The 56,464-nt window shown below is 64.3% G+C and carries 53 protein-coding genes and 1 pseudogene (2 of these 54 running past the window's edge); 22 read left to right on the forward strand and 32 right to left on the reverse strand.

Annotated elements, in window-relative coordinates:
* On the forward strand, positions 1-889 hold the 3' portion of the coding sequence (locus IVB54_RS23500; protein ID WP_018459333.1) for a beta-ketoacyl-ACP synthase. Its footprint begins 389 nt before the window's first position; 889 of the gene's 1,278 nt are visible here — the last part of the coding sequence; its start codon lies off the left edge, out of view; the stop codon is at positions 887-889.
* A gap of 8 nt (positions 890-897) precedes the next feature.
* The gene (locus IVB54_RS23505; RefSeq protein WP_018459334.1) at positions 898-1,830 is read left to right on the forward strand and encodes a lipid A biosynthesis lauroyl acyltransferase; all 933 of its coding nucleotides are present in this window, start codon (positions 898-900) and stop codon (positions 1,828-1,830) included.
* Between the two features lie 13 nt (positions 1,831-1,843).
* Here the strand turns inward: IVB54_RS23505 and IVB54_RS23510 are convergent, their stop codons facing one another.
* From IVB54_RS23510 to IVB54_RS23540, 7 genes are all read right to left on the reverse strand, one after another.
* Positions 1,844-2,950 carry a polyamine ABC transporter substrate-binding protein gene (locus IVB54_RS23510; RefSeq protein WP_018459335.1) on the reverse strand — a complete coding sequence of 369 codons (1,107 nt, stop codon included), beginning with the start codon at positions 2,948-2,950 and terminating at the stop codon, positions 1,844-1,846.
* Between the two features lie 4 nt (positions 2,951-2,954).
* Entirely contained in the window at positions 2,955-4,133 is a 1,179-nt protein-coding gene (locus tag IVB54_RS23515; protein ID WP_018459336.1) for an aminotransferase, read from the reverse strand.
* A gap of 8 nt (positions 4,134-4,141) precedes the next feature.
* Positions 4,142-4,468, reverse strand: a complete 327-nt coding sequence (locus tag IVB54_RS23520; RefSeq protein WP_247776466.1) for a rhodanese-like domain-containing protein — start codon at positions 4,466-4,468, stop codon at positions 4,142-4,144.
* 302 nt (positions 4,469-4,770) lie between these two features.
* Positions 4,771-6,699 carry a potassium transporter Kup gene (locus tag IVB54_RS23525; protein ID WP_018459338.1) on the reverse strand — a complete coding sequence of 643 codons (1,929 nt, stop codon included), beginning with the start codon at positions 6,697-6,699 and terminating at the stop codon, positions 4,771-4,773.
* A gap of 141 nt (positions 6,700-6,840) precedes the next feature.
* Entirely contained in the window at positions 6,841-8,739 is a 1,899-nt protein-coding gene (locus IVB54_RS23530; RefSeq protein WP_018459339.1) for a potassium transporter Kup, read from the reverse strand.
* 272 nt (positions 8,740-9,011) lie between these two features.
* A complete protein-coding gene (locus tag IVB54_RS23535) occupies positions 9,012-9,842 on the reverse strand; it encodes a flagellar motor protein MotB (protein WP_007592497.1) in 831 nt (276 codons plus the stop codon).
* Positions 9,843-9,865: 23 nt separating this feature from the next.
* Complete coding sequence (locus tag IVB54_RS23540) at positions 9,866-10,639, reverse strand: MotA/TolQ/ExbB proton channel family protein (RefSeq protein ID WP_018459340.1); 774 nt, start codon at positions 10,637-10,639, stop codon at positions 9,866-9,868.
* A gap of 328 nt (positions 10,640-10,967) precedes the next feature.
* Here IVB54_RS23540 and IVB54_RS23545 point away from each other — a divergent pair, with 328 nt between their 5' ends.
* A complete protein-coding gene (locus IVB54_RS23545; protein WP_204513921.1) occupies positions 10,968-11,261 on the forward strand; it encodes a hypothetical protein in 294 nt (97 codons plus the stop codon).
* 18 nt (positions 11,262-11,279) lie between these two features.
* Here IVB54_RS23545 and IVB54_RS23550 read toward each other — a convergent pair whose 3' ends face one another.
* The 4 genes from IVB54_RS23550 to IVB54_RS23565 form a co-directional block, all read right to left on the reverse strand.
* On the reverse strand, positions 11,280-11,999 hold the full coding sequence (locus tag IVB54_RS23550) for an RraA family protein (protein ID WP_018459343.1): 720 nt from the start codon (positions 11,997-11,999) through the stop codon (positions 11,280-11,282).
* Positions 12,000-12,151: 152 nt separating this feature from the next.
* Complete coding sequence (locus IVB54_RS23555) at positions 12,152-13,033, reverse strand: phosphatidylcholine/phosphatidylserine synthase (RefSeq protein ID WP_018459344.1); 882 nt, start codon at positions 13,031-13,033, stop codon at positions 12,152-12,154.
* Between the two features lie 87 nt (positions 13,034-13,120).
* Entirely contained in the window at positions 13,121-13,825 is a 705-nt protein-coding gene (locus tag IVB54_RS23560; RefSeq protein ID WP_256374445.1) for a phosphatidylserine decarboxylase, read from the reverse strand.
* Positions 13,826-13,902: 77 nt separating this feature from the next.
* Entirely contained in the window at positions 13,903-15,858 is a 1,956-nt protein-coding gene (locus IVB54_RS23565) for an ABC transporter ATP-binding protein/permease (protein ID WP_018459346.1), read from the reverse strand.
* Between the two features lie 202 nt (positions 15,859-16,060).
* Between IVB54_RS23565 and IVB54_RS23570 the strand changes: the two genes are divergently transcribed.
* Entirely contained in the window at positions 16,061-16,666 is a 606-nt protein-coding gene (locus IVB54_RS23570; RefSeq protein WP_018459347.1) for a TIGR00730 family Rossman fold protein, read from the forward strand.
* Here IVB54_RS23570 and IVB54_RS23575 read toward each other — a convergent pair.
* The 4 genes from IVB54_RS23575 to cysS form a co-directional block, all read right to left on the reverse strand.
* Complete coding sequence (locus IVB54_RS23575) at positions 16,663-17,040, reverse strand: VOC family protein (protein WP_018459348.1); 378 nt, start codon at positions 17,038-17,040, stop codon at positions 16,663-16,665. The two genes, IVB54_RS23570 and IVB54_RS23575, sit on opposite strands and share 4 nt — an antisense overlap.
* Before the next feature lie 49 nt (positions 17,041-17,089).
* Positions 17,090-18,688 (reverse strand): citramalate synthase, encoded by a 1,599-nt coding sequence (gene cimA, locus IVB54_RS23580; RefSeq protein ID WP_018459349.1) that lies wholly within the window; start codon positions 18,686-18,688, stop codon positions 17,090-17,092.
* Positions 18,685-19,194, reverse strand: a complete 510-nt coding sequence (locus tag IVB54_RS23585) for a GNAT family N-acetyltransferase (protein WP_085385796.1) — start codon at positions 19,192-19,194, stop codon at positions 18,685-18,687. Before IVB54_RS23585 ends, cimA begins: the two co-directional genes overlap by 4 nt.
* A 115-nt stretch (positions 19,195-19,309) precedes the next feature.
* Positions 19,310-20,692, reverse strand: coding sequence for a cysteine--tRNA ligase (gene cysS / locus IVB54_RS23590; protein ID WP_018459351.1), 1,383 nt, complete (start codon positions 20,690-20,692; stop codon positions 19,310-19,312).
* 291 nt (positions 20,693-20,983) lie between these two features.
* Here cysS and IVB54_RS23595 point away from each other — a divergent pair, with 291 nt between their 5' ends.
* Positions 20,984-21,289: a hypothetical protein gene (locus IVB54_RS23595; protein WP_026233782.1), complete on the forward strand. Its 306-nt coding sequence runs from the start codon at positions 20,984-20,986 to the stop codon at positions 21,287-21,289.
* A 131-nt stretch (positions 21,290-21,420) separates the two neighbouring features.
* Complete coding sequence (locus tag IVB54_RS23600; protein WP_085395861.1) at positions 21,421-22,614, forward strand: DUF2865 domain-containing protein; 1,194 nt, start codon at positions 21,421-21,423, stop codon at positions 22,612-22,614.
* Positions 22,615-22,821: 207 nt separating this feature from the next.
* On the opposite strand, the gene IVB54_RS23605 is transcribed toward IVB54_RS23600, so the two are convergent.
* From IVB54_RS23605 to IVB54_RS23615, 3 genes are all read right to left on the reverse strand, one after another.
* A complete protein-coding gene (locus IVB54_RS23605) occupies positions 22,822-24,579 on the reverse strand; it encodes an NAD+ synthase (protein ID WP_018459354.1) in 1,758 nt (585 codons plus the stop codon).
* A 91-nt stretch (positions 24,580-24,670) separates the two neighbouring features.
* Positions 24,671-25,024 carry a diacylglycerol kinase gene (locus tag IVB54_RS23610; protein ID WP_018459355.1) on the reverse strand — a complete coding sequence of 118 codons (354 nt, stop codon included), beginning with the start codon at positions 25,022-25,024 and terminating at the stop codon, positions 24,671-24,673.
* 4 nt (positions 25,025-25,028) lie between these two features.
* Positions 25,029-26,417, reverse strand: a complete 1,389-nt coding sequence (locus tag IVB54_RS23615) for a 3-deoxy-7-phosphoheptulonate synthase class II (RefSeq protein ID WP_018459356.1) — start codon at positions 26,415-26,417, stop codon at positions 25,029-25,031.
* A 180-nt stretch (positions 26,418-26,597) separates the two neighbouring features.
* On the opposite strand from IVB54_RS23615, the pseudogene IVB54_RS23620 reads away from it, so the two are divergent.
* Positions 26,598-27,493: pseudogene (locus tag IVB54_RS23620) on the forward strand (alpha/beta fold hydrolase).
* Positions 27,494-27,500: 7 nt separating this feature from the next.
* Here the strand turns inward: IVB54_RS23620 and IVB54_RS23625 are convergent.
* Positions 27,501-27,764: a hypothetical protein gene (locus tag IVB54_RS23625; protein WP_018459357.1), complete on the reverse strand. Its 264-nt coding sequence runs from the start codon at positions 27,762-27,764 to the stop codon at positions 27,501-27,503.
* A 187-nt stretch (positions 27,765-27,951) separates the two neighbouring features.
* Positions 27,952-29,436, reverse strand: a complete 1,485-nt coding sequence (locus IVB54_RS23630) for an aldehyde dehydrogenase family protein (RefSeq protein ID WP_026233785.1) — start codon at positions 29,434-29,436, stop codon at positions 27,952-27,954.
* Between the two features lie 112 nt (positions 29,437-29,548).
* Here IVB54_RS23630 and IVB54_RS23635 point away from each other — a divergent pair, with 112 nt between their 5' ends.
* Positions 29,549-30,631: a substrate-binding domain-containing protein gene (locus IVB54_RS23635; RefSeq protein ID WP_018459359.1), complete on the forward strand. Its 1,083-nt coding sequence runs from the start codon at positions 29,549-29,551 to the stop codon at positions 30,629-30,631.
* Between the two features lie 33 nt (positions 30,632-30,664).
* Here the strand turns inward: IVB54_RS23635 and IVB54_RS23640 are convergent, their stop codons facing one another.
* Entirely contained in the window at positions 30,665-31,240 is a 576-nt protein-coding gene (locus IVB54_RS23640) for a hypothetical protein (protein WP_018459360.1), read from the reverse strand.
* Positions 31,241-31,398: 158 nt separating this feature from the next.
* Here IVB54_RS23640 and IVB54_RS23645 point away from each other — a divergent pair, with 158 nt between their 5' ends.
* Complete coding sequence (locus tag IVB54_RS23645) at positions 31,399-32,349, forward strand: LysR family transcriptional regulator (protein ID WP_245288533.1); 951 nt, start codon at positions 31,399-31,401, stop codon at positions 32,347-32,349.
* A 3-nt stretch (positions 32,350-32,352) separates the two neighbouring features.
* On the opposite strand, the gene IVB54_RS23650 is transcribed toward IVB54_RS23645, so the two are convergent.
* From IVB54_RS23650 to IVB54_RS23670, 5 genes are all read right to left on the reverse strand, one after another.
* Positions 32,353-32,937 (reverse strand): TIGR00645 family protein, encoded by a 585-nt coding sequence (locus IVB54_RS23650; RefSeq protein ID WP_018459361.1) that lies wholly within the window; start codon positions 32,935-32,937, stop codon positions 32,353-32,355.
* Between the two features lie 33 nt (positions 32,938-32,970).
* Positions 32,971-33,606 (reverse strand): TerC family protein, encoded by a 636-nt coding sequence (locus tag IVB54_RS23655; protein WP_018459362.1) that lies wholly within the window; start codon positions 33,604-33,606, stop codon positions 32,971-32,973.
* Positions 33,603-33,965 (reverse strand): hypothetical protein, encoded by a 363-nt coding sequence (locus tag IVB54_RS23660; protein WP_026233786.1) that lies wholly within the window; start codon positions 33,963-33,965, stop codon positions 33,603-33,605. The genes IVB54_RS23655 and IVB54_RS23660 overlap by 4 nt, the downstream gene beginning before the upstream one ends.
* 2 nt (positions 33,966-33,967) lie before the next feature.
* The gene (locus IVB54_RS23665) at positions 33,968-34,441 is read right to left on the reverse strand and encodes a tellurite resistance TerB family protein (protein WP_018459364.1); all 474 of its coding nucleotides are present in this window, start codon (positions 34,439-34,441) and stop codon (positions 33,968-33,970) included.
* Positions 34,442-34,877: 436 nt separating this feature from the next.
* Positions 34,878-35,258 (reverse strand): nuclear transport factor 2 family protein, encoded by a 381-nt coding sequence (locus IVB54_RS23670; RefSeq protein ID WP_018459365.1) that lies wholly within the window; start codon positions 35,256-35,258, stop codon positions 34,878-34,880.
* A 167-nt stretch (positions 35,259-35,425) separates the two neighbouring features.
* Between IVB54_RS23670 and IVB54_RS23675 the strand changes: the two genes are divergently transcribed.
* The 7 genes from IVB54_RS23675 to IVB54_RS23705 all read left to right on the forward strand — a co-directional run bounded on the left by IVB54_RS23675 (position 35,426) and on the right by IVB54_RS23705 (position 43,880).
* On the forward strand, positions 35,426-37,183 hold the full coding sequence (locus tag IVB54_RS23675; protein ID WP_018459366.1) for an MOSC and FAD-binding oxidoreductase domain-containing protein: 1,758 nt from the start codon (positions 35,426-35,428) through the stop codon (positions 37,181-37,183).
* A 15-nt stretch (positions 37,184-37,198) separates the two neighbouring features.
* Entirely contained in the window at positions 37,199-37,795 is a 597-nt protein-coding gene (locus IVB54_RS23680; protein WP_026233787.1) for a redoxin domain-containing protein, read from the forward strand.
* A 50-nt stretch (positions 37,796-37,845) separates the two neighbouring features.
* A complete protein-coding gene (locus IVB54_RS23685; protein ID WP_026233788.1) occupies positions 37,846-39,300 on the forward strand; it encodes a PLP-dependent aminotransferase family protein in 1,455 nt (484 codons plus the stop codon).
* Positions 39,301-39,373: 73 nt separating this feature from the next.
* Positions 39,374-40,000, forward strand: coding sequence for an FMN-binding negative transcriptional regulator (locus IVB54_RS23690; protein WP_018459369.1), 627 nt, complete (start codon positions 39,374-39,376; stop codon positions 39,998-40,000).
* A gap of 92 nt (positions 40,001-40,092) precedes the next feature.
* On the forward strand, positions 40,093-40,920 hold the full coding sequence (locus IVB54_RS23695; protein WP_018459370.1) for a class II glutamine amidotransferase: 828 nt from the start codon (positions 40,093-40,095) through the stop codon (positions 40,918-40,920).
* A 21-nt stretch (positions 40,921-40,941) separates the two neighbouring features.
* A complete protein-coding gene (locus tag IVB54_RS23700) occupies positions 40,942-42,168 on the forward strand; it encodes a carboxylate-amine ligase (RefSeq protein ID WP_026233789.1) in 1,227 nt (408 codons plus the stop codon).
* A gap of 572 nt (positions 42,169-42,740) precedes the next feature.
* The gene (locus tag IVB54_RS23705; RefSeq protein ID WP_247776467.1) at positions 42,741-43,880 is read left to right on the forward strand and encodes a glucuronate isomerase; all 1,140 of its coding nucleotides are present in this window, start codon (positions 42,741-42,743) and stop codon (positions 43,878-43,880) included.
* Positions 43,881-43,886: 6 nt separating this feature from the next.
* Here the strand turns inward: IVB54_RS23705 and gor are convergent, their stop codons facing one another.
* The 3 genes from gor to rpiA are packed head-to-tail and all read right to left on the reverse strand — an operon-like array spanning position 43,887 to position 46,565.
* Positions 43,887-45,275: a glutathione-disulfide reductase gene (gor, locus tag IVB54_RS23710; RefSeq protein ID WP_018459374.1), complete on the reverse strand. Its 1,389-nt coding sequence runs from the start codon at positions 45,273-45,275 to the stop codon at positions 43,887-43,889.
* Between the two features lie 55 nt (positions 45,276-45,330).
* Positions 45,331-45,849: a DUF2059 domain-containing protein gene (locus IVB54_RS23715; RefSeq protein ID WP_018459375.1), complete on the reverse strand. Its 519-nt coding sequence runs from the start codon at positions 45,847-45,849 to the stop codon at positions 45,331-45,333.
* A gap of 2 nt (positions 45,850-45,851) precedes the next feature.
* The gene (rpiA, locus tag IVB54_RS23720; RefSeq protein WP_026233791.1) at positions 45,852-46,565 is read right to left on the reverse strand and encodes a ribose-5-phosphate isomerase RpiA; all 714 of its coding nucleotides are present in this window, start codon (positions 46,563-46,565) and stop codon (positions 45,852-45,854) included.
* 175 nt (positions 46,566-46,740) lie between these two features.
* Between rpiA and IVB54_RS23725 the strand changes: the two genes are divergently transcribed.
* From IVB54_RS23725 to IVB54_RS23745, 5 genes are all read left to right on the forward strand, one after another.
* Positions 46,741-47,430, forward strand: a complete 690-nt coding sequence (locus IVB54_RS23725; protein ID WP_018459377.1) for an HAD-IA family hydrolase — start codon at positions 46,741-46,743, stop codon at positions 47,428-47,430.
* A 139-nt stretch (positions 47,431-47,569) separates the two neighbouring features.
* Positions 47,570-48,067, forward strand: coding sequence for a hypothetical protein (locus tag IVB54_RS23730; protein WP_026233794.1), 498 nt, complete (start codon positions 47,570-47,572; stop codon positions 48,065-48,067).
* Positions 48,068-48,174: 107 nt separating this feature from the next.
* Positions 48,175-49,200 carry a GTP 3',8-cyclase MoaA gene (moaA, locus tag IVB54_RS23735; protein WP_018459379.1) on the forward strand — a complete coding sequence of 342 codons (1,026 nt, stop codon included), beginning with the start codon at positions 48,175-48,177 and terminating at the stop codon, positions 49,198-49,200.
* A 170-nt stretch (positions 49,201-49,370) separates the two neighbouring features.
* Positions 49,371-49,952, forward strand: coding sequence for a TRAP transporter small permease subunit (locus IVB54_RS23740; RefSeq protein ID WP_018459380.1), 582 nt, complete (start codon positions 49,371-49,373; stop codon positions 49,950-49,952).
* 27 nt (positions 49,953-49,979) lie between these two features.
* Positions 49,980-51,635 carry a TRAP transporter large permease subunit gene (locus IVB54_RS23745; protein WP_018459381.1) on the forward strand — a complete coding sequence of 552 codons (1,656 nt, stop codon included), beginning with the start codon at positions 49,980-49,982 and terminating at the stop codon, positions 51,633-51,635.
* 78 nt (positions 51,636-51,713) lie between these two features.
* Here the strand turns inward: IVB54_RS23745 and IVB54_RS23750 are convergent, their stop codons facing one another.
* A complete protein-coding gene (locus IVB54_RS23750; protein ID WP_018459382.1) occupies positions 51,714-52,802 on the reverse strand; it encodes a TRAP transporter substrate-binding protein in 1,089 nt (362 codons plus the stop codon).
* A gap of 279 nt (positions 52,803-53,081) precedes the next feature.
* On the opposite strand from IVB54_RS23750, the gene IVB54_RS23755 reads away from it, so the two are divergent.
* A complete protein-coding gene (locus IVB54_RS23755; protein WP_039800683.1) occupies positions 53,082-54,383 on the forward strand; it encodes a M20/M25/M40 family metallo-hydrolase in 1,302 nt (433 codons plus the stop codon).
* A gap of 72 nt (positions 54,384-54,455) precedes the next feature.
* On the opposite strand, the gene IVB54_RS23760 is transcribed toward IVB54_RS23755, so the two are convergent.
* Positions 54,456-55,865, reverse strand: coding sequence for an ATP-binding protein (locus IVB54_RS23760; RefSeq protein ID WP_018459384.1), 1,410 nt, complete (start codon positions 55,863-55,865; stop codon positions 54,456-54,458).
* 1 nt (position 55,866) lies between these two features.
* Positions 55,867-56,464: the 3' portion of a response regulator transcription factor gene (locus IVB54_RS23765; protein ID WP_007592584.1), read on the reverse strand. The gene runs 77 nt beyond the window's last position; 598 of the gene's 675 nt are visible here — the last part of the coding sequence; its start codon lies off the right edge, out of view — the gene reads right to left on this strand; it ends in the stop codon at positions 55,867-55,869.

The following is a 56,464-nucleotide window of genomic DNA, read 5'->3' on the forward strand; positions in this document are numbered from 1 at the left end:
CGACGATCTGCTGCGCATCTCCGGTGGCGGCAAGTACAGCGCCTATCACCACCGCTTCATGTTCGGTTCGGTCGCGGCCTACCTCGCCGAGACCTTCGGCACCAAGGGCTCGCCGATCTCGTTGTCGACGGCCTGCGCTTCGGGCGCGACCTCGATTCAGCTCGGCGTCGAGGCGATCCGCCGCGGCGAGACCGATGCCGCGCTGTGCGTGGCGACCGACGGCACCGTGAATCCGGAGGCGCTGGTGCGCTTCTCGCTGCTCTCGGCGCTTTCGACCCAGAACGACCCGCCGCAGGCGGCCTCCCGTCCCTTCTCCAAGAACCGCGACGGTTTTGTCATGGCCGAAGGCGCCGGTGCGCTGGTGCTCGAAAGCTATGAAGCCGCCACCGCGCGCGGCGCAAAAATACTCGGCGTAATCGCCGGCTGCGGCGAGCTCACCGATTCCTTCCATCGCACCCGCTCCTCGCCCGACGGCAAGCCGATCATCGGCTGCATGAACAAGACGCTGGCCGATGCCGGCATGACGCCGGATCAGATCGACCACATCAACGCGCACGGCACCGCGACGCCCGAGAACGACAAGATGGAGTACAATACGACATCGGCCGTGTTCGGCGAGCTCGTCTCGAAGATTCCGGTCACCTCCAACAAGTCGATGGTCGGCCACACCATCTCGGCCGCGGGCGCGGTCGAGGCGATCTTCTCGCTGCTGACGCTGGAGCATCAGCGTATCCCGCCGACGATCAACTACGACAATCCGGATCCCACGATCCTGTTCGACGTCGTCGGCAACAAGGCACGCGATGCCCGCGTCACCGCGGTGATGTCGAACTCGTTCGGCTTCGGCGGCCAGAACGCCTCGCTGATCCTGACCCGCGAACCGGCCTGACCGGACGCATGGCGCTGCTTCCGGCGAGGACGAAGGCCCGCGCGCGGCAGACGGCAAAGTCGATCGGTGGAGGGCTGATCGGCGCTGCCACCGTCGGCATGTTGCGCACCACGCGTTATTTCGATCCAGCCAAGACCTCGGACTTTTTCGCACGCGTCACCAAACTGATCGGCCCGCGCCTGCGCGAGCACCGCATCGGCCGCGCCAATCTCACCGCGGCGTTTCCGGACAAGTCGCCCGAGGAAATCGAAGCCATCCTGATGGGCGTCTGGGACAATCTCGGTCGCGTCGGCGCCGAATTCGCCCATATGGACCAGGTCTGGGATTACGACCGCGATCATCCAGAAAACAGTCGGATCGAACTGCCCAGCCGCAGCATCGAGCTGTTCGATCAAATCCGCGACGACGGCAAGCCGGCGTTGATCTTCGCCGCGCATTTGGCCAATTGGGAATTACCGGCGCTCGCCGCGGTCGCACACGGGCTCGATGCAGCAATCCTCTACCGCCGCCCGAATATCGCCTCCGCCGACCGCATCATCCAGGAGATGCGACAGGTCAACATGGGCACGCTGATCCCGGCGGGGCGCGACGCGCCGCTGCGGCTTGCCCAGGCGCTCAAGGACGGCAAGCACGTCGCGATGCTGATCGACCAGTATCTGACCGGCGGAGTCGAGGTCACCTTCTTCGGCCGCAAGACCCGCGCCAATCCGATGCTGGCGCGCCTGTTACGACAGGTCGAATGCCCGATCCACGGCGTCCGCGTCATCCGCCTGCCCGGCGGCCGCTTCACCGCCGAGATCACCGAAGAGGTCCACCCGGTGCGCGACGCCGACGGCAAGATCGACATCCAGGGCACCACGCAGGCGATCACGAGCGTGGTGGAAGGCTGGGTCCGCGAGCATCCGGAGCAGTGGCTGTGGCTGCACCGAAGGTGGCGGTAGCGGACAGTAGTGCTTACCGCCCCGTCTTCACCCTGGTCCAAAGCCTATTGATGACCCGCTGGGTCGCGGGCTCACGCGCCGTGATGACGAACAGCTTTGCGAGCGTCGCCTCGTCCGGATAGATGTTCTTGTCGTTCAATATTTTCGGATCGACCAGTTTCTGGCTGGCGAGGTTGCCATTGGCGTAGGACAGGAAGTCCGTATTCCTGGCGGCCACGTCCGGACGGTAGAGATAGTTGATCAGCTCGTAGGCTTCGCTGACGTTCCTGGCATCCGCGGGGATCGCGAGATTGTCGAAGAACATCTGCGCGCCCTCCTTCGGGATGGCGTAGCCGATCTCGATGCCGCTTTTGGCTTCGGCAGCGCGGGCGCGGGCCTGCATGATGTCGCCGGACCAGCCGACCACGAAGCAGATCTCGCCGGTGGCGAGCGCGCTCAGATATTCGGACGAATGAAACTTGCGCACGGAGGGCCGCACCTTGGTGACGACATCGGCGGCCTTTTCGAGGTCGGCCTGCTTGGTCGAGATCGGATCGAGCCCGAGATAGTTCATCGCCGCCGGAAAGATGTCGTCGGCGGAATCCAGCATGTGGACGCCGCAGTCTTTGAATTTCGCGAGGTTCTCCGGCTTGAACACGATGTCCCAGCTGTCAATCTTGGCATCCGCTCCGAGAATCTGCTTCAGCTTGGCGACATTGTAGCCGATGCCGGTCGTGCCCCACATGTAATTGGCGGCGTAGACGTTGCCGGGGTCGTAGATCGCGAGACGTTCGGTCACCACCGGCCAGGCATTGGCCAGGTTCGGCAGCTTCGACTTGTCGAGCTTCTGGAAGATGTTGGCCTTGATCTGGCGCTGGAGGAAATAGGCGGTGGGCACCACGACGTCATAGCCGGATTTGCCGGCCATCAGGCGCGTCTCCAGCGTCTCGTTGGCGTCAAACGTGTCGTAGACCACCCTGATGCCCGTCTCCCTGGTGAAGGCCTCGAGGACGTCGGGCGCCACGTAGTTCGACCAATTGTAGAAGTTGACGACCCGCTCCTCGGCCCCGGCAGGAGCGGAGAGCAACGTCAGCGCGGCGGCGATCGCAAGGCCAAAACCACAGCGGCTGACGTTGGTCATCTCCCTACCTCTTGCGCCCGCGCACCGCGTCCGACAGTCGCTCCAGTGCGGTGTCGAGCGTCTCGTCCTTCTTGGCAAAGCAGAAGCGCACCACCGAGGTCACAGGGTCCTGCTCGTAGAAGGCCGAGACCGGGATAGCCGCGACCTTGTAGTCCTTCACGATCCGCCAGCAGAACTCGGTGTCGCTCTCGTTCAGCCCGAGCGGGGACAGGTCGACGGTGAGGAAGTAGGTGCCCTGCGACTTCAGCACGGGGAAGCCGAGGCTCTCCAGTCCCTTGGCGAGGCGGTCCCTGCTCCGCGCCAGGTCCTTGCGCATCGACAGGAAGTACTCGTCGGGCTTGCCGAGCCCGTAGGCGACGGCGGCCTGGAGGTTCGGCGCGGTGGTGAAGGTCAGGAATTGGTGCGCCTTGGCGGCAACGCGCAGCAGCGGCGGCGCGGCGCAGACGAAGCCGATCTTCCAGCCCGTCAACGAGAAGATCTTGCCGGCCGAGCCGACCTTGATGGTGCGATCCCGCATGCCGGGGATGGTGATCAGCGGAATGTGCTTGTGCTCGTCGAAGGTGACGTGCTCCCAGACCTCGTCGCAGATCGCGATGACGTCGAACTCCTGGCAGTAGCGCGCCAAAAGCTCGAGATCCTCGCGCGGAAACACCACCGCGGACGGATTCAGGGGATTGTTGAAGAGCACCGCCTTGGTCTTTGAATTGAAGACGCTTTTCAGCATGTCCTCATTCAGCCGCCAATGCGGCGGCTCGAGCCGGACCAGGCGCGGAATGCCACCGGCCTGGCGGATGATCGGCAGATAGGAATCGTACACTGGCTGGAAGCACACCACCTCGTCACCGGGCTGGACGACGGCGAGGATGGCCGAGGTCAGGGCCTCGGTGCCGCCGGAGGTCACCATCACCTCGCTCATCGGATCGAGCTCGAGCCCGTGCCAGTGGCCGTAATGGGTCGCGATCGCCTGGCGCAGCTCCGGCAGGCCCATCATCGACGGGTACTGGTTGTAGCCGTTCAGCGAGGCCTCGGCCGCGGCGCGGCGGATGTCTTCGGGGCCCGGGTCGTCGGGAAAGCCCTGGCCGAGATTGATGGCGGCATTGTCGCGCGCGGCCTGCGACATCGCCTCGAAGATGGTGACGGGAAGGTCCGCGAAGACCTTGTTGAGGGACGAGCTCTTGGACATCGGCGGGGTCAGCCGCCGATCTTGCTGGGAAGACCCGCCGCCTTCCAGCCCAGCATGCCGCCGGCCAGATGCTTGTCGTAGGGCAGGCCCGCGGCCTGCGCCGCCAGCGAGGCCGTCACCGAACGCTTGCCCGAGCGGCAGGCGAACACGACCTCCTTGCCGGCGGGATCGGGGATCGCCTTGGGATCGAAGGTCGAGAGCGGCACGACCACGCCGTAGGGATAAGCCTCGGCCTCGACCTCGTTCGGCTCGCGCACGTCGACGAGGAGATAGCGCCCTTCCGCGACACCCTTGGAGACCTCGTCCGGGGTCAGATCCTGTATTTGATTTGCCACATCATCCTCCAACGTCGCGGGCCGCTGCCGGGGCGATCCCGGCGGCCGGCAACCTCGCCTCTCGGCCCGCGAAAATCAAGCGCTACAAAGGCTTGAGCTGCCTTGCGCAAGTTAAAGCTAAATCGCAGCGACTTGAAGCGCGACCTTCACGATGCCTGAAGCTCCTGCTTCACACCTCACCGCTAGCTCAGTGTCATTCCCCGCGAAAGCGGGGAATCCGGTACGCCGCGGCCTGCCCGTATCCACGCACTGTTTCTGGGTACTGGATCGCCCGGTCCAGCCGGGCGATGACAGCTGCGGAGCTAGATCGTCACCTGGGTGCCGACCTCGACGACGCGGCCGGAGGGGATCTGGAAATAATCGGTGGCGTCGTTGGCGGAACGGCTGAGCGAGATGAACAGCCGGTCCTGCCAGCGCGGCATGCCGGAATGGGCGGCCGGCTTGAGCGCCCTCCGCGACAGGAAGAACGAGGTTGACATGATGTCGAACTGCCAGCCGAGCTTGCGGGCGATCGCCAGCGCCTTCGGCACGTTGGGCGATTCCATGAAGCCGAACTTCAGCGTCACCTTGGAGAAGGTCGGCGAGATCTGTTCCAGCTTCACCCGCTCGGCCGGATCGATGCGCGGGGTCTGTGCGGTCTCGATGGTGAGAATGACGTTCTTCTCGTGCAGCACCTTGTAGTGCTTCAGACTATGCATCAGCGCGGTCGGCGCGCTGAGGGGATCGCTGGTCAGGAACACCGCGGTGCCGGGCACGCGCTGCGGCGGCCGCTTCTCCAGCATGGCCACCAGGTCGGCGAGCGGGAATTCGAGCTTGCGCGACTTCTCGAACAGCAGCCGGCTGCCGCGCCGCCACGTGTACATCAGGATGATCATGAGCGCGCCGAGCGCCAGCGGCACCCAGCCGCCCTCGAACACCTTGAGCAGATTGGCGGCCAGGAAGGTGAGGTCGAGAAACAGGAACGGCGCGATCAGGGCGGCAGCCGTGAACGGCGACCACCGCCATACCTTCCAGATCACCACGAAGCCCATCATCGCCGTAACCACCATGGTCCCGGTGACGGAGATGCCGTAGGCCGAGGCCAGCGCGCTGGAGGAGCGGAATAAGAGCACCAGCAGGACCACTGCGACGAGCAGGAGCTGGTTGATGCGCGGGATGAAGATCTGGCCGGAATGGGCTTCGGACGTATGGCGAATTTCAAACCGCGGCAACAGACCGAGCTGGATCGCCTGACGCGTCAGCGAATAGGCACCGGTGATGACCGCCTGGCTCGCGATAACCGTTGCGGCGGTGGCCAGCACCACCATGCAGCCGCGGAAAAAACCTTGCGGAAAGAGCTGGAAGAACGGGCTCACGATCGCGCCGGGGTCGCCGAGCACGAGGGCGCCCTGCCCCAGATAGTTCAATGCTAGCGACGGCACCACGATGAACAGCCAGGCGGTCTGGATCGGCCGCTTGCCGAAATGGCCGAGGTCGGCATAGAGCGCCTCGGCACCGGTGACCGCCAGGAACACCGCGCCGAGCGTCACGAAGCCGATGATGCCGTGGTGGATCATGAAGGACACGGCGTAGAGCGGGTTCAGCGCGAACAGCACCTGCGGCTGCTGGATGATCGGGTGGATCGCCGCGATCGCGATCACCGCGAACCAGACGCACATAATCGGGCCGAAGAAGGCGGCGACGCGAGCGGTGCCACGGGACTGCACGGCAAACAGACCGACCAGGATGATCACGGTCAGCGGCACGATGTAGGACTCGAAGTGCAGGGTGACGTCCTTCATGCCTTCGAGCGCCGACAGCACCGAGAGCGCCGGCGTGATCACGGCGTCGCCGTAGAACAGGGCTCCGGAAATGATGCCGAGCAGGACGATGGTTGTTCCGCGGGTGCCGACTGCGCGCTGGGCCAGCGCCATCAGCGCCAACGTGCCGCCCTCGCCGTTGTTGTCGGCACGGAGCAGGATCACGACGTATTTGAGCGTCACAACGACGATGAGCGCCCACAGGATCAGGGAGAGCACGCCGAGCACGGCCGCCGGCGTCGGCACCCCCTCCGCGCCGGAAGCCGCCATGACCGCCTCGCGGAACGCGTAGAGCGGGCTGGTGCCGATGTCACCGTAGACGACGCCGATGCTGCCGAGTGTCAGCGCACCGAAGCCGGCAGTGGTGTGGGCATCGCCATGCCCATTGGCCGCCGCCGTTTCCGGGGCGGAAATCGCGATATCACTTGTCATGGGAGAGCCTGGTGGCCTCTAAAAATGCTTCACTGCACAACGGCAGAAGGGCGCGGGGCTTATAGGCCTGCGCTGCCGGCATAGCCTAGCCAGATTTCGGGCCTTGGCCATGCACATTTGCATGGCTTCGCCGGCCGCCATTTAGATGGTGACCTGGGTTCCGACTTCAACCACGCGTCCGGTGGGAATCTGGAAATAGTCGGTGGCGTCGTTGGCGGACCGGCTCAGCGCGATGAACAAATGGTCCTGCCAAAGCGGCATGCCGGACTGCGCCGACGCCTTCAGCGAGCGCCGCGACACGAAGAATGAGGTCGACATGATGTCGAATTGCCAGCCCTGCTTGCGCGCGATCGCGAGCGCCTTGGGCACGTTCGGCTGCTCCATGTAACCGAAGCGCAGGCGGACCTTGAAGAACTTGTCGCTGATCTTCTCCATCCGGAAACGCTCCGACAGATCGACCCGCGGCGTGTGCGCGGTCTCGATGGTCAGGACCACGTTGTGCTCGTGCAGCACCTTGTTGTGCTTGAGATTGTGCAGCAGCGCGGTCGGCACGAAGGAGGGATCGCTGGTCAGGAACACCGCGGTGCCCTTGACGATGTGCGGCGGCCGCTTTTCCAGGCTCCGGATCAGATCGTCCAGCGGCACCTCGATGCGGCGCGTTTTCTGGATCAGGATCCCGGACCCTCGCCGCCAGGTCCAGATTGTCCCTGCCATGATCACGCCGAACAGCAGCGGCACCCAGGCGCCTTCGAGCAGCTTCAGAAGATTCGCGCTGAAGAAGCTGATGTCGACCACGACGAAGGGCAGGATCACCGCTGCGGCCGTCGCCGCGCGCCAGTTCCACAATTTCCAGATCACGATGAAGCCCATGATGCCGTCAGCAACCATGGTGGTGGAGACCGCAATACCGTAGGCCGAAGCCAGATTGCTGGGGGTGTGGAACAACAGCACCAGCAGCATCACACCGATCAGCAGCAGCCGGTTTACACGCGGCAGATAGATCTGGCCGGCATGAGTTTCCGAGGTGAAGCGCACCTCGAAGCGCGGCAGGAGGCCGAGCTGCACTGCCTGATAGACCAGGGAATAGGCCCCCGTGATTACCGCCTGGCTCGCGATCACGGTCGCCGCGGTCGCAAGTCCGACCAGCGGCAGCACGAAATGCTCGGGCACCATGCGATAGAAGGAGTGTTCGATCGCGCTGGGATCCGACAGCACCAGTGCGCCCTGCCCGAAATAGTTGATCAGGAGCGCAGGCAGCACGAAGAACATCCAGGCCGACTGGATCGGCTTGCGGCCGAAATGGCCGAGGTCTGCGTAGAGCGCCTCGCCGCCGGTCACCGCGAGGAACACCGCGCCCAGTGTCACCAGGCCGATCGTGCCGTGCGACAGCAGGAATTGCAGGGCGTAATAGGGATTGATCGCTGCCAGCACCGACGGATCGTCGGCGATGTGAACGGCACCCAGCACGGCAAGAACGGTGAACCAGACGACCATCACCGGCCCGAAGGCTGAGGCGACCAGTGCCGTCCCCTTGCTCTGGACCGCGAACAGCAGCGTCAGGATGAGAACGGTCAGGGGAACGACATAGTGCTCGAAGGCGGGCGTTGCGAGCTTCAGACCCTCGACCGCCGACAACACCGAGATCGCCGGCGTGATCATGGAATCGCCGATGAACATGGAGGCGCCGACGACGCCGAGCGCCATCAGGAACCAGCTCCGCCGCCCGAGCGCGCGCTGGCCGAGCGCCATGAGGGAAAGCGTGCCGCCCTCCCCGTTGTTGTCGGCGCGCAGCAGCAGCAGCACGTATTTGGCGGTGACGACGATCAGCAGCGCCCAAAGGATCAGCGAGAGCACGCCGAGCACCATGACCCGCGAGACCGGCTGGCCATGGGCCGCGCCCCTGACGGCCTCGTGGAATGCGTAGAGCGGCGACGTGCCGATGTCGCCGAAGACGACGCCGATGCTCCCGAGCGTCAGGCCCCAGAAACCCGAGGTGACCGGCCCGTCCGGAGCTTCGGTCGATGTGATGCTCGCCGTCATATGAAACTGGAACGCTTCTGCCCGAGAATTGATCCGGCGCCTTTTGACGGTTCCGGCGCCCCTGTCAATCGGCACATCACCATAGCAGGCACCGGGCCAGATGCTGTGACGGCGCAGCAACGGTCGTTGCCCACGCGACGACATGCCTCAGGTAAGATGGTGGCACAAGAGCCCTGAGCCTTTCAGTCCCCGATTGAAGGGGAATTGGCTCTACATCCTTGTTTTGTCGCGCTTCTTCGCGCGAAACAGGGTCCACTTCGCTCGAATGCGCCCTACGGCTTCAGATTCGGCGGCAGCGGCGGATCTTCGCGCATCAGGGTGATGGTCACCCGCCGGTTGGCCGCGAGCGAGGGATCGTCCGGAAACAGCGGCTGGGTATCCGCCTTGCCGGCGACGGCGAAGACATGGGCGGCCGGCAGGCCCTCGCGTTCGAGGATCTGACGCACGGCATTGGCGCGGTCGGCCGACAGATCGAAGGCGCCGTAGTCGCTGCGGGTCGGCACGAATCCAGCCGCGGTGTGGCCGGCGATGGAGACGCGCAGCGGCGTCGCCTTGAGCGGGACAGCGAGCTTCTCGATCAGGCGGCGGGTGCGGTCATAGGGGACTTTGGAGCCGTCGGCGAACATCGAGCGACCGTCCTGGTCCACGATCTCGAGGTTGAGGCCCTGCTTGGTCTCCTCGAACATGATGTGCTTCGACATCTCGGTCAATTCCGGCATGTCCTGCAACGCTTGGCGCAGCGAGGCCGCCGCCAGCGCAAAATTGCGGTCGACCTTGATCTTGGCGCCCGACGTGCGGTCACGATCCTCCTGGTCCGGCGTCGGCGTGTTGGAGGAGTCCTCGGGCTGAATGTGATCGACGTTCTTCAGCCGAGGGCGGGTCGGCAGCCCGTCGGACTCGACGATGCCGGAATAGCGCGCTTCGGTCTGGACACCGAAGGCGTCGCGCATGGAGCCTGCGACGACCTTCAGCTTGTTGGCATCCTGGGTCGAGAACGCGACGAGCATCACGAAGAAGCTCATCATCAGGCCCATCAGATCGGCGAAGGTCACGAACCAGCCGTGACCGCCTCCGTGTGAATCGCCGCGCTTCTTCTTGGCCATATCTCAAATCCCGGCGCGCGGCCTCAGGCCGGCACCGGCTCGCCTTCAGCGTGGCGGTGCTTCTCGGGCAGATAGGCCAGCAGCATTTCGCGGACCAGCGTGGGGCTCTTGGAGTCGCGGATCATCAGGATGCCGTCGATGATCAGCGTGCGGTTGGTCTCTTCGTCCAGGAGCTTTCCATGCAGCTTGTCGGCGATCGGGGTACAAAACAGGTTGGCGACCAGCGCGCCGTAGAGAGTCGCGAGCAGCGCGGTCGCCATGAACGGGCCGAGCTTTGACGGGTCGGTCATGTTGGCGAACATCTGCACCATGCCGATCAGCGTGCCGACCATGCCGAAGGCCGGGGCGCAGTCGCCGATGGCGCGGTAGATCTTGCTGCCTTCATCCAGATGCATCAAAAAATTATCGCGGTCGCGCTCGAGATTGTCGCGAATGAAGTCCAGGTCGTAGCCGTCGGCGACGTAGCGGATGCCCTTGGCGAGGAACGGCTCGTCGGTCTCGACCTTTTCCAAACCCACCGGCCCTTGCTTGCGGGCGATCTCGGCGATGCGGGCGAGTTCGTCGACCAGATCGTGCGCCGACAGACGGCTCATAGTGAAGGCAAACTTGGCGCCGAGCGGTAGGCCGTGGATCAGCGTCGAGAGCGGAAAGCGGATCATGGTCGCGGCCGTCGAGCCGCCGAAGATGATGATCATCGCATGCTCGGAAACGAACATGTGGAGATCGCCGCCCAGCAGCATCATCGTCGCGATGACGACAATGCCCGCCACGAGCCCGATGCTCGTCATGATATCCATGGGAGACTCCAACGCGAACGCAACAACGGCCGTCCTGGCCGATGGCGCGGCCCAACCCCGAACCGCATCGGAAACCCTAGTGAGCCGCGATTAAAGACGCGTAAAGGTTAAGTTGAGCCGGCGCGCCTGGCGGCCGCAGCGCGCTGAAAGGCGCCGGCTTTTGCCGACTGCCGACACGGATCTCAACATTTTGCTAACCATACGGTGTCGCGCGCACCCGTCACCCGTGCACGCGATCCCTTCGGCTGCGGCCCTGCGCCACATCGGGGGCGACCGATCAATTGGTATTCTGGATCCGGGCCGGGACCTCATGGCGGAAGGCATCGCAATGGTGACGCTGTTCAGTCTTCTCACCGCGCTTCCCGCAGTGCTGGCGCTCCACATGCTCGAACCCGGGCTCGTCCTGCCGGCGTTCAGCGTGCTGCTCTTTGCCGAGGCGGCCCTCGCCGTGATCGTAGCGCACCTGATCCACATGCCGGACAATGCGGAAGATATCACCCTGTGGGATTTTGCCGGCGGCTTCACCTTGATCGGATGCGCTGCCGCGGTGCTCGGCGAGCCGGATCAGGCCGCCTTGTTCCTGACGGAACAGGGCAGCCTGCGAGCGGCGTCGCAACCGTAGATCATCGCGGTCCCGCCGTTAGTGAATCTCCGCCGAGCGCTTCAGCGCAGCCTTCAACTTCTCCAACGAGAAGTCGGGGCTGCGGGCGATCTCGAGGATCGGCGTCTCGCGGCGGCCACAGAGTTCGGCGGCCTCGGGCAGCTTTGCGGCAATATCGTGCGGAATTACGACGGCGCCGTGCTGGTCGGCATGGATCAGATCGTCCGACTTCACGGTCATGCCGGCGACGCGCACTTCGCCGCCAAAGCTCTCGGCATGCACCCATGCATGCGACGGGCCGATCGAGCCGGCCAGCGCCTGGAAGCCCGGCGCCCATTGCGGAATGTCGCGGATCGAACCGTCGGTGATGACGCCGAGGCAGCCGAGCGCCTTGTGCACGTTGCTCTGCACCTCGCCCCAAAACGCACCGTAGCCGACGTCGGGACCGTCGATGTCCTGGATCACCGAGATGCGCGGACCGTGGCCGGTACCGACATATTCGTAATATGCGATGCGGCGCTTGGACTGCTCTTCCGGCGGTAGTGAATTTTTCAGCACCGAGCGGATCGCGACCGTGCGGGCATAGCCGACGATCGGGGGCAGATCGGGAAATGGGCAGACCAGTGGTTTGGTGGTGTAGCCGATCAGCCGGCGCTCGGGCGCCACGATCTCCATGGCATTGCAGATCGTCGGCGTGTCATAGCGGCCCAGCGCTTCGAGGACGGAAGCGGGCAGCGGCCCGGTCGCAGTATTCGTCACAGCGTTCTCTCCCAGATTGGCGGCCGCTGTTGGTGCGGTGCCGCCTGCACCGGGCGATATAGCCGAGATCGGGCTTCAACCCAACTCAGGGCGCCTCATGGCAGATATCCAAGTCTCGCTGTTCAGTGCCTTGGCTGCTTGGCGCTTGCCGTTCAGTGCAGCCGGTCGGGCCGGTCGTCTTCGCGCGGCGGCTCCGACAGGTTTGCCAGCGTCGGCGCCGAAGGCGGCGAGGAGACCTCGCCTCCAGCCGGCGCGGTGGCTTCCATCGCGCGCGCCTGGTCGCGATAGGATTTGTAGCCGAGCGGCAAAGCGAGCAGATACAGCACCGTTCCGATGGACAGCACGTGCCAGGGATAGGCGATCAGGATCGCGATGAACACGACCACCGCGACGAACGCCGGCAGCACCAGCTCGGGCGGCACGCGCATGCGCTTGGTCTTGCCGGAGAACACCGGCAGGCGCGACACCATCAGGAAGGCGATCAGCAGCGTATACGCAGCCGTCACCGCCGCAGGCAGCCGGCCGAGATCGAGGAACGCGACATAGATCGGCAGCAGCACCGTGATCGCGCCGGCCGGCGCCGGCACGCCGGTGAAGAAGTTGGCGGCGAAGGCCGGCTTGTTGGGATCGTCCATGGTGGCATTGAAGCGCGCCAGGCGGAGGCCACCGGAAATCGCGAATACCATGGCGGCGATCCAGCCGGCATTGCCGAGCTCGTGCAGCTGCCAGAAATACAACATCAGGCCGGGCGCCACGCCGAAATTGACGAAGTCGGCGAGGCTGTCGAGCTCGGCGCCGAACTTGGACTGCCCCTTGATCATGCGCGCGATGCGGCCGTCGATGCCGTCGAGTGCCGCCGCGAACACGATGGCGTAGACCGCGAGCGACATCCGCCCCTCGATCGAGAGCCGGATCGAGGTCAGGCCGGCGCAGATCGCCAGCAGCGTGATGACGTTGGGCACCAGCATGCGCACCGGGATCGGGCGGAACCGCCGGCGGCGCACATCAGGATCTTTGAAGTCATAAGGCGTCATGGCTCGTCCTCACCTTGGGGCGAGATATAGCAAGCCGCGTTCCCCTCCGCCATTGCGGCGGAAGGCCCCTCAGGACCGACTTATTGGTTAATTGGCACGGTAGGCGCGGCTCGGGTCGTCTCCGGCAAGATCCGCCAGAATCGTCTCGCCGGCGATCGCGGTCTGGCCTTCCGAGACCAGCGCCTTCGTGCCCAGCGGCAGATAGACGTCGAGCCGCGAGCCGAATCGGATCAGACCGAAGCGCTCACCGGCGCCGATTGCCTGCCCCTCTTTGACGAAGCAGACGATGCGCTTGGCGACCAGACCCGCGATCTGGATCACGCCGATCCGCGCCGTCGGCGTCGTGATCACCAGCGAGTTGCGCTCATTGTCCTCGCTCGCCTTGTCCAGCTCGGCATTGATGAACAGGCCGGGCCGGTAGGCGATACGGTCCACCCGGCCCGCGATCGGGCTGCGGTTCACATGGCAGTTGAACACACTCATGAACACCGAGACGCGCGGCAGCGGCCGATCGCCGAGGCCGAGCTCGGCCGGCGGCAGCGCCATAGTGATCATCGAGACGCGGCCGTCGGCGGGCGACACCACGAGCCCCTCGCGCACGGGGGTCACGCGCACGGGGTCGCGGAAGAACAGCGCGCACCATACGGTCAGGATGGTGCCGATCCACCCCAACGGCGACCACAGCCAGAACAGGAGGAGGCTTGCCAGCGCAAAGCCGCCGATGAAGGGATATCCCTCCTTGTGGATCGGCGGGATCTGACGCTGGATCGAATCGAGAATGGACATCGCTATCTGCCGCTCAGGGTTGATGGCGCAGGTCGTCCCGCGCGGTGGTGTTGTTTAGGCCAGAGTTGGGACCGGAGACAAGGTCACTCCGCCGCCGCAGGCGCCGTCAGGACATCGGCGACCGGCGGTGGCTCCCGGTTGGGCGCCTCGCCGGAATCGGCCATCCTCGCCAGTTTCTCGCGCGCCGCCTCGGCCTCGCGCTGCCTGTTCCACATGCTGGCGTAAAGTCCCCCCTCCCCAAGCAGTTTCGCGTGGGTGCCGCGCTCGGCGATGCGGCCCTGGTCCAGCACGATGATCTCGTCGGCGCCGACGATGGTCGAGAGCCGATGGGCGATCACCAGCGAAGTGCGGTTCTTCGCCACGCGCTCGAGCGCACCCTGGATTTCGTGCTCAGTGTGGGTGTCAAGCGCGGAGGTCGCCTCGTCCAGCACCAGGATCGGCGGCGCCTTCAACACGGTGCGCGCGATCGCAACCCGTTGTTTTTCGCCGCCGGACAGTTTCAGGCCGCGCTCGCCGACCTGGGTCTCGTAGCCTTTCGGCGCCATGCGGATGAAATGATCGATCTGCGCCAGCTGCGCTGCCTGCTCGACCTCGGCATCGCTGGCGTCCCAACGCCCGTAGCGGATGTTGTAGCGGATGGTGTCGTTGAACAGCACGGTGTCCTGCGGCACCATGCCGATGGACGCGCGCAAGCTCGCCTGCGTGACTTCGCGAATGTCCTGGCCGTCGATCAGGATCTTGCCGCCCGAGATGTCGTAGAGGCGAAACAGAAGCCGCGAGATGGTCGACTTGCCCGCACCTGACGGGCCGACGATCGCGACCGTCTTGCCGGCCGGCACCTCGAAGCTGATGCCCTTGAGGATCGGACGGGACGGCTCATAGGCAAAGCGCACATCCTCGAAACGCACATTGCCCGCGGAGACCACCAGTGGCTTCGCGCCCGGCGCATCCTTGATCTCAGCCTCGCGCCCCAGCACGTTGAACATCTTCTCGATGTCGATGATCGCCTGCTTGATCTCGCGATAAACCATGCCCATGAAGTTCAAGGGCTGGTAGAGCTGGATCATCATCGCGTTGACCAGCACGAAATCGCCGACCGTGTTGGTGCCGTTGCGCACGCCGATCGCGCACATCAGCATGGTCGCGGTCAGCCCCAGCGTGAAGATCACGGCCTGCCCGGTGTTGAGCACGGCCAGCGAAGTATAGGCCTGGACGCTCGACTCCTCGTAACGCGCGACCGACCGGTCGTAGCGCTGTGACTCACGGGCCTCGGCGCTGAAATATTTGACGGTCTCGTAGTTGAGCAGCGAGTCGATCGCCTTGGTGTTCGCCTCGGTGTCGGCATCGTTCATCTTGCGGCGGATGCCGATCCGCCACTCGGTCGCGATGTAGGTGTAGTACATGTAGACCGCGACAGTGACGAGGGTCGCAAGCACGTAGCGCCAATCGAACTGCCACAGCAGCACGGCCATCAGCAGCGAGACCTCGACGATGGTCGGGATCAGCTGCAGGATCACCATGCGCACGATGACCTCGATGCCCTCGCGGCCGCGCTCGAGCACGCGCGTCAGGCCGCCGGTCTTGCGCTCCAGGTGGAAGCGCAGTGACAACTCGTGCATGTGGATGAAAGTGATGGTGGCGAGCTTGCGCACCGCGTGCATGGCAACGCGCGCGAAAATGCCGTCGCGCCATTGCGTCAGCACCGCCATCACGATGCGCATCACGCCGTAGCTGGCGGTCAGCAGCAGCGGCGAGGCGATCACCCAGAGGTGCCAATTGTCGGCCTGAACTGGCGCACTGTTGGCGCCGGTCAGCGCGTCGGTCGCCCATTTGAAGCTGAAAGGAACCGTCAGCGTGATCAGCTTGGCGGCGAGCAGCAGCACCATCGACCAGACCACGCGCATCTTCAGGTCGAAACGGTCGCCCGGCCAGATATAGGGCCACAGATGCGCCAGCGTGCCCATCAGCGTGGCCCGCTCCAGCGGCCCCCCGGCGGGATCAGGAACGTTGGCGCCGGCGGGCGATTGAGCTTGGTCCATCAAGAAGCCTGAAAAGCCCGTCGAATGCGGGCTGCGTTGCCATTAAGGATTTTCGTTTGTCATATAGAGCCTTACCGATGCCCATGCACCCCGCCAGATGGCGAATCTTGGATTGTTCGTCGTGGTTTACCGGTAGATTTCCGGAAGCCCCGAATCACCGATTGGGCTTGACGCCTCTTCGCTGCAATGCATCATGGCACCAATGAGCACGATCAAAACCGTCTGTGTCTATTGCGGCTCCGGCCCAGGAACCAATCCCCGTTTCACCGAAGGCGCCAAGGCGTTCGGCAAGGCGCTCGCCGAGAACAACATCCGCCTCGTCTATGGCGGCGGCTCGCTCGGCCTGATGGGCTCGGTGGCGACCTCCGTCCTCGATCACGGCGGCACTGTCACCGGCATCATCCCCGATTTCCTGCGGATGCGGGAAAACGCGCTGACGCGCGTGCAGGAGATGATCGTCACCCCCGACATGCACGAGCGCAAGCGACTGATGTTCGAACGCTCCGACGCCTTCGTGGCGCTGCCGGGCGGCGTCGGCACGCTGGAGGAGTTGGTCGAGCAATTGACCTGGAAGCAGCTGGGACGTCACGCCAAGCCGGTGCTGCTTGCCAACATCGATAATTTCTGGGAGCCGCTGTTCTCGCTGCTGTCGCACATGCGCCAGACCGAGTTCATCCGCGCCGGCCTTTCGGTCGACATCCTCAAGGCCGATCGGATCGAAGAGATTTTGCCGAAGCTGAAATCGGCTGCAGCGCAGATCGAAGATGCGGAAAAGCAGCTCGCACCGGAAATGGCGCGCAAGCTCTAGTCCGCAGGAAACGTCACCGCCTCGATCCGGTTACCATCGGGGTCGACAACGAAGGCTGCGTAATAACGCACGCGATCGTGCGGGCGGATACCCGGCGCGCCGTCGGATGCGCCGCCGGCCGACAGCGCTGCGGCGTGAAATGCATCGACCTCGACGGTCGTCTTTGCCCGCAGGCAGATATGGACGCCGCTCTCCGGCGGCACGTGCGGCATGCCCTCGCGCAGATTGATCCAGAATTCGGGATAGGCCTTGCCGAAGCCGATCGTCCGCGGCCGCGTGACGAGGCGAGCGAGACCGAGCGCGGCGAGTGTTGCCTCGTAAAATGTCGCCGAGCGCTGGAGATCGCTGACGCCGACAGAGATGTGATCGATCATGGGTCGCGCCCCCTCTCCTGCTCGTCATCCCGTTTGTGGCACCGCCGCCCTACGCCGGCGCGCCCGACTTCACCAGCTTGTAGATCACCGAATCCATCAGCGCCTGGAACGAGGCGTCGATGATGTTGGGGGACACCCCGACCGTGGTCCAGCTGTCGCCGTTCTCGTCCTCGCTCTCGATCAGGACGCGCGTGACCGCGCCGGTGCCGCCGTTGAGGATACGAACGCGGTAGTCGATCAGCGTCAGGCCTTCGATATATTTCTGGTACTTGCCGAGGTCCTTACGCAGCGCGACGTCGAGCGCGTTGACGGGACCGTTGCCTTCGGCCGCCGAGATCAGATGCTCGCCGGCGACGTCGACCTTGACCACCGCCAGCGCCACGGTGACGCGTTCGCCATGCGAATTGTAACGCTGCTCGACATTGACGTCGAACTGCTCGACCTCGAAATAATGCGGCACCTTGCCGAGCGTGCGCCGCGCCAGCAGCTCGAACGAGGCGTTGGCGGATTCATAGGCGTAGCCCTGCGCCTCGCGCTCCTTCAATTCCTCGACCAGCCGCGACAGTTTCGGATCGCTCTTCTCATAGGCGATGCCGGCGCGGTCGAGCTCGGCAATGACATTGGAACGGCCGGCCTGATCGGACACCAGCACCTTGCGATGATTGCCGACCAGCTCCGGCAAGACATGCTCGTAGGTCTGCGGATCCTTCAGCACGGCAGAGGCATGGATGCCGGTCTTGGTGACGAACGCGCTCTCGCCGACATAGGCCGCATGCCGGTTCGGAACGCGGTTGAGCATATCGTCGAGCGTGCGCGACACCTTGACCAGGGTCGCGAGCTTCTCCGCCGTGACGCCGATCTCGAAGGCGTCAGCAAACTCGGCCTTCAGCTTCAAGGTCGGAATCAGCGAGCAGAGATTGGCATTGCCGCAGCGCTCGCCGAGGCCGTTCAGCGTGCCCTGGATCTGCCGCGCGCCGGCGCGCACCGCGGCGAGCGAATTCGCCACCGCCTGCTCGGTGTCGTTATGGGCGTGGATGCCGAGATGATCGCCGGGGATGTGCTTCGTCACCTCGGTGACGATCGCTTCGACCTCGTTGGGCATGGTGCCGCCGTTGGTGTCGCACAGCACCACCCAGCGCGCGCCGGCTTCATAAGCAGCTTTCGCGCAGGCGAGCGCGAAACCGGAATCCTCCTTGTAACCGTCGAAGAAATGCTCGCAGTCGAGCATCACCTCGCGGCCGGCGGCCTTGGCTGCTGCGACGCTGTCGCGGATCGAGGCGAGGTTCTCCTCCTTCGTCGTCTCCAGGGCAACGCGCACCTGATAGGCCGACGACTTCGCCACGAAGCAGATCACGTCGGCCTTGGCCTCCAGCAGCCCGGCCACACCGGGATCGTTGGAAACCGAGCGCCCCGCTCGCCGCGTCATGCCGAAGGCGGTGAAGCGCGCATGCGAAAACTTCGGCTTGGTGCCGAAGAACTCGGTGTCGGTCGGATTGGCGCCGGGATAGCCGCCCTCGACATAGTCGATGCCGAGTTCATCGAGCATCTGGGCGATGATTTGCTTGTCGGTCAGCGTGAAATCGACGCCGTTGGTCTGCGCGCCGTCGCGCAGCGTGGTGTCGAACAGATAGAGGCGCTCCTTGCTCATTGCAGCGCTCCCGACGCGGGTCCACTGCCGAGCGTCTTCTGCATGGTGGTGTTGGCCAGCCATTCGTCGTTGACAGTGATGCTGTTGCGCTGCATGGCGACATAGCCGCGCTTGGCGAAAAAGCCCTGCGCGTTGTCGCTGGCATCGACCGTCAGCTTGTCGGCGCCGCGGCCGCCCGCAAGCTTTTCCAGCGCATCGACGAGCATGGTCGCGAGGCCCTGCCCGGCCACGGCCGGATGCACATAGAGCATGCGGATATGATCCTTGCCCTGCAGCGAGGCAAAACCCACCGGTGACCCCTCCAGCGTTGCGATCAGCGTCAGGTCGGAGGCGAGCCCCTTGCCGAACTCTTCGTCTTCCGCCGACGCCATCCAGGCCTGTTGTTGGGCCTCGCTATAGTCCTCGCCGGTCAGCTCTTCGATGCTGGCGGTGAAGATCGCGGCGAGAACCGGCACGTCCTCCGGCAGGAAGGGCCGCAAGCCAGGCTTTGGGAGTGCTTGTGCCATCGTCTTCACCACATCCCATAGAGTTTCAGCGCCAGCGCCACGGCAGCGCCGAGCAGCAGGATTTTCAGCGCGATGTAATAGAACCAGTGCCGCGGAAAAGGCGTATCGGGTCGCTTCATCGTGCGACCTCCCACGTCGTCCCTTCCTTGGAATCCTTGATCGCAACGCCCATCGCGGCAAGCAGATCGCGGATACGATCGGACTCCGCAAAGTCCTTGCGCGCACGCGCCGCCGTCCGCTCCGAGATCAGGCGCTCGACTTCCTTGGCATCGACGCCGCTCGCCTGCTGCTTGCGTCCTTCCCACTGCGCGGCACTCTCGGAGAGAAAGCCGAGCAGACGCAACGAACCCGCGAGGGCACCAACATCGCTGCCGCGCAGCCCATGCAGCGCCGCGATCGCCAGCGGCGTGTTGAGGTCGTCGAGCAGCGGCTCGACCACTGAGGGGGCGGGCTTGCCGGATGCGACGTCAGCCGCAACCCGATACCAATCGTCGAGCGTCCTGGCGCTCTCCTCCAGCGACTTCATCGTCCAGTCGATCGGCGAGCGGTAATGCGTCTTGAGCATATTCAGGCGCAGCACTTCGCCCGGCCAGTCCGCGAGCAGTTCGTGAATAGTGACGAAGTTACCGAGGCTCTTCGACATCTTCTCGCTTTCGACCTGCAGGAAGCCGTTATGCATCCAGTAGTTCGCCATGCGCTCCCGGTGGAAGGCGCAGCAGGTCTGCGCGACCTCGTTCTCGTGATGCGGAAACACGAGATCGATGCCGCCGCCATGGATGTCGAAGTGCTCGCCGAGATGCTTCCAGGCCATGGCCGAGCACTCGACATGCCAGCCCGGGCGCCCCTGCGCGGCGACGCCGGCGGGTGACGGCCATGACGGCTCGCCGGGCTTGGACGGCTTCCACAGCACGAAGTCGGTGTTGCCTTTCTTGTAGGGCGCGACATCGACGCGGGCGCCGGCAACCATCTCGTCCAGCGAACGATTGGACAGCGCGCCATAGCGCGGCAGCCCGGCATCGGCCGCGTTCATCGCCTGCGGCGAGAATAGCACGTGATCCTCGGCAACATAGGCAAAGCCGCCGGCAACCAGCCGTTCGATGATCTCGCGCATCTCGCCGATATGCTCGGTGGCGCGCGGCTCGACGCTCGGCCGCAGCGCGCCGAGCGCGTCGACGTCAGCGTGAAACTGTTTGCCGGTCTGCTCGGTGACTTTCCGGATCGCCTCGTTCAGCGGCAGGCCGGGGAAATCCCGCGCGGCGCGGTCGTTGATCTTGTCGTCCACGTCGGTGATGTTGCGGACATATTTGACGTGCGCCTCACCGTAGAGATGGCGCAGCAGCCGAAACAGCACGTCGAACACGATCACCGGCCGGGCATTGCCGATATGGGCGAAGTCATAGACCGTCGGTCCGCAGACATACATGCGGACGTTCTTGGCATCGAGCGGCACGAAGGTGCGCTTTTCCCGGCTCAGCGTATCGTAAAGGCGCAATTCCATAAGGATACCCGTCGGCTGTTGGCCGGGCGTCCAGTGCTCTCAATGGTTTTGAGAAAAGACGGCTCCAGCCAGCGAATCGCTAGCTCGTAATCTCGCGGCAAATGGCGCAAATGACGAGGAGACCGTTCATGACGGAACATATGGGCTATGAGGCGGCCCCGCGTCAAGAGAGCCGCGAAAACGCCGTCTTATCTCCGCAATGCGCAGCCGCCGCGCGCGGATGGTTCATCTCCTTAACCATTTGAGCCCATTCTGGAACTGGCAGTTCACATTTTTTGCCCCGGTGTTTTCATGCGATCATTGCTCGCGCTCATGTCCTGCGCCTCCATCCTTGCGGCGTCCAGCGCTCTCGCGGAGACCCGCGTCTTCATCATCCCGAACCAGGCGGACGGCTACGGCGTCGATCAGTGCCTGGCCAAGAGCGACAAATGCGGCGCGCAGGTCGCCCGCACCTACTGCCAGTCACGCGATTTTGCCCAGGCTTCGGCCTATCGCCGGGTCGATCCCGACGAAATTACCGGCTCTGTCCCCAAATCCGGCGCAAACTGCTCCCATGGCCATTGCGACGAATATGTCGCAATCACCTGCCAGCGCTGAATTCGCTCGGAACTGGCGTACCTTAGGCCCAATCGCTGGCCTCTGAAACGACGTGACGATGCCGCAGGAAGCGGCTATGGGAGGGCGCGCTCCGGCCTCCCCACATCACGCCTGGCCGTGACCTCGCTAGAATGGCGGATATGCCTGAATTTATGTCTCTCTCCCGTGCTCGCTTGATCCTTGCCTCTGCCGTGCTCTTCAGCACGGTTGCGCTCGCCAATAACGCGTTCGCACAGGCCGGCCCGCCGGGACCGCCGCCTCAGCCCGGCCAGAACGGGCTCGGACCCAACCCGATGTGCGCGCGCCTGGAAGGTCAGCTCGCCGGTCTCGATCGTGGCGGCGGCGGTGATCCCGCGCGCGAAGACCAGATCCGCCGCTATCAGGAATCTCAGACCAAGCAGCAGGCCGAGCTCGATCGTGTCACCATGCAGGCCAAGCGCATGGGTTGCGATTCCTCCGGCTTCTTCTCGCTGTTCAGCGGCCAGTCGGCGCAATGCGGTCCGGTCAACACCCAGATCCAGCAGATGCGCGCCAATCTGGACCAGATCACCGGCAATCTCGAACGCCTGCGCGGCGGCGGCCCCGGCGGCTTTAGCCCCGAGCGTGACAACCAGCGCCGCTCGGTGCTGGCAGCGCTGGCGCAGAACAATTGCGGCCCGCAATATGCCAATGCGGCGCAGTCGCAAGGCGGCGGCAATTTCCTGAGCAATCTGTTCGGCGGCAACAACCCCAATAATCCGCAAGGCGTGCCGCCGTCCGATCTCGGCCCGCAATCAGGCACCTATCGCACTGTGTGCGTGCGCACCTGCGACGGCGCCTACTTCCCGGTCTCGTTTGCGACCGTGCCGGCGCGCTTCCCCGACGACGAGAAGACCTGCAAGGCGCTGTGCCCGGCCGCCGAGGCCGTGCTCTACACCCATCGCAATCCCGGTGAAGACATGAACTCCGCGGTCTCCACCAGCGGCCAGCCCTACACGGCGCTGCCGACCGCGTTCAAATTCCGCAGCGAGTTCAACCCGTCCTGCTCCTGCAAGGCCGCGGGCCAGACCTGGGCGGACGCGCTCAAATCGGCCGACGACAAGGCGTCGGCCGAACAGCAAGGTGACATCATCGTCACCGAGGAGAGCGCCAAGAAAATGCAGCAGCGGCAGCTCAACAAGGGCACGCCTGCCGCCAATGGCAAGAAGGGTGCGGCTCCGGCACCGACGACTGCTGGCGCCCCGGCAGCAACGCCGCCGGCGGACACCGGCACCCCTGCGACGCCTTCCGAGAACAAGCCGATCCGTTCGGTCGGCCCGAGCTTCCTGCCGCAACAACAGAAGTAATAGCCCTTCCCTTCTCCCCTTGCGGGAGAAGGTGGCGCGAAGCGCCGGATGAGGGGTTCTATCCGCTCACATGTGCACATGAGTACGCGGAGATAGACCCCTCACCCGAATGAGTTCGCTTCGACAGCGGAGCTGCCCTCTCCCGCAAGGGGCGAGGGCACAATAACGCCGATCTCGGTTGCGGAAACGGCAGCGCAAGCGCCAGCCTCACCCCTCAAACGCGTCGATCGAGGCTTTGCTCCCACGCGAGACCAGCGTCTCATCCGGAGCGCCGAGCTGCTCGCCTTTGTCGCGAAAGCGGTTGGTGATGGGATAGCGGCGGTCGCGGCCGAAATTCCTGGCTGTGACCTTGACGCCGGGCGCGGCCTGGCGGCGCTTGTATTCGGCGACGTTGAGGAGATGGTCGATGCGGGTGACCGTCTCGCGGTCAAAGCCCGCGGCGATGATTATATCGAGCGGCTCTTCGCGCTCGATGAGACGCTCCAGGATGGCATCAAGCGCGTCGTAAGCCGGCAACGAATCCTGGTCGGTCTGGTTCTCGCGCAGCTCCGCGGTCGGCGGACGCGTGATGATGTCGGGCGGGATCACCTCACCGGCCGGCCCCAGCGCCCCCTCGGGCTTCCACGAATTACGCAAGCTTGCCAGCCGAAACACCTGTGTCTTGTAGATGTCCTTGATCGGATTGAAGCCGCCGTTCATGTCGCCATAGAGCGTGGCGTAGCCGACCGACATCTCCGACTTGTTGCCTGTGGTCACCACCATCAGGCCGGTCTTGTTCGAGATCGCCATCAGCAGCGTGCCGCGGGTGCGGGCCTGGAGATTCTCCTCGGTGACATCGGGCGGCAGATTCTTGAAGACGCCGGACAGGATGGTCTCGAACCCGGTCACCGCTTCGGCGATCGGCAGCACCTCGTAGCGGATGCCGAGATGGCCGGCGAGCTCGCCGGCGTCCGCAATCGAGCTTGCCGCGGTGTAGCGATAAGGCAGCATCACGCCGTGCACCTGATCGGAACCGAGTGCATCGACCGCGATCGCCGCGCACAGCGCGGAGTCGATGCCGCCGGAAATGCCGAGCAGCACGCCGGGAAAGCCATTCTTGGCGACGTAGTCGCGCAAGCCCAGCACGCAGGCCGCGTAGTCGGCGTAGTCTGCCTCGGGCTGCGCGGCGATCGGCCCGGTGCAACGCCAATCGTCGCCGCTTCTCGTGAAGTGCAGTGTGGTGATGCTCTCCGCGAACGCCGGCAATTGCGCTGCGAGCGAAAGGTCGCCGTTGAGCGCAAAGGAGGCGCCGTCGAACACCAACTCGTCCTGGCCGCAAACCTGGTTGAGATAGACCAGCGGCAGACCGCTCTCGGTGACGCGCGCGACCGCGACCGACAAGCGCACGTCGGCCTTGTCGCGGGCGTAAGGCGAGCCGTTCGGCACGAGGATGATCTCGGCGCCGGTCTCGGCCAGCGTCTCGACCACGTTCTCGTAGTCCTCGGACTCCTCAAGCCAGATGTCCTCGCAGATCGGCACACCGACGCGCACGCCGCGCACGGTGACGGGGCCGGCGGCAGGCCCGCGCGAAAACAGCCGCTTCTCGTCGAACACGCCGTAATTCGGTAGATTGCATTTGAAGCGCAGGCCAGCGATACGGCCGCCATCGAGCAGCGCGCAGGCATTATAGAGCCTGCCCTCCTCGACCCAGGGCGTGCCGATCAGCATCGCCGGCCCGCCATCGGCGGTCTCGCGCGCCAGCGCTTCGATCGCAGCGCGGCAGGCGGCCTGAAAGGAAGGCTTCTGCACGAGATCTTCCGGCGGGTAGCCGGCGATGAACAATTCCGGAAACAGCACGAGATCGGCACCGTCGGCGGCTGCCTGCACGCGCGCCGCGCGCGCTTTCGCGGCATTGCCCTCGATGTCGCCCATGGTCGGATTGAGCTGGGCGAGCGTGACCGCGAATGCGTTGAGACGTTCGGTCATGGCGCTCCGATCAGAGCATGATCCGGAAAAGAGTGAAGCGGTTTTCCGAAAAGATCATGCTGAAAAAACAGTTTAAAGCGCGATACGCGCTTTAAAGAAATCCCAATCGCTCGATGATGGCGATGATCCAGAACGCGCCGGCCATCAGCAGCGCGACACCGACCGCGGCCGAGCCCATGTCCTTGACCCGTCCGATCTGCTTGTCGTGATCCATGGTCAGCCGGTCGGCAAGCTTCTCGATCGCCGTATTGAGCAGCTCGACCACCAGCACGAACGCGACCGCGCAGATCAGCTCGACCGCCCGCATCGCGGTCGCGCCGACGAACCACGCGAGCGGCAGCGACAAGAGGAGCGCAACGATTTCCTCGCGGACGGCCTGCTCCGAGCGGAACGCAAAGGCCAGACCGTTACGGGAATTGATCGTGGCCTTCCAGATTCGCAGCAAGGTCTCAGAGCCCCGCTGCGACCGGCATCGGCCTGACCTTGCCGGCGCGTTCCTGCTTGAGCAGTTCTGCGACCAGGAAAGCCATATCGATGGATTGCTCGGCATTGAGCCGGGGATCACAGACCGTGTGATAGCGGTCGTTGAGATCCTCGTCAGTGATCGCGCGGGCGCCGCCGAGGCACTCGGTGACGTCCTGGCCGGTCATCTCCAGATGCACGCCGCCGGCATGGGTGCCTTCCGCGGCGTGGATCGCGAAGAACGACTTCACCTCGGACAGGATGCGGTCGAAGGGGCGCGTCTTGTAACCCGACGTCGAGGTGATGGTGTTGCCGTGCATGGGATCGCACGACCAGACCACCACTTTGCCCTCGCGCTTTACGGCGCGGATCATGTTCGGCAGATGCTCGCCGATCTTGTCGGAACCGAAGCGGCCGATCAGCGTCAGCCGGCCCGGTTCGTTGTCGGGATTGAGCACGTCGATCAGCTTCAGCAGTTCGTCGGGCTTGAGCGACGGGCCGCATTTGAGCCCGATCGGATTCTTGATGCCGCGGAAATATTCGATATGGCCGTGGTCGAGCTGGCGGGTGCGGTCGCCGATCCAGATCATGTGGCCCGAGGTCGCGTACCAGTCGCCGGTGGTGGAATCGACCCGGGTCATGGCCTGCTCGTAGCCGAGCAGCAGGGCCTCGTGGCTGGTGTAGAAATCAGTGGCGCGCAGCTCGGGATGGGCCTCGAGATCGAGGCCGCAGGCGCGCATGAAATTGAGCGCATCGGAGATGCGGTCGGCCAATTCCTTGTAGCGACGGGACTGCGGACTATCCTTGAGGAAGCCGAGCATCCACTGATGCACGCTGCCGAGATTGGCGTAGCCGCCGGTCGCGAATGCACGCAGCAGGTTCAGCGTCGCGGCCGACTGGCGATAGGCCATCAGCTGGCGCTGCGGATCGGGGATGCGCGCTTGCTTGGTGAAGGCGATGTCGTTGACGATGTCGCCGCGATAGCTCGGCAGCTCGACACCGTCGATCTTCTCGGTCGACGAGGACCGGGGTTTTGCGAACTGGCCGGCAACGCGCCCGACCTTCACCACCGGGACGGCGCCGGCATAAGTCAGCACCACCGCCATCTGGAGCAGCACGCGAAAGAAGTCGCGGATGTTGTTGGCGCCGTGCTCGGCAAAACTCTCGGCGCAGTCGCCGCCCTGCAGCAGGAAGGCCTCACCGGCTGCGACCCGCGCCAGCGCCTTCTTCAGATTGCGCGCCTCGCCCGCGAACACCAGCGGCGGAAAGGTCGCAAGCTGCGCCTCGACGTCGGCCAGGGCCTTGGCGTCGGGATAATCGGGCACCTGTAGCACCGGCTTGCTGCGCCAGGACTCGGGCGTCCACCGCTCGGACATCGCAATCTCTCCGTGAAGCAAAAAGCACAACCTGATCTGTGGGTTGCGAGGGTCGCCTTATACACAGGGTGGCCACCGGCCGCCAGTTGTAAATCCGTCTGGCACTGCAAAGCCTTGCGGGGAAAGCCAAATTCGCACTTGCTGGGAACTGCTTGGAAACTGGCAAGATACCTTCGGCCCATGGACGTGGCACTAGACGACGTTTCATCGACGAGATCAGCTTCCCGGCGACTGACGGATATGCGCTGACCGGCACCCTATTCCTGCCGCGCGGGACCAAGCGCCATGCCGTCTTGATCAACTCCGCCACCGCCGTCCCGCGAAAAATCTATCGTGGCTTTGCCTCCTATCTCGCCCATCGCGGCTGCGCGGTCCTGACCTACGACTATCGCGGCATCGGCGACTCCCGGCTGCCGGCGATGGTCGGCTACAACCGGCCGAAATCGCTGGTCGGCTTCAAGGCCTCGATGTCGGACTGGGCCGCGCTCGACGTCACCGCCGCAGTGCACTGGATGCGCGAGCGCTACAATACCCTGCCCTTGACCTATGTCGGGCATTCCTTCGGCGGCCAGGCGCTCGGGCTGCTCGCGAACAACACGGACATTTCGCGCGCCGCGTTGGTGGCCTCGCAGGCGGCGACCTGGCGGCTGATGACGTCGCCGGAAAAATACCGCGTCTTCGCCTTCATGAATTTTGTCGGCGTGCCGCTCGTGCACGCGCTCGGTTACGCGCCGGCCTGGGCCGGCATCGGCGAGGATTTGCCCAAGGGCGTCTTCCTGCAATGGGCCGAGTGGGTCTCGAGCCCCCGCTATCTCTTCGATTCAAAGCTGCCGGCGCTGGAGAATTTCGCCAAGTTCAAGGGCGAGCTGCGCACCCTCTGCTTCTCCGACGATCCCTGGGCGACGCGGCCCGCGGTCGAGCTGCTTGCGAGCGGATTCACCGCGATCAAGCCTGAGGTGCTCAACGTGAAGCCGTCCGACGTCGGCGCCAAGGCGATCGGCCATTTCGGCTTCTTCCGCCCCGACCACCGCGACACGTTGTGGCGTGGCGTCGCGGAATGGATCCAGGGAGAGTAGACGGCGCTTACCGGAGGATCGTCGTCAGCGACGAGTAGCGCTTGTTCGGCTTGGCTTCGCCCGGCGCGAACTGCGCAAAGGCCTGGCTGACGCGGACGGCCGGCGGCGTATCGCCCGCAAAACGAAACTCCTTAGGCCGCGGCGCGTAAAAACTGGCGCTGTAATAGGCGTCGTCGAAGCGCGCCTCGCCGACCCCGAACATTGCGTCGCACGCGAACAGAAGTGCGTAGACTCCCGCGATTGCGACGACGACCTCCCTGAGAACTGACATGCTGATGCCCCACCCTGTTGCAGGCAGGATGCACGCCGGTTCCAAAGCCGGGGTTTAAGGCCGCATGGTTCTTGTCCGCAGGGTTTGCCGCCGCTGAGCAGAAAGCAGACAATCTTATCGATCCCGAAAAAAGAGCCCGCCTGCACGGGTGGTCAGGCGGGCTCCAGGGTTGGCCGCTCGGGAGGTATCAAACGGCCAGATTCATCCAGACAGCCTTGGGCTCCGTGAAATTGTCGAGCGCGGCGGTGCCGTGCTCGCGGCCGAGGCCGGAGTCGCGCTCGCCGCCCCAGGGCAGCCGCACGTCGGTATAGCCATAGGTGTTCATCCAGACCGTGCCCGCGCGCGCCCGCTTGGCAAAGCGCTGCAGCTTGCCGATGTCGCGGCTCCAGACGCCGGCGGCGAGGCTGTAAGCCGTGCCGTTGGCAATCCGCAAAGCGTCGGCTTCATCCTTGAACTTGATGACGCTGACGACGGGGCCAAAGATCTCCTCCTGCGAGATCCGCATCTCGTGCGCGACATTCGCGAACACCGCGGGGCTGATGAAGTAGCCGCGATCGCCGACCTTCTCGCCACCGGTGACGAGGGTCGCGCCCTCCTTCCGGCCGATCTCGACATAATCGAGGACCGACTTCATCTGCTTCTCGGATATGACGGGGCCGAGCGTCGTCTTGCGGTCGAGCGGGTCGCCGATCCTGAGCGACTTTGCGCGTGCCGCCAGCCGCTCGACGACCTCGCCATAGGCTTTTTCCTGCACCAGCACGCGAGAGCCGGCCGAGCAGACTTGGCCGGCATTGAAGAAGATGCCGGAAGCCGCAGCTTTCGATGCGGCTTCGAGATCGGCATCGTCGAAAATGACGTTGGCCGACTTGCCGCCGAGCTCGAGCGAGACGCGCTTGAAGTTGCTAGCGGCGCCCTTCATGATTCCCCGCCCGACACCGGGAGAGCCGGTGAAGGTGACCTTGTCGACGTCGGGATGATTGACCAGCGCGTCGCCGACGACGCGGCCGGGGCCAGTGACGACGTTGAAGACGCCCGCCGGCAGGCCGGCTTCAAGCGCGAGCTCGGCGATGCGTAGCGCCGACAACGAGGTCAGCTCGGCCGGCTTCATCACGATGGTGCAGCCGCAGGCCAGCGCCGGCGCGAGCTTCCACATCCCGATCATCAGCGGGAAATTCCAGGGCACGATCGCCGCGACCACGCCGACCGGCTCTCGCACGGTGTAGGTCAGGGCATCATCGCGCACGGGTACGACGTCGCCGCTGATCTTGTCGGCCCAACCGGCGTAGTAGATCAGCGTGTCGACGGCGGCCGGAAAATCCTGCCGCGATGTCGCGGCGATCGGCTTGCCCGCATCGATCGACTCGAGTTCGATGATCTCCTCGGCGTGAGCCTTGAGCAGGTCTGCCCAGCGTAGCAGGATCTGGCCGCGCTCGGACGCCCGCATCGTGCGCCAGGGGCCTTCGAAGGTCCGGCGCGCGGCCGCTACTGCATGATCGACATCGGCCTCGTTGCCTTCGGCGACGATGGCGATGACCTGCCCGGTGGCCGGATTGAGCGACTTGAATGTGCGACCGGAGTTCGCCGGGACGCGGCGACCGTCGATCAGCAGATGCTGTGGCCGGGACATGAACTCGGTGGCCGGCGAGTGTGCAAAGTCATATGCAACAGACATCATATTCCTCCAGTTCTGGTATACCAGACTAGGCGCCTGTGGATGGGAGTAAATATGATATGGATTGCAAATGGACCGCGGTCATATGAAATGTAGTTCATAGGGAGGACCAATGCTTCAGATCGAGATCGAGGCCGTCTGGCGGTTTCGCCGGGAGGGCAATCCGCGCACCGCCGTCATCATGCTTGGCGTCCTCAACGAGATCAGGAGAACCGGGAAGATCACCAGCGCGGCCAAGGATGCGCACCTCTCCTATCGCCATGTCTGGAATCTGATCGAGCAATGGTCGGAGTTCTTCGGCACGCCGCTGGTGGAAACCCAGCGCGGCAAGGGCTCGAAACTCACGCCGTTCGGCGAGCGGCTGGTGTGGGCGGGCGAGCGCATGCAGGCCCGGCTCGGACCTCAGCTTGAGAATCTGGCACAGGAGCTGGCGAGCGAGATCAAGCCGTTCCTCGAGCAGCGCCCGTCGGTGATCCGCGTGCATGCCAGCCACGGTTTTGCGGTCGCAAAACTGCGCGAATTCCTCGACCGCGAGCCCGGCATCGGCGTCGATCTGCGCTATGTCAGCAACCAGCATTCGCTGGTCTCGCTGGCGCAGGGCGCCTGCGATCTCTCCGGCCTGCATCTGCCGCACGGCGCGCTGCGCGCCCAGGGCATCAAGGCTGCGCGCGAATGGCTCGATCCGCGCGAGGATCGCATCATCAGCTTCGTCACACGCGAAATGGGATTGATGGTCGCGCGCGGCAATCCGCTGCGCATTGCTTCGCTTGGTGATCTCACCGGACCCAAAGTCCGCTTCGTCAACCGCGACCACGATTCCGGCACGCGGCTTCTGTTCGACCAACTGCTTGCGGCAAACGGCATCGACGAGAGCAGGATCAACGGCGCGCAGCAGATCGAATTCACCCACGCCGCGGTCGCAGCCTATGTCGCGAGCGGCATGGCTGATGCGAGCTTCGGCGTCGAAGCCGCCGCCCGGCATTTCGGCCTCGATTTCATCCGGCTCCTGACCGAGGATTATTTCTTCGTCTGCAAGCGCGCGTTCCTGGACACCGGGCCGATGCAGCGCATCCTGGAGATCATCCGCAGCGCCGATTTTCGCGCAGCCATCGCCACCCTGCCCGGTTATGTGCCGTCGGATACGGGCACCGTCACCGGCGTGAAGGCATTTCTGGAGATGCACGCCGTGCGATGATGCCGGAGGATGCCATCGCCTTGTCCGCGCCGGTCAGATCGCCGGCTCGCCCTTGAGCGCCGACGTGACCCGCTCGCCCTGCGCGGTCAGCCGGTACGTCACCAGCGGACGGCTCGACGGCGGCTTTCGCGCGAGCTCGACGATGTAGCCGCGCACCATCAGGGCTTCGAAACTGCCGTAATAGCCGAACATGCTGATCTGGTTCTGCCTGAGCAGCTTGAACTCGCGCAAGAGCCGTATCTCGTTGCCCGACAGCAGCGACCGGCGCACGCGCTGAACGAACCGCGCGCGCTGCTCGAACCAGTTTTTATCCGGCAGTTCGTGCGAGGCTGGTGCGGGGGCCCGTTCGCAGGGACGCGCGTCCTGCGCAATCTCGACCATCACCTGCGGCAGGCACGGCATGCTGCTGGCGACAACCGCGTCCTTCGCAACGTCGAGCAACGCGAGCGGCCAGCGCCGCTTGTTGTCCACCATGACCGGCGGTGGCACGACGCTGTCGCGCACCAGCTGCTCGAAGCGTCCGGCGGTCACGCCGACATAGGCCGCCGCGCGACGGCGATCGACCAGACGCGTGTCCGGCGCGACCTCGCAAACAATGTTCTCGTCCACCCGGGATCCCCTGGCGCCTCGTTGCGCATGGCATGACGGCCCGACAGGACCGGCCAAGCCGGCGGCGAACCTAGGTGGGAGGAGCGCACTCGAAAAGCACAGAATTTCGTACACGTTGATGCCGTTTCGGCAACGGCTATAGTCCGGCCGGGGGTCCCATGCGATTTCACTCACCGGCCATCCAGTACTTCCACGCCGTCCGCCGCACCGGCTCGATCCGGGCCGCTGCGCGCATGCTGAACGTTGCCTCGTCGGCCGTAAGCCGCCAGATTCTCAAGCTTGAACAGGAGGTTGGGTCACCCTTGTTCGAGCGCAATGCGCGCGGCCTGACGCTGACGACGGTCGGCGAGATGTTGGCCCGGCACGTCATGAACGTGCTCCAGGACCTCGACCGCTTCCGCTCGGACGTCGCATCCCTGGCGGGGACTTGGCACGGCACCGTCAGCATTGCCTGCATCGAGTCGCTCACGGAGTCGGTGCTGCCCGACCTGATAGCCTCCCATCGCGGCCGCGCCCGGCGCGTCAGCTTCACCACCGAAGTGAAGGGATCGTCGGACGTGCTGGAGGCCCTGAGCCGCGGCGAGGCCGACATCGGCATCGCCATGGCGCTGCGGCATCCGCCGGACCTGCGCCAGGTCGCCTTGAAACGGTTTCGCCTGGGCGCGGTCGTCGCGCGCGAGCATCCACTGGCGCGCGGCAAGACGGTCACGCTGCCCCAATGTCTCGCCTTTCCCGTCATCCACGCGCTGCCGGAGCTGTCGATCTATCATCTGCTCCAGCCGCTGATCGCGCAGCTCTCCGAGACCCCGGAGCCGGCCATCCAGGCCAACTCGATCGACCTGATGCGCGAGCTCGCGGCGCGCGGCGTCGCTTCCAGACCCAGCTCGGCATCAGCAGGCTGTCGCGCGACAGCCGGCTCGTCTTCCTGCCGCTCGACAATGCCGGCAGCCCGGTGTGGTCAGATCTCGGCATCTACGTTCGCGCCGAGCGCACCCTCCCCGCTTACACGGAATCCTTCCTCCAGGAGCTGGTGCGCGAACTGGGCGAGCGCGAGCGGCGGGAAAACGCGGCGCATCCGCAGATCGCCTGATCAAACGCCGACGGTCTGACGTTCAGCCGTGGCCAGCCCCCTTGCGCTGGCCGCTATCGCCGAGGCGGTCGACCCAGGCGATGCCGATCGCGGAGATGATGAAGGTCAGGTGGATCAGCACCTGCCACATCACGCCGCTCTCGGTGAAATTGCTCCGCGTCGTGCCGAGATTGCCCGCCTCGATGAAGGTCCTGAGCAGCGAGATCGAGGAGATGCCGATGATCGCCATCGCAAGCTTGATCTTGAGCACGCTGGCATTGACGTGGCTGAGCCATTCCGGCTCGTCCGGATGACCGCTGAGGTTCAGGCGCGAGACGAAGGTCTCGTAACCGCCGACGATCACCATCACCAGCAGGTTCGAGATCATCACGACGTCGATCAGCCCGAGCACGACCAGCATGATCTGCTGCTCGCTGGCGTCGAACGAGTGCACGACCAGGTGCCAGAGCTCCTTCAGGAACAGCAGCACATAGACGGCCTGCGCGACGATGAGGCCGACATAAAGCGGGACCTGCAGCCAGCGCGAGCCAAAGATGAGTTGGGCAAACGGGCCGATTTGCGGCGCCGGCACGGAATCCGCCGAAGGTGCTTTGGGTTCGGACGTCATTGATCACTCCGGATGATGGACAGGCGCGTTGCCTCAGAGACTCGCGATCACAGGCGCGAGCTCGAGCGATCCGCGATAGATCATCTCGAAGGCGACGTAAACGATGATGGCGAGGCCGACATAGCCGATCCAGCGCTGCTTCTGGAGCACGCGGCCGAGCAAATCGGCGGCGACGCCCATCAACGCGACCGACAATAGCAGGCCGAAAGCGAGGATGTAGGGATGCTCGCGCGCAGCGCCCGCGACCGCGAGCACGTTGTCGAGCGACATCGAGACGTCGGCGGCGACGATCTGCACCGCCGCCTGCCTGAAGGTCTTTCGGGACGCAGGCGCAGCGCTGCTGCCGCCATGGCTGAACGCGAGTTCGTTCGCATGCGCGGACTGCTCGCGCAGCTCCCGCCACATCTTCCAGCACACCCAGAGCAGCAGCACGCCGCCGGCGAGCAATAGCCCGATCACTTGCAGAAGCTGGGTCGCGACGCCGGCAAAGACGATGCGCAGGGCGGTGGCGGCGATGATGCCGACGACGATGGCGCGCCGGCGCTGATCGGCCGGGAGGCCGGCTGCGGCAAGGCCGATGACGACGGCGTTGTCGCCGGCGAGCACGAGGTCGATCAGGACGACCTGAAGCAGCGCGGTCAGCGCTTCGGTGGTGATGAATTCAGTCATGATTGGTCATTTTTCGGTGCGGACGGATCGAGCCAGTGCGGCTTCTTCCGCTCGACCCAATCCAGAACCTTGGCGCGCCCGGAGCGCAGCGCGGGCACGTCTTCCGCGAGCAAAGCGAGGCCGAGCGGTAGCATCCAGACGCCGAGCACCGGCAGGAAGGAGAGCACGCCGCCGACAATCAGCAGCGCACCCGAAGGGATTCTCACCCAGCGGCTGGATGGCTTGAGCAGATAGGTGACGGTGTCGCCCATGCGCGGCGGCAGGCGACGGACAAGCTTGTCGAGGCGCGGGTCGCCGCCAGCCATCTGGCCGCTAGCGCCCGCAGTCCCTGTCTTATCCTCGTCCGAAACTACGCTCATGCTTACTCCTCGGCGGCGATGCGGTGTTCGGCGCGCACTGCACCCGGCGTCACCTGCTTTGCGCGCGGCAGCACCAGCGTCAGCAGGCGCAACAGCTTGATCGCCTGCACTTCGTGGGGATGCACGTCCTCGTCCGCGGCCGCGACGCGCTCCGACAGTTCCATCAAATGAGCCGACAGCGGCAGGTCTGAAACCGGACGCAAATTCTTGATCACCACATTGGCGAAATCCGGCTCCTCGAGTCGTTCAGCAAGCTCGTCGAACATCGCGTAGAGCCGGTCGTCCGAGATATGCGGCGCCAGCTTGCGATCCCGGATGAACCGGACGACCTCGTCGCGTTCGACCGGCGAAACTTGCCGGTCGGCGACGGCAACCAGCGCGCCGACGATCACCAGTGCCACCGCAGCCTGCTCGTTCAGGCTGGATGGCTCGGTGATCTCGATTTCGATCGGATTTGAATGCTTGGCGTCGGACATCGTTGCTCCCTTATCTTGCGAAAGACCGCACGGAGCTGCGATGGGGACGATTCGGTCGGAGAGACTCTCAAGAAGGCCCGACGATCGGCCGATCCATCGCATTCGCGCGGGACAGGTCATCCGACATCACGAGGTTTTGCCGACAGCGTCGACTTCCTCGCCAGAGGGGCCCGGATTCTTGTTCGTTTCACACATAAAGATGGGGCTGTCGGAATCAAGACGACGCGACTGCGACCAGCCGCCGCATCGGGTTCCGTGTTGCCACATTGGCTAAGCAGTTCTGCGCGCTCCGCACCTGCGATCATGTCTTTTACAGTCATCGCCCGCGCAGGCGGGCGATCCAGTACTCCGAGACGCCCGTAGTTTGTCGAGAAGCCGCAGCGTACTGGATTCCCCGCCTGCGCGGGGAATGACAGCGGAGTGCGGAGCACTCAGCCTACCCCACCCGCTCGACAAGATGCGCCCGCGAGGGCGACGGCTCGAACCTGTCGCCGAAATATTGAGTCTCGTGCGCCACGAGGCCGTCGCGGAATTCCATGATGCTCACTACGTAAGACGGCACCCCGTCATAGGTCAGCACGAATTCGCTCACCCAGAGATCGTTACTGCCGACGATCCGCCGAACCGTGAAGCGCTTCTTGTTCGGCTGCACGAACCGGCTCTCTTGAATCTTCCTGCGACCGCGAATGCGCTCGCCGGACTGCGGATAGTCGAGCACCGCGTCCTCGCGATAGATGTCGTGCTCGGCCTCGAAATCGTTCGCATCCGAAGCATCCCAATGGCGCTGGAGCGCGGCCAGCTTGCCCTGATCATCCATCGTGATCTCCCGTTGTACCGACTGCGTTTACGTTACGCATTTCAAATTGGCCTCAGGGCCGCCGGTGGCAAGGCTTGCTCGCAACGTCTAACAACGACTAACGAGCCAAAAACCCGTCCGGATGCAAGGATGACGGCAGAACCACGCAGCCAGATCGGGAACACGGAATGGCACGTCTGCTTTCGGTCAATGTCGGCCTGCCGCGCGACGTCGCTTGGCAGGGTCGGACCGTCCACACCGGCATCTGGAAGGCACAGGTCACAGGCCCGCGCAGGGTGCGCCGGCTCAACATCGATGGCGACGGCCAGGGCGATACGGCCGGTCATGGCGGCGAACATCGTGCCGTATTCGTCTATCAGGATGAATCCTATCGGTACTGGCAGGAGCATCCGGGTCGATCCAACCTCGTTCATGGCCAGTTCGGCGAGAACTTTACGGTCGAGGGCCTCGCCGACACCAACGTGTGCATCGGAGACCGCTACAGGATCGGCTCCGCGGTGTTCGAAGTGACGCAGCCGCGCGTCACCTGCTACCGTCTCGGCATTCGCATGGACGAGCCGGACATGGCCGCGCTGCTCGTCAGGCACGGGCGGCCCGGATTTTATTTCCGTGTGATCGAGGAAGGCGACGTCGAAGCCGGTGACGAGATCACACAGATCGCTGTGGGACCCGAGCGCATGAGCGTGTTCGAGATCAATGCGCTGCTTTACCTGCCGCCTCATCCGCGCGAACGCCTGGAGCGCGCGCTGCGGATTCCCGCGCTGAGCCGCGGCTGGCGCCGTTCTTTCGAGGCGCTGCTCGAGCAGCAGAAGGACAACAAGACCGCGGGAAACGCCGGGCTTGGGCCGGCGGCGAGCCCAACTCCGGCCTGGCGCGGATTCCGCTCCTTTCGCGTGGCGCGAAAGATCGCCGAAAGCGGCAACGTGACGTCGCTGATCCTCGAACCCGCCGACGGACATCCCGTGGCGGCCGCCCTGCCCGGTCAATTCGTCGTCATCAAGCTCGAGCCCTCCGGTGCGCAGGCGATGACACGCAGCTATTCGCTGTCGGGCGGCGCCGATGCCGCGTCCTATCGCGTCAGCATCAAGCGCGAAGTTCACGGCGCCGCCAGCCGTTACATTGCCGACGAGCTGCTGGCCGGCGCTGCCGTGCAACTAGGTGCGCCACGCGGCAGTTTCACGCTCCGGCAAGATGCACGCCCCGTCATCCTGTTGAGCGCCGGCATCGGCGTCACCCCTTTGCTCGCAATGCTTCACGCGCTCGCCGCCGAAGCGACGACGCGGGACGTGTGGTGGCTGCACGGCGCTCGCAATGGCCGCGAACATGCGTTCGCCGCCGAGGCGCGCGAATTGCTAGGTGGGCTCTCTCGTCACCATAGCCACGTCTGCTACAGCGCGCCTGACCCGGACGATCGTCTCAATGTGGCGTTCGACACAGCCGGACATCTCGACGCACGCCTGCTCCAGACCCTGAGCGTGCCGCGTGACGGCGATTTCTATCTGTGCGGACCGGCAGGTTTCATGAACGATCTGAAAGCTGGCCTCACCACGTTGGGCGTCGCACCGGATCGCATCCACACCGAATTGTTCGGCGCCGGACCGTCCTTGACGCCCGGCATAGCGTCCTCCCCGCAGAAGCGGGCGCACCCGCCGATCGGTGCCCCCGGCCCCGGCCCGATGGTTTCGTTCGCCCGGAGTGGCCTCAATGTCCGCTGGGGACCATCCTATGCCAGCCTGCTGGAATTGGCCGAGGCGTGCGACGTCCCCGTGCGCTGGTCGTGCCGGACCGGCGTCTGCCACAATTGCGAGAGCGGGTTGATCGCGGGGACGGTTGACTATGCGCCGGATCCGCTCGATCCGCCCGCGGACGGCAATGTCCTGATCTGCTGCTCACGACCCCGAAACGACGTCGTGGTTGATCTGTAAAAGTGGGAGAGCGCAATGCGACCTGACATGATGCCGGGAGTAACCTTCCCGGATTACGAACTCAGCGACCACACCGGCAAGCACCGGAAGCTCTCCGAACTGCAGGCGGGCGATCCAATGGTGCTCGTGCTCGGCCGCGGCGGATTTTGTCCCAAGGATCGTCGCCAGGCCGAAGGCTTGCTGCAACTCCATCGCGAGATGGAGGTGGGCTATTGCCGGATGGTCACGATCACGACCGACAACATCACCCAGACCAGCGAATATCGCAGCGGCGTCGGAGCGCACTGGCCCTTTCTCTCGGATTCGCGGCGCCTCGTTCAGAAGGATCTCGACATCGCCGAATACACCGACCCCGTCCATAATCCGATGATTCCGCACGTGATCGTGCTCGAGCCCGGCCTCGTCATTCACAAGATCTACAACGGCTACTGGTTCTTCGGCCGTCCAACCGTCGAAGAGCTCCGCCAGGACCTCAGGGCAGTCGGCATGAAGTGCCGGCCGGATTGGGACATCGCGGCGCCCGGCCTCAGGGCACTGTGGGACCAGGGCCGCAGGGAGCATTTTCATCCCTACGGCAAGGCTTACGTCGAAACTCTCGGCGAACGGGATTAGAACCACATTCCGACATCGTCCGCCCGGGCGAATGCCGGTTCAGAATGTGGATGATCCAGATGAAGACCAATCCCGACCGCATGGGCGCGCGCCAGATCTACGAGGCTTTGAGAGATCAGATCCTGGCGAGGGTGTATGGGATCGACGGGGTGCTGCCGTCCTCCCGCGCGCTGGCCGGTGAGATGGGCGTGGCGCGCTCGACCGTCACGATCGCCTACGAACAGCTCGCCGCCGAAGGCTTCATCGAGACACGCCATGGCGCGCGACCGCGTGTGGCTCGCGCCGTCGTCGAGCGAGGACGCACGCGCGTAGTGTCGCGGCCGTCGGCGCGGAAGGTGCGGCTGTCGGCCTTCGGGAGCCGGTTGCTTCAAGACCCGCCGCGCTGGTCTGAGCCGCCGCGCGGGCTCGTCGCGAACTTCCGCTATGGCGAGCTCGCGCCGTCGGATTTCCCGGTACTGGCATGGAAAAAGGCCGTGACCGCTGCGATGGCGCGCAAGCCCGAACGGCTGGCCTATGACGATCCCTGCGGAGCGCTGCGGCTGCGGACCGCGCTTCAAGGCTATCTGTGGCGGTCGCGTAGCGTCCGCTGCGAGGTCGATCAGATCGTGGTCGTGAACGGCTCGCAGCAGGGCCTCGACATCTGCGCGCGCCTGCTGCTCGATGCCGGCGACCGCTTCGTGATGGAGGATCCCGGCTACCAGATGGCGCGGCATACTTTCGCAGCAACGGGCGCCGAGGCGATCCCGATTCCCGTCGACGTGGACGGACTGGAGACAGCGCGGCTCGATGGCGTCGAAGCCCGCCTCGCCTATGTCACGCCGTCGCACCAATATCCGCTCGGCGGCGTCATGCCGATCGGCCGCCGGCACCAATTGCTCGCCTGGGCCAGGGCAAACGACGCCTACGTGATCGAGGACGATTACGACAGCGAGTATCGCTACGATACCAAGCCGATCCCGCCGCTGCACGCGCTGGAAGGCGGCGGCAATGTGATCTATCTCGGCACCGTCTCCAAGACGCTCTCGCCGACCTTGCGGATCGGCTTTCTGGTGGTGCCCTCCGCCCTGCGATCCCTGATCGCCGCCGCCAAGCAGATCATGGACCGGCACACGCCGCTGATCGAACAGGACGCTCTCGCGTCGATGCTGGAAAGCGGCGCCTATGACGGCCACATCAGGCGCGTGCGCCGGCGCAACGCCGAACGCCAGCGGGCGCTGCTCGACGCGCTTCGCCGCAGGTTCGGGGACCGCGTCCGGATCGAGGGCACGGCCGCCGGCCTGCACATCGTGGCGTGGTTCGACGACCTGCCGCAGAAGCGAGAGGACGCGTTGATCAAGGCGGCCCATGCAAAGGGCGTCGGCATCTATTCCGTCTCTGCGCTGTTCGTCGGACCTCGCCGACCGCGGAAGACGGTCGGCCTCGTCATGGGCTATTCGGCATTGGAGGTGGCACAGATCGAGCGCGGCTGCAGGCTTCTCGCACAAGCCGTCGCCAAACTGGACTGATCAAATAGACGATAACTAGCAGTTTCTTACAGGCCAGATTCCGGCTATCTCCAGAGCAACACCGGAGATAGACATGTACATCCCTCCCGCCTTCAAGGACGACATCGAGAGCATCCGAGCGACCATTCGCGGCGCCCGCCTCGCCAGCCTGGTCACGGCCACCAGCGAAGGCCCCGTCGCCACGCCGCTGCCGCTGCTTCTCGACGAGAGCGAAGGCGAACATGGCGTGCTGTACGGACATGTGGCGAAAGCCAACCCGCAATGGAAACTGCCGCCGATCGGAGATGCGCTGGCGATCTTCAGCGGTCCCGACGCCTATGTGACGCCGTCCTGGTACGCGACCAAGCAGGAAACCGAAAAGGTCGTGCCGACCTGGAACTACGTCGCGGTGCATGCCTACGGCCCGGTCGAATTCTTCCAGGAGCCCGAGCGCCTGCTCGACGCCGTGACGCGGCTCACGAATAGGCATGAAGGATCGCGTGCAAAGCCGTGGGCCGTTACCGATGCCCCCGAAGATTTCATCGCAACTCAGCTGCGCGGAATCGTCGGCGTGCGGATTCCCGTCGTGCGGTTCGAAGGCAAGCGCAAGATGAGCCAGAACCGTCCCGAGGCTGACCGTGTCGGCGTCGCGCAAGGTCTCGCAGCGAGCGAGAACGCTGGTGATCGCGAGGTTGCGCCATTGATTCCGGTTCCGGTTTAGTAGCCACTTGGTTCCCGACACTCGCTGTCGGGAACCATCGTCCTGTCAGGTTCGTTGTTACATTTCAGCAAGCATCTCCTGACGGAATTCCTATGTGCCGCTGGATCGCATACCGGGGCGAGACCACGTCCTTCGAGCCCTATGTCACCGAGCCCGAGCATTCGCTCATCGCGCAAAGCATCCGCTCGCTCCAGTCGACGGCGGGCTCGAATGGCGACGGCTTTGGTCTCGGCTGGTACGGTGAGCATCCGGAGCCTGGTCTTTATCGTGAAACACGCCCCGCTTGGTCGGACGAAAATCTCCGCTACCTCTGCCGCCATTTGCGCTCGCATCTGTTCTTCGCCCATGTGCGCGCCGCCACCGGCACGGCAGTGACGCGGCAGAACTGCCATCCCTTTGCCTGCGGCCAGTGGATGTTCATGCACAATGGTTTCGTCGGCAGCTGGAATCGCCTACGGCGCAAGGTCGAGGCGCTGATCCCCGATGCCTACTACCCCTCGCGGACAGGCACGACCGATTCGGAAGCCGTGTTTCTCGCCATGATGGGCGCGGGTCTCGACGCCGATCCGCTCGGCGCAACGCATCGCGTGCTGCGAGCCCTCGTCGGCCTCGTCAACGAAGGCGAGCTTCGTGAGCGGCTACGCTTCACCAGCGCCATCGCCAACGGCCGGGATCTCTATGCCTTCCGGGTTGCGGTCAACGATGCCGCCAACACGCTCTATTTCCGCGAGGCTGGCGGCCAAGTCATCGTCGTCTCCGAGCCGTTCGACAAGGAAACAGACTGGACGGAAGTGCCCGCGAATCACGCGCTGGTCGCACGTGCGTCCGAGAGCGCGAAAATTGTTCCGTTCGATCTTGCAATTTCCAGTGAGGTCGACGCGGAACCCGCTCCTGCCAGAAGGATTATCGCCCGCGGGTAAATACCTTGGCCGGGTGGCACGATGACATTGGCGTCAGACGTCTTGAAACTGCTGCGGCTTGATTCCTCCGAGGACAGGCAGCACCTCGTCATTCGCTCGGCCGGCGGACGCGGCAAGGCTGCGGAATATTCGTTCGGTATCGAGGAGGAATACTTCCTCGCCGATCGCCGCAGCCTGGAGGTCGCGATCCAGACCCCCAATGAGCTATTCGAATCTGCGAATTGGTCGACAGGCGGCCAGGCGATGCGGGAGATGTTACAGTCGCAGCTCGAGGTCGCCACCAACGTGCATGTCGACGTCGCCGACGCGCGCGAAGAGCTTCGCTTCCTGCGTCGCGAAGTCGCAAACGTCGCGGCACAATACGGCTTCGTGATCATGGCCTGCGGCACGCACCCGACCGCGGTCTGGCGCATGTCGCAGCCGAGCCCGAAGCCACGCTACGAGGAGATGATTGAGGATCTGCGCAGCATCGGCCACCGCAACCTGATGTGCGGCATGCACGTGCACGTCCAGTTGCCCGATCCCGAAAAGCGCATGGCGGTGATGCGAGCGATGCTGCCGCATCTGCCCTTGTTCATCGCCCTGTCGGCCTCCTCCCCGTTCTGGAATTCACACAAGACCGGACTGAAGGGCTATCGGCTCGCCGCCTATTCCGAGCTGCCGCGCACTGGCCTGCCCGAATTATTCGAGAGCCGGCAGGATTACGACGAATATGTCGGCGCGTTGCAGCGCTCGGGCGTGATCCCCGATGAAAGTCACATCTGGTGGGCCATGCGCCCCTCGATGAAGCACCCGACCCTCGAGCTGCGTGCGCCCGATACCTGCACCTTCGTCGACGACGCCGTTGCCATTGCCTCGCTCTATCGCTGCCTGACCCGCTATCTCTACCTGCGACCTCATCTCTCGAAAGAGGTCACCGCGGTCGAACGCGCAATTGCGGTGGAAAACAAATGGCGCGCCCAGCGCTACGGCACCGATTGCATCTTTGCCTCCAAGGACGGGCCGGTCGAGATCTCCGAGCTGCTCTCCCGTGTGATCGAGGACATCGCCGAAGACGCCGCCGCGCTGAACTGCATGGCCGAGGTCGAACACTGTCGCACCATCGTCGAACGCGGCAGCTCGGCCGAATTCCAGCTTCGCGCCTTCCGCGACAATGCGGAAGACATCGCCGCCGTGTCGCGCTGGATCGCAGACGCGACGATCTCGGGCACGAGCACCCCCGCCGCAGGCGTTCCCGCGCCTTCATAGCGCCCGCGCAAGCTTCGCGAGCAACAATGTCGGTCCTGAATGCGTAAGGTCGCGGAGAGAACGATGAATCACGTCAAATGTTGCGCTGGCTGTGGCCATGGCCTCATTCCGATGCTCTCGGCCAAAGGGCGCGCGGAGCTCAGCTGCCTCTGGTGCGAGCTCATCGAGGCGCGTGCAGTGGACATGGCGAAGTGGGCTGACAGCCCGTACGGCAAGCCCGAGCGGACCGTCCGTCGAGCTTTCGAATGAACGGCTTCAGACACCCGGCCGCCGACTTCTCCTGATCGGCGCAGCTGCGCATCCGCGCCAGAATGCCGCCAAATTAGACAAGACACGTCTCGTCACCAGGATTGCAGACTGGGCGAACATGGCCATGCAGGCTGGTCAAGCGTGTCATCTAACCTCAAGTGCAACCTCGATTTTTCATCGCGTGGCGGCGAGTCGCAAAGCCTTGCGTGCCGCGCACCGCCTCGACTGGCCTAAAATTCGCAAGGCAGCATCAGGCCTGATCCCCTGCTCTCAGCAAGATGCGTGCGCCGAGACAGGGTGAGCGGGCCAGATCGGAGAATGCCATGAACGTGCATGCCACCGGCGATCTCAAATTCACCGGCCTCACCCGCCCGGACGGCGCGCCCCTTCGCCTCAACGATCAGGAGTTCGTGGCGATCGATCGCGACCGGAATGCGAAGTTCGAGGCAACGTACCGGCCGCAGGCCCTCTACAATCGCGCCAACGAGGGTTTCCACGCCAACAACGAAACCTTCCTGCTGCACGAGGTCGCGACCAATCTGCCGATCTATCTGCCCGACACCGGCCCTACCGACTTCCATCTTCATCTGCCGCCGGGCGGCTTTCAGCTCGTGCTGGTCACGTCGGGCGCGTTCACGTTCGACTATGACGGGCGCTTCTATAATGTCGGCCCCGGCGCGGTGATGCTGCAAAGCGCGATCGTGCACCGACAGCTGTTCTACACCTGGTCGGGACTGTCGACCGAAGAGAATCTGAAGACGCCGCAGACGGTGGTGCCGGATCCAATCTCGATGGGCTATTCGGGCAAATTCCTCGAAGCCTTCATCACTGACCCGACGACGTTTCCAAACCCGACCATCGTCGGTCCGGACCAGATCAACGAAGCCGAGACGCCGCGGGTGGCATGGAGCCACTCTCTGCATGATCGCCCGGTCGATGCAGGCTTCTGGCTCCAGGACCCCTTGGCGCTGGATGCGCTGTTCAAGCCGCTCACCGACAGCCCGATCAAATCGGCCATGCCGGTTTACGTGCGCGATATCGGGATCGAGGCTCCGAGCGGTCACCTCGTCGCCGGCCACATCATCGCAACCGATCCGCGCGGCCAATCGCTCTTGTCCAAGAGCACGTCGTCAGCGGCGGACACCACATGTTTCGCCAAGGGCGAGGTCGTGATCTACCGCGTGATCCGCGGCACGGCCGAATTCAGGAACAAGACTGGCGAGACCTTTGAGCTCGCGGCCGGCGATGTGGTGACGGCGGGCAAGAACGCCAGAAGCCTCGTCGGTGTTGGTGAGAACACGCAGGTCCTTCGGCTCGGCCTTCTCAAGGGCATGAACGACCTCCGCAGCTGGACGCCGACGCAACGCGACGAGATCGACGGCCTCGCCGGTCAGATCATCACGCAGAAGGACATCCGTCCGCTGCGCACCGAGGGCAAGCCGGTCGGATACCTGTACGGCTGAGCGGAGTTACTCCGCCGCTTGGCGGACGTGGCGGGCGGTCGGGGTGCGCATGGTGACGAGCTCTTCGGACGCGGTCGGATGCAGCGCGATCGTCGCGTCGAAATCGGCCTTGGTCGCCTTCATCTTCACCGCAATCGCGACTGCCTGCGTGATCTCGGCTGCGGCATCGCCGACGATGTGACAGCCGAGCACACGGTCGGTTGAACCATCGACGACGAGCTTCATCAGCACGCGGGTATCGCGGCCCGACATCGTCGCCTTGATGGGCCGGAACGTGGTCTTGTAAATGTCGATATGGCTGAATTGCGCGCGGGCTTCCGTCTCGGTCAGGCCGACGGTGCCGACCTCCGGCTGCGAGAACACGGCGGTCGGGATGTTGGCGTGATCGACCTGCACCTCGCGCTTGCCGAACACGCTGTCGGCGAACGCATGGCCCTCGCGGATCGCGACCGGCGTCAGGTTGAAGCGATGGGTGACGTCGCCGATCGCGTAGATGCTGTCGACCGAGCTCTTGGAGAAATGGTCGACCGCGATGCCGCCGTTCCGCGGGTTGATGGCGACGCCGGCCTTCTCCAGGCCGAGATTGGCGACCGCGGGATGGCGGCCGATCGCGAACATCACCTGGTCGGAGGCAAGGCTCGATCCGTTCGACAGATGCGTGGTGAATTCCTCGCCGTGCCGATCGACCTTCGTCACCGTGCAGCCGGTCAGGATGGTGATGCCCTGCTTCTCCATCTCGGCGCGGACATGGGCGCGAACATCCTCGTCGAAGCCGCGAAGAATGTTGTCGCCGCGATAGATGACTGTGACGTCGGAGCCGAAGCCGGCGAAGATGCCGGCGAACTCCAGCGCGATGTAGCCGCCGCCCTGGATCACGATCCGCTTCGGCAGCTTGGCCAGGTGAAACGCCTCGTTGGAGGAGATCACGTGCTCGATGCCGGGAATCGGAGCGCCGTGATTGGGCGCGCCGCCGGTGGCGATCAAAATGTATTTTGCAGTGATCTTCCGGTCGTTCTCGAGCAGGCGGACGGTGTGCTTGTCCTCGATCACCGCGCGGCTCTTGACGATTTGCGCGCCCGACTTCTCGACATTGGCGGTGTAAGCCGCCTCCAGACGCGCGATCTCCTTGTCCTTGTTGGCGATCAGCGTCGGCCAGTCGAAGGTCGCAGACGGAACGGTCCAGCCAAAGCCGGCGGCGTCCTCGATCTCATGGCGGAAATGCGAGCCGATGACGAACAGCTTCTTCGGCACACAGCCGCGGATCACGCAGGTCCCGCCCATGCGGTACTCTTCCGCGATCATGACGCGGGCGCCGTAGCCGGCCGCGATGCGGGCGGCGCGCACGCCGCCCGAACCGCCACCGATGACAAAGAGGTCGACGTCGAATTCAGCCATTGTCCACTCCGACCTCTTTCAGAACATGATCCGGATTCCGATCAGATAGGGACTGTCAGATCTCCTTGCCACGCTTGCGCATCTCGGCGCGGAAGGCACCCATCACGGTCTCGGAGAAGTTCTGAGCCCAGGAGTTCATGAAGGCCATGCTCAGCCCGATCGCGCGCGGCTCGGCTTCGATCAGCTTCTTGCCCAGCGGCGACTTGTAGAAGGTGACGAGATCCTTCAGCTCCTGCTCGGTGAACTCGCTGGCATAGACCTGCGCCATGCCTTCTCCGATCTCCTTTTCGCGGCCTGCCAGCTGCTGGTTGACGACCCCGGCGACCTCGGTGAGATCCTTCTGATAGTTGAGGTTTTGCTGGATCAGCGCGATCCTGGTCTTATCGACCAGGCCGGGCACGGCGTTGGCATACATCGCACTGGCGCTCTTGATCGCGAGGATCTCCTTGGCGGCCGCGATGGCCGTCGGCGACGATTTCGGCGGAGCCGCCTGCTGGGCCCCGGCCGGGGCGACCGAGAGGGCCAGTCCCACAGCGAGGGTCGCGACCGGCAACAATTTCAAAACGCTCTTCATTCCTAGTCTCCTTTCGGCTTTCGCCGTTCAATCACGCGAATTCCCTCGCCACCCGCCAAGACAGCCGAGCTGGCCAAGCCGATGAACAAACCATGCTCGACGACGCCGGGGATCGCGCTCAGCGCCGTGGCGAGGCGGGCGGGATCCTCAATCTTTTCGAGCTGGGCATCGAGGATCCAGTGGCCGCCATCGGTGACGAAAACGTGGCCGTCCTTGCCGTTGCGGACCGCCATCTGCCCGGAAACGCCGCATTCCGCAAACGCCTTCTCGATCGCGCGTCGCGTTGCGCCGAGCCCGAACGGGATGACCTCGACCGGCAGCGGAAAGCGGCCGAGTGTCGGGACCCATTTGGTGTCGTCGGCAATCACGATCATGCGATCCGAGGCGGCCGCGACGATCTTCTCGCGCAACAGCGCACCGCCGCCGCCCTTGATCAGATTGAGTTCGGGATCGATCTCGTCGGCGCCGTCGACGGTGATGTCGAGATGATCGATCTGATCCAGCGTGGTCAGCGGCACGCCGCAGCGGATTGCATCGAGACGCGTCGCCTCGGAGGTCGGCACGCCGATCACTTTCAGTCCGGCGCGGACCCGCTCGCCGAGCAGCTCGACGAAATGTTTTGCAGTCGAGCCGGTACCGAGCCCGAGTTGCATGCCGTCACGGACGTCCTCGAGGGCGCGCGCCGCAGCCTGCCGCTTCAACTGGTCCATGTTCACGTTGCGCCGTCCCTGAATTACGAGTGTGCTGCCTCATAGGCTCGCGGCGGCCTGTGTAGCCTCGTTTTCCCTCGGAGAACAGGGTCTGGGGGAACCGGCCTCCGGACCCACCTTATAAGGTGATCTTATGGCTTCGGCCCTTGCGCGGGCGGGGCCGGGCCGGTAGCGCTGGACCATGACCCCCTCCCACACCATCGTCTTCGATCTCGACGGCACGCTTGTGGATACGGCGCCCGACCTGATCACCGCGCTCAATTACGTGCTCGACCGCGAAGGGCTGCCGCCCGTGCCGATGGCCTCGGCCCGCAACATGATCGGCGCCGGCGCCCGCAAGCTGATCGAGCGGGGGCTGGAGGCCGAGGGCCGCAGCGTCACGGTTGCCGACATGGACCGGATGACGGCCGATTTCATCGGCTATTACGCCGACAATATCGCCGTCGAATCCCGGCCCTTCGAGGGTCTGGAGGCCGCGCTCGACCATTTTGCAGCCCAGGGCCATCGCCTTGCGGTCTGCACCAACAAGCTGGAATGGTTGTCGAAGCGCCTGCTGGATCAGCTCGACCTGAGCCGGCGCTTCGCCGCGATCTGCGGCGCTGACACTTTTGGCGTCCAGAAGCCCGATCCGACCATTTTCCGGGAAACGGTGGCGCGGGCCGGCGGCGAGGTGAAAGCCAGCATCATGGTCGGCGACGCCGGACCCGATGTCGGCGTGGCCCGGCGCGCCGGAGTTCCCGTGATCGGGGTCAGCTTCGGCTATACGGACGTCCCGATTGCCGAGTTGAAGCCGGACCGGCTGATCCATCACATGCGCGACCTGCCGGCAGCCGCCAGCAGCCTGATGACCGCGCAGGCAGGTCTCAAGTAGCTGAGATAGCTTAGTTATTCCACGGAATCCCGCTTTAACCATCTACTAACGATGTGCGGCCGGCCGGTTGCTCGTTCGGAACGACACTCCTAAGTTTGTCCGGGGATGTGGCGGTTCGTCGCAGTAGAAGTGGATGGTCATGCGTCGTGTCATTGCGATTGCGCTAGCTGGGGTCAGTCTCTTGGGAGCAGCGACCCTTGCCGGCTGCTCCTCGATGTCTTCGACGTCCTGGGACATGTTCAAATCGGCCCCGCCGACCGTGCAGGTCCGGCTCGAATCCAATCCCCCGGGTGCTGACGCCACGACCTCACTGGGTGCCGGCTGCAAGACGCCCTGCTCCGTCGCGGTTCCCGCCCCCGACGCCCCCTTCACGGTCGCTTTCGCGCTCCCAAAATACCAGCCGGTGAGCGTACCGGTGAATGTCATCAAGAATCCCGGCGACCTCACCACGCCCGCCTCGATCACCACCGACCCCAACCCGATTTTCGCGGAGCTCCAGCCGGCCGTTCCGCCAAGACCGGTCCGCAAGCCGCACCGCCCGAAGAAACCGAAACCGGCGGCGGCCGCGGTCGCCCCGGCTGCTGCCGCACCGGCTGCGGGCTCGCCTTTCCCCGATCCGAACGCGGGCAAGCGCTGACCTCCGTCATCCCCCATTTGTCTCTGACGCATTCGATGCTTAGATTGCTTCCAGGACACCGCTGAAGCAAAACTGCTCGCGTTGCCGCAAGTGACAAGGCATTTGGTATGAACGGACTTTCCGCGAGCCCCCTGTCGAGCACGATGACCGATCCGTTCGGACGGACCATCTCGTATTTGCGCGTCTCCGTCACCGACCGCTGCGACCTGCGCTGCTTCTACTGCATGTCGGAAGACATGACGTTCCTGCCCAAGGCGGACCTGCTGACGCTGGAGGAACTCGATCGGCTCTGCTCGGCCTTCATTGCCAAGGGTGTGAAGAAGCTGCGGCTCACCGGCGGCGAACCGCTGGTCCGCCGTAACGTGATGACGCTGGTGCGCTCGCTGTCGCGGCACCTCAAGAGCGGCGCGCTGAGCGAGCTGACGCTGACCACCAACGGCACCCAGCTTGCGAAACATGCCAGCGAACTCGCTGATTGCGGCGTCCGCCGCATCAACGTTTCGCTCGACACGCTCGATCCGCAGAAGTTTCGCGAGATCACCCGCTGGGGCGAGATCGACAAGGTGCTGGAAGGCATCGAGGCCGCACGCGCCGCGGGCCTCGCAGTCAAGATCAACGCCGTTGCGCTGAAGAACCTCAACGAGGACGAACTTCCCGACCTGATGCGCTGGGCCCACGGCAAGGGCATGGGGCTGACGCTGATCGAGGTCATGCCGATGGGCGAGATCGGATCGGGACGAATCGACCAATATCTGCCGCTGTCGCTGGTGCGCGCGCGCCTTGCCCAGCAGTTCACGCTGACCGATCTGGCCGAGAGCACCGGGGGGCCGGCGCGCTATGTCAGCGTCGCCGAGACCGGCGGCAAGCTCGGCTTCATCACCCCGATGACCCATAATTTCTGCGAATCCTGCAATCGCGTGCGCGTCACTTGCACGGGAACGTTGCACACCTGCCTCGGCCACGAGGATGCCTCCGATTTGCGCAAACCTCTGCGTGCATCGGACGACGATTCGCTGCTTGCGGATGCGATCGACCGCGCCATTGGGCTGAAGCCCAAGGGCCACGATTTCATTATCGACCGCCGCCACGACCGCCCCAGCGTCTCCAGGCACATGAGCGTCACCGGCGGCTAACATCGGCTGGCCGGCCGCGGCTTATTCCCCTTAACTATCAACAAACTTCCGATTGACTGGCGGCACGCTCGCTGGTTTGGTGCGGCAGCCTCATGCCTGCGCGGCGAGACAAGCCAACGCGCCCACTCGGCGCAGTCAAGACGGCCGGGGCAAATCGGGGAGGACCAATCTTGCAAGCGCTCCTGAAGCTGAGCAATGGAATTGACGCGTTCACACGTTGGACGGGCAAGCGTCTGGCTTGGCTGATCCTGCTCGCCGTCGTCATCTCGGCGCTGAATGCGATCATCCGAAAGACATTGGACACGTCCTCCAACTCGTGGCTCGAGCTGCAATGGGTGCTTTTCAGCATCGTGTTCCTGCTATGCGCGTCCTGGACGCTGCTCGACAACGAGCACATCCGGATCGACATCTTCAATAGCATGATGCCGAAACGGGCTCGCAACATCATCGACATCATCGGGCACATCTTCTTCCTGATCCCGCTGACCGTTGTCATGATCGTGACCGGAATACCGTTCTTCCTGCGCTCGCTCCAGATCAACGAGCAATCCGGCAATGCGGGCGGCCTGCCACAATGGCCGGCAAAAGCGCTGATCATGATCGGCTTCGCCCTCCTGCTCGTTCAAGGCATCTCCGAGCTGATCAAGCGAATCGCGATCATGCGCGGCATGATCCCGGACCCACACGAGTCGCAGGTGTCCGCACTGGAGGCCGAGGTCGAGCACCTCGTCGAAGCGATCGAAAAGAAGTAGCCGTTGGCGACGGTTTAGGGGGAAGTCATGACCGCGTTTATTATCGCCAATCTGGCGCCCATCATGTTCGCGACGCTCGTCGTCGTGCTGCTGCTCGGCTATCCGGCGGCATTTTCGCTCGGCGCAGTAGGCCTGTTCTTCGCCATCATCGGCGTTCAGCTCGGACAATTTCACCCGGACTTTCTCCAGGCCCTGCCGGAGCGCGTCTACGGCGTGATGAACAACGACACGCTGCTCGCCATTCCCTTCTTCACCTTCATGGGACTGGTGCTCGAGCGCTCCGGCATGGCCGAGGATCTGCTCGACACCATCGGCCAGTTGTTCGGCACCATCCGTGGCGGCCTCGCCTACGCGGTGGTTTTCGTCGGCGCCCTGCTTGCGGCGACGACCGGCGTCGTGGCGGCCTCGGTGATCTCGATGGGCCTGATCTCGCTGCCGATCATGCTGCGTTACGGCTACGACCGCCGCGTGGCGACCGGCATCATCGCGGCCTCCGGCACGCTGGCGCAGATCATTCCGCCCTCACTCGTCCTGATCGTGATGGCCGACCAGCTCGGCAAGTCGGTCGGCGACATGTACGAGGGCGCATTCATTCCGGGCCTGGTGCTCGCCGGCCTCTATGCAGGTTACGCGTTCCTCGTGACCATGATTTTCCCGAAGGCGGCGCCGGGTCTTCCCAAGGAGGCGATCGGCTTCCGCGAGGAGAGCGGCGACCGCGGCCTCAAGTCGCTCGGCGTGCTGTTCCTGGCGAGCTGCGTCTTCGGCTGGTTCATGATGCGGAATTCGGAGACACACGGCGCCGACTTCGTCGTGCTCAGCATGTTCTTCGGCATTCTCTTCGCGTTCTTCGTCGCCATCGCGAACTGGGTCCTCGACAAGCTGACGGGCTACCGCTTCCTCTCGAAGATGGCGCAACAGACCACCTTCGTCATGGTGCCCCCGCTATTCCTGATCTTCCTGGTGCTGGGCACGATCTTCATCGGCGTCGCGACGCCCACCGAAGGCGGTGCGATGGGTGCAGCCGGCGCCCTCATTCTCGGAGCCGCGAAGCGGCGGCTGACCTGGGACCTGATCCGTCAGGCTACCGAATCGACGGCGAAGCTGTCCGCGTTCGTCGTCTTCATCCTGGTCGGGGCACGCGTGTTCTCGCTCACCTTCTACGGCGTCAGCGGCCATGTCTGGGTCGAGCACCTGCTGACATCCCTGCCCGGCGGCCAGATCGGCTTCCTGATCTTCGTCAACGCCTTCGTGTTCGTGCTGGCGTTCTTCCTCGACTTCTTCGAGCTTGCCTTCATCGTGATCCCGCTGCTCGGGCCGGCTGCCGAGCATCTCGGCATCGACCTGATCTGGTTCGGTGTCATCCTCGGCGTCAACATGCAAACGTCATTCATGCATCCGCCGTTCGGATTTGCGCTGTTCTATTTGCGCTCGGTCGCGCCGAAGGAGCGCTATACCGACCGCGTCACCGGCAAACGCATGGAGCCGGTCACGACGGGACAGATCTATTGGGGTGCGGTGCCGTTCGTCGTCATCCAGCTCGTCATGGTGCTGCTCGTGATCATGTTCCCGTCGATGGTGATGCACTACAAGGGTGTGCAGTCCACCGTCGATCCCAACAGCATCAAGATCGACATTCCCCAGATCGATCTGCCGCCGCTCGACTTCGGCCAGCCGAAACAATAGCGCCCGGCCCGCCTACAAAAAGAAACCCGGAGCGAAAGCTCCGGGTTTTTTCGTTTGGGCCGATCGTGCGCTCTGCGATCAGCTCTGCGAGTTGCGCGCCATGAAGTTGTCATAGCCGACTTCGGCGACCTGGAACCACTGATATCCGTTGTTCGAGAACGCGGTCAGCGATTCGTAGACCTTCTTGAAATCCGGGTTGGTGGCCGAGACTTCGGTGTGCAGCTCCTTTGACGCCTTGAAGCAGGCCTGCATGACCTCTGGCGAGAACGGATGCAGCTTGGCACCGGCCGCGAGCAGGCGCCGCAACGCCGGCGGATTGGACTGGTCGTACTTCGCCATCATCCAGTTGTTGGCGTAGTGCCCCGCCTGCTCGAGGATGCTCTGGTAGTGCTTCGGCAGCGCATTCCACTTGTCCTGGTTGACGAAGGCGAGAAGCATGGGCCCGCCTTCCCACCAGCCCGGGAAGTAATAATGCGGCGCGACTTTCACGAAGCCGAGCTTCTCGTCGTCATAGGGCCCGACCCATTCCGCCGCGTCGATGGTGCCCTTCTCCAGCGCCGGATAAATGTCGCCACCGGCGATCTGCTGCGGCACCGCACCGAGTTTGGCCATCACCTTTCCGGCAAAGCCGCCGATGCGGAATTTCAACCCGCTGAAGTCCTGAGGCGTCTTGACCTCCTTGCGGAACCAGCCGCCCATCTGACAGCCGGTGTTGCCGGCAAGCAGCGAGACGACGTTGTACTTCTTGTAGAACTCGTTGAGAATCTCCCTGCCGCCGCCGAGTGTGTACCAGGCCTGGTTGATGCGCATGTTCGGCCCGAACGGCACCGACGATCCGAAGGTGAAGGTCGGGTCCTTGCCGAAATAATAATAAGACGCGGTGTGGCCGATTTCGCAGGTGCCGTTCTGCACGGCATCGAGCACCTGAAGGCCCGGCACGATCTCGCCGCCGGCAAATGTCTGAATCTGGAATTTGTTGTCGGTCGCTTCCGCGACCATCTTGGCCATCATCTCGGCGCCGCCATAGAGCGTGTCGAGCGATTTCGGCCAGCTCGTCGGCATGCGCCATTTGATCTCGGGCGTCGTCTGCGCGATCGCTGGAGCGGCGAGCGTGGCGACACCCGCCGCACCAAGCCCGGTGACCTTGATGAAATCTCGTCTTTTCATGATGTCCTACCCTGATGGATTGTGACGATGGGCCTTCTTGCCGAGGCTTGGAGGCCAGCATGGAACATGTGTCGTCCGATTTCCATCCCTCACGATGTGAGGGACGAAAATGCCCAGCTCCCGCGCCATCCGGTCCTACGACTTTAGGCTTAGACGGCCGCGGCCCTGGCCGTTCCCATCACGCCCGCCTCGGCCGGGCATGACGGGCGCGCCGGGCACGTGAAAAGCGCCGGAAACACGGGCATACCGCGCCATTCCCCCAACCTAAGGCCGCCACGCATGTCGCGATCCTACCCTGCTCCATCGCTCGTTGGTTCGTTGATCGCGTCGCTCTGGCTGGGATGTGCGGCAATGCCGGCGCATGCTGAGCTGAGCGCGAATGTCATGGCCGACGTCCATGCGTTGGCACAAAAAGAGCAGCAGCCGCTGCTCGATACGCTGCGCGATCTCGTCAGCATCGAATCCGGCAGCAAGGATGTCGAAGGTCTGAACCAGATCGCCCAGCGCGTTGCCGGCCAGCTCAAGCAGCTCGGCGGCACGGTGGAGATCCTCGAACCCACCGACGTCTATCGCCTCGACGACACACCCGAGAAGATCGGCCCGGCCGTACACGCCGTATTCAAGGGCACCGGCAGCAAGAAGATCATGCTGATCGCCCACATGGACACCGTGTACCTGAAGGGCATGCTGAAGGATCAACCGTTCCGCATCGACGGCGACAAGGCCTACGGCCTCGGCATTGCCGACGACAAGCAGGGCGTCGCGCTCATTCTTCATACCGTGGCGTTGCTGCAGAAGCTGAGCTTCCGGGATTACGGCACGCTGACGGTGCTCACCAATGGCGACGAGGAGATCTCCTCACCGGGCTGGCGCAGCACCATCACCAGGTTCGCTGCGGATCAGGATGTGGTGTTCTCCTTTGAAGGCGGCGGTACCGACGGCACGCTGCGGCTGGCCACCAGCGGCATCGGCTCGGCCTATCTCACGGTGCAGGGCAAGTCGTCACATGCAGGCTCACGGCCCGAGGGCGGCGTCAACGCGCTGTACGAACTCTCCCACCAGCTGCTGCAGATGAAGGACCTGTCCAAACCAGAGCAGGGCCTGAAACTGAACTGGACGGTCTCCAAGGCCGGCACCAACCGCAACGTGATCCCCGCGGAGGCCACGGCCCAGGCCGACGCACGTGCACTTAAAGTCACCGATTTCGACGAGCTCGAGAAGACACTGCAGGAGAAGATCAAGAATCACCTGCTGCCCGAGTCCAAGGTCGAGCTGAAATTCGAGGTGCGCCGTCCGCCGCTGGAGGCCAACGACGCCTCACGTCGAGTCGCGGCCCACGGCAAGACGATCTATGAGGAGATCGGACTGCCTCTCAAAGTCGACGAGAAGGCGACCGGCGGCGGCACCGACGCGGCGTTTGCCGCACTCAAGACCAGCGGAGCCGTGGTCGAAGGCATGGGTCTGTCGGGCTTCGGCGCGCATTCCAACGACGCCGAATATGTCAAACTCGACAGCATCGTGCCGCGTCTCTATCTGACCACGCGCATGATCATGGATTTGTCCACCGGCAAGCTGAAATAGCCGTCGCTTTCGCCTTCTCCCCTCATGTCCGCCGAAGCCTTGGCGAAGGCGGATGCGGGAGAAGGTGGCGCGTCAGTACCGCACTGCGTTCAAATTAAGGTCGTCCGACTTCTCCGCCAGCCTGAACCGCAGCGTGAACTGCGCGCCGCCGCCCGGAAGATTCTCCACCGCAACCGTCGCCGCGTGATCATCCGCCACGGCGCGCACGATCGACAGCCCGAGGCCGGCGCCGTCGCTGCGCTGGCGGTCGGCGCGCCAGAAGCGGTGGAAGATCAATTCGCGCTCGGCTTCCGCGATTCCCGGCCCGCAATCGCGCACGCGCACCGCGCCATCCTCGCTCACATCGACATCGACCGACGTGTCCATTGCCGTGAACTTGATGGCGTTTTCGGCGAGATTGAAGATCGCGCGCTGGAGCATCACCGAATTGCCGTGGATCAGCACCGGCGCCTCGGTGCCCCTCAGCGCGATATCCTTGTGCTGTGCGATCGCGAGCGGCGCGATCGAACCGACCACCTCGGCGCAGACCGCGCGCAAATCCGCGGTCTCGCCGGGATCGAGCACCAGCGTGTCGAGCTCGGCGATCTCCAGTAGCTGCGCGACGATGCGGCTCATGCCCTCGATGTCCGCATGCAGCGCATGCCGTGCGGCGCCATCGCCGAGCGTCTCGATCCGCGTGCGCAGGATCGCGAGCGGCGTGCGCAATTGATGCGCGGCGTCGGCGGTGAACTGCCGCTGCACCCGAAAGCCGTCCTCGAGGCGGTCGAGCGCCTGGTTGACGGCGGTGACGAGCGGCATGATCTCGCGCGGAATCTGCTCCGTCGGCAGGCGGATGTCCGTGCGCGCCGGGCCGATATTGCTCGCCTCCTCGGAGGCCTTCCATAGCGGCGCAACAGCGCGGCGAAAGATGATGATGTCGATGCCGAGCAGGACCAGCAGGATCGGAATGGTGATCCATCCGACCCGCCGGAAGAAGTTCGATACGATGTCGTCGATGATGACGTCGCGGTGCGCGAGGTCCTCCGCGACGCGAATGCGTATCACCTTGCCGTCGATAGTGCGGGTGACTCCAGCCCCGGAAATCGTTTCGGAGAGCGGCGGTGGCGCGGCCGCCGCAGTGCCGGTCTTGCGCCGCGACGAAAACAGCAGATTCCCCCCGGCATCGCGAATGTCGTACTGGTAGCGGCCATAGGCTTCTGAATAAAGGCCCTTGAGACTGTCCGGCAGGTTGAACGTCAGCAGCCCGTCGGGCTGGGCGACGATGCGCTCGGCCAACACCTCGGCCTGCGCGCGCATGGCATCGCGATGCAGCTGGTCGATCTCTGAATTGAGCAGCCAGAACAGCACCAGCGGCAGGAAGATCGCGACCACCGCGACCGCCACGATGTGCAGGAACACGATGCGCCAGATCAGCGATTTGAACGTCGGCGACCTCCCATGGATCCCGGCGCGGAATCCGGCGTGAGATCCGATCCGGGCCACGCTATTTCTCCTCGGCCATGAGATAGCCGACGCCACGGATGGTGTGGATCACGACCTTGGCGCCATGCTCGGCGAGCTGCTTGCGCAGCCGCGAGACGTAGACCTCGACCGCGTTGGAGGCGACCTCGCCATCGAGGCCGAAGATGTGGTCCTCGACGTTCTTCTTCGGTACCACCCGCCCCTGCCGGCGCAGCAGGATCTCGAGCACCGAGGTCTCGCGCGCGGAGATGATGCGCGGCTGGTCGTCGACGAAGATCTGGCGGCTCTCGGTGTCATAGACGAGGTTGGCGAGGCGCAGCGAGCGGCCAAGCAACTGGCCCGGACGGCGCAGGATCGCCTCCAGTCGCGCCACCAGCTCCTCCATCGCGAACGGTTTTGCGAGATAGTCGTCGGCGCCGCTGCGCAGGCCGCTGACACGATCTTGCAAGCCGCCGCGGGCGGTCAGCACCAGCACCGGCAACGGCTCCATCTGCCGGCGAAGCTCACGCAGCACCGACAGGCCATCGCCGTCGGGTAGTCCGAGGTCGAGGATCATCGCGGCATAGCTGACGCTGCTGACCGCCTCGCGCGCTTCGGCAGCGCTGCCGACGATGTCGCTC

The organism is Bradyrhizobium sp. CW1 (assembly GCF_023100665.1).
Lineage (GTDB): Bacteria > Pseudomonadota > Alphaproteobacteria > Rhizobiales > Xanthobacteraceae > Bradyrhizobium > Bradyrhizobium canariense_D.

Excerpts from the sequence above, each read along its gene's own strand:
- IVB54_RS23505 (WP_018459334.1), top strand. The coding sequence starts at position 898 with ATGGCGCTGCTTCCGGCGAGGACGAAGGCCCGCGCGCGGCAGACGGCA.
- IVB54_RS23510 (WP_018459335.1), bottom strand. The coding sequence starts at position 2,950 with ATGACCAACGTCAGCCGCTGTGGTTTTGGCCTTGCGATCGCCGCCGCG.
- IVB54_RS23515 (WP_018459336.1), bottom strand. The coding sequence starts at position 4,133 with ATGTCCAAGAGCTCGTCCCTCAACAAGGTCTTCGCGGACCTTCCCGTC.
- IVB54_RS23525 (WP_018459338.1), bottom strand. The coding sequence starts at position 6,699 with ATGACAAGTGATATCGCGATTTCCGCCCCGGAAACGGCGGCGGCCAAT.
- IVB54_RS23530 (WP_018459339.1), bottom strand. The coding sequence starts at position 8,739 with ATGACGGCGAGCATCACATCGACCGAAGCTCCGGACGGGCCGGTCACC.
- IVB54_RS23535 (WP_007592497.1), bottom strand. The coding sequence starts at position 9,842 with ATGGCCAAGAAGAAGCGCGGCGATTCACACGGAGGCGGTCACGGCTGG.
- IVB54_RS23540 (WP_018459340.1), bottom strand. The coding sequence starts at position 10,639 with ATGGATATCATGACGAGCATCGGGCTCGTGGCGGGCATTGTCGTCATC.
- IVB54_RS23545 (WP_204513921.1), top strand. The coding sequence starts at position 10,968 with ATGGTGACGCTGTTCAGTCTTCTCACCGCGCTTCCCGCAGTGCTGGCG.
- IVB54_RS23555 (WP_018459344.1), bottom strand. The coding sequence starts at position 13,033 with ATGACGCCTTATGACTTCAAAGATCCTGATGTGCGCCGCCGGCGGTTC.
- IVB54_RS23565 (WP_018459346.1), bottom strand. The coding sequence starts at position 15,858 with ATGGACCAAGCTCAATCGCCCGCCGGCGCCAACGTTCCTGATCCCGCC.
- IVB54_RS23570 (WP_018459347.1), top strand. The coding sequence starts at position 16,061 with ATGAGCACGATCAAAACCGTCTGTGTCTATTGCGGCTCCGGCCCAGGA.
- IVB54_RS23575 (WP_018459348.1), bottom strand. The coding sequence starts at position 17,040 with ATGATCGATCACATCTCTGTCGGCGTCAGCGATCTCCAGCGCTCGGCG.
- cimA (WP_018459349.1), bottom strand. The coding sequence starts at position 18,688 with ATGAGCAAGGAGCGCCTCTATCTGTTCGACACCACGCTGCGCGACGGC.
- IVB54_RS23585 (WP_085385796.1), bottom strand. The coding sequence starts at position 19,194 with ATGGCACAAGCACTCCCAAAGCCTGGCTTGCGGCCCTTCCTGCCGGAG.
- cysS (WP_018459351.1), bottom strand. The coding sequence starts at position 20,692 with ATGGAATTGCGCCTTTACGATACGCTGAGCCGGGAAAAGCGCACCTTC.
- IVB54_RS23595 (WP_026233782.1), top strand. The coding sequence starts at position 20,984 with ATGCGATCATTGCTCGCGCTCATGTCCTGCGCCTCCATCCTTGCGGCG.
- IVB54_RS23600 (WP_085395861.1), top strand. The coding sequence starts at position 21,421 with ATGGCGGATATGCCTGAATTTATGTCTCTCTCCCGTGCTCGCTTGATC.
- IVB54_RS23605 (WP_018459354.1), bottom strand. The coding sequence starts at position 24,579 with ATGACCGAACGTCTCAACGCATTCGCGGTCACGCTCGCCCAGCTCAAT.
- IVB54_RS23615 (WP_018459356.1), bottom strand. The coding sequence starts at position 26,417 with ATGTCCGAGCGGTGGACGCCCGAGTCCTGGCGCAGCAAGCCGGTGCTA.
- IVB54_RS23625 (WP_018459357.1), bottom strand. The coding sequence starts at position 27,764 with ATGTCAGTTCTCAGGGAGGTCGTCGTCGCAATCGCGGGAGTCTACGCA.
- IVB54_RS23630 (WP_026233785.1), bottom strand. The coding sequence starts at position 29,436 with ATGTCTGTTGCATATGACTTTGCACACTCGCCGGCCACCGAGTTCATG.
- IVB54_RS23635 (WP_018459359.1), top strand. The coding sequence starts at position 29,549 with ATGCTTCAGATCGAGATCGAGGCCGTCTGGCGGTTTCGCCGGGAGGGC.
- IVB54_RS23645 (WP_245288533.1), top strand. The coding sequence starts at position 31,399 with ATGCGATTTCACTCACCGGCCATCCAGTACTTCCACGCCGTCCGCCGC.
- IVB54_RS23650 (WP_018459361.1), bottom strand. The coding sequence starts at position 32,937 with ATGACGTCCGAACCCAAAGCACCTTCGGCGGATTCCGTGCCGGCGCCG.
- IVB54_RS23655 (WP_018459362.1), bottom strand. The coding sequence starts at position 33,606 with ATGACTGAATTCATCACCACCGAAGCGCTGACCGCGCTGCTTCAGGTC.
- IVB54_RS23660 (WP_026233786.1), bottom strand. The coding sequence starts at position 33,965 with ATGAGCGTAGTTTCGGACGAGGATAAGACAGGGACTGCGGGCGCTAGC.
- IVB54_RS23665 (WP_018459364.1), bottom strand. The coding sequence starts at position 34,441 with ATGTCCGACGCCAAGCATTCAAATCCGATCGAAATCGAGATCACCGAG.
- IVB54_RS23670 (WP_018459365.1), bottom strand. The coding sequence starts at position 35,258 with ATGGATGATCAGGGCAAGCTGGCCGCGCTCCAGCGCCATTGGGATGCT.
- IVB54_RS23675 (WP_018459366.1), top strand. The coding sequence starts at position 35,426 with ATGGCACGTCTGCTTTCGGTCAATGTCGGCCTGCCGCGCGACGTCGCT.
- IVB54_RS23680 (WP_026233787.1), top strand. The coding sequence starts at position 37,199 with ATGCGACCTGACATGATGCCGGGAGTAACCTTCCCGGATTACGAACTC.
- IVB54_RS23685 (WP_026233788.1), top strand. The coding sequence starts at position 37,846 with ATGATCCAGATGAAGACCAATCCCGACCGCATGGGCGCGCGCCAGATC.
- IVB54_RS23690 (WP_018459369.1), top strand. The coding sequence starts at position 39,374 with ATGTACATCCCTCCCGCCTTCAAGGACGACATCGAGAGCATCCGAGCG.
- IVB54_RS23695 (WP_018459370.1), top strand. The coding sequence starts at position 40,093 with ATGTGCCGCTGGATCGCATACCGGGGCGAGACCACGTCCTTCGAGCCC.
- IVB54_RS23700 (WP_026233789.1), top strand. The coding sequence starts at position 40,942 with ATGACATTGGCGTCAGACGTCTTGAAACTGCTGCGGCTTGATTCCTCC.
- IVB54_RS23705 (WP_247776467.1), top strand. The coding sequence starts at position 42,741 with ATGAACGTGCATGCCACCGGCGATCTCAAATTCACCGGCCTCACCCGC.
- gor (WP_018459374.1), bottom strand. The coding sequence starts at position 45,275 with ATGGCTGAATTCGACGTCGACCTCTTTGTCATCGGTGGCGGTTCGGGC.
- IVB54_RS23715 (WP_018459375.1), bottom strand. The coding sequence starts at position 45,849 with ATGAAGAGCGTTTTGAAATTGTTGCCGGTCGCGACCCTCGCTGTGGGA.
- IVB54_RS23725 (WP_018459377.1), top strand. The coding sequence starts at position 46,741 with ATGACCCCCTCCCACACCATCGTCTTCGATCTCGACGGCACGCTTGTG.
- IVB54_RS23730 (WP_026233794.1), top strand. The coding sequence starts at position 47,570 with ATGCGTCGTGTCATTGCGATTGCGCTAGCTGGGGTCAGTCTCTTGGGA.
- moaA (WP_018459379.1), top strand. The coding sequence starts at position 48,175 with ATGAACGGACTTTCCGCGAGCCCCCTGTCGAGCACGATGACCGATCCG.
- IVB54_RS23745 (WP_018459381.1), top strand. The coding sequence starts at position 49,980 with ATGACCGCGTTTATTATCGCCAATCTGGCGCCCATCATGTTCGCGACG.
- IVB54_RS23750 (WP_018459382.1), bottom strand. The coding sequence starts at position 52,802 with ATGAAAAGACGAGATTTCATCAAGGTCACCGGGCTTGGTGCGGCGGGT.
- IVB54_RS23755 (WP_039800683.1), top strand. The coding sequence starts at position 53,082 with ATGTCGCGATCCTACCCTGCTCCATCGCTCGTTGGTTCGTTGATCGCG.